This window comes from Microvirga sp. HS2 (genome assembly GCF_055792805.1).
The window spans coordinates 1-54,902 of record NZ_JBVVAJ010000034.1; the positions used below are offsets into that span (position 1 = coordinate 1).

The following is a 54,902-nucleotide window of genomic DNA, read 5'->3' on the forward strand; positions in this document are numbered from 1 at the left end:
TCCTTCTTCACTTGTCAAAGAGCAGCATCACCAAAGATGCGGTCCCGTCCGGGACACCGGCCAAAGACCCCGAAGAGCCCGCCGGAAGCAGCAGCCCCAAGGCCGCCGCCGATGAAGGGGTGTTTAGCGAAACTCTTTCCGAAGGTCAACTACAATTTTGAAGTTTTTCATCGGCCCGAATTTTGGTCCCGCTGATTTTCAGTATTCAAGGTAGACTTCATCGTTCACAAAGATGAATCCACCTTTGCGTTTACTTTGCCTCGGGCCTGTGTGTTGGCCTGAAGACTTGCATTGTCCGTCAGAGGAGCCAGGACGACTTGCCGTTTATCGACAGTCTTGGCTCGTGCCGTTGACCGGGAACGTGACGTTCTCGATCGAAGCCGCCTGCCGGTGAGGTTCACGAGGAGCCTTGCGGGAGCGGTCTGTGATGAAGCCTGCCTGGATCTGAAATCCGGCGGGGCTGCGGATATGTCGATTAGCCGGCGCTTTGTCAACACCCTGTCGCACAATCCCTGTATTTCCCCGCCTCCGCCCGGACCTGGATCGACCGCTGGGCCCTCGCGATAAGCTATAGGGGGGTTCTACAGCGGAGCTGCTGCGCGCCGCACTTGGGCAGACACGCAGCCGGTCATCGCGGAGCACCAGGATCTCGCGCCCGGCATGGCGTTCACAAGGATATTTGGTTCGCCGCGTCAGTAGGTTCGGTAATAGGTTCTGTATGGGCGGCCATAGCCGTCATAGTCTCTCGGTTCGCGCTCCCAATAAGGAGGAGGACCATGACGGCGGCCGTCCCATCGCCCGGGCCCCCTGTCGTATCGGCGGGAGACGAAGGCGCAGTGCTTCGTCACTCCATAGGCAGGATCGCCGAAGACGCGGTTCGAGCAAGGAATCCCTCCCCCGCGCACGAAGCGCTCGACGCTTCGCCCGGGCACGCCATAGATGACGCGGGTCGGATAAGGCACACGACAGAATCCGCCCTCCTGCGCGCAGAGAACCAGCCCCTGCGCCTGGGCGTGAGATCCCGCCGCGAACATGACACCAGAGACGATGACCGCTGTGGCCAGCACCGCACGCAACATGTGTTTCTCCCATCGATGACAAAGAGAGTTACGCAGCCGGGCGTAAACGCATTCCTAACGACATCGTTCGCTCCGAACTCTGCTGAGCGCCATTGCCCGGACGCCTCTCGTGCGTCGGGCAGCATGACACCGGCACCATCCATTGGCAGCAGCCTTGGGGGCCGGAAGCGGGAAGGCCATGGCGGATCCGGGACGGAACGCCAGGGGCGAATCCCGAGGATCGACGAGCACCCGACATTGCCATGCTCGCGCCTGTTGCGTTATGGCCAACAGGAGATAGCGCCAGGCCAGGGAGGATGATGTCATGCGGATCACGCGCCGTCTTGGTTTGCCGCTCCTTGGCGTGATCCTGCTGAGCACGGGGCTCGGGCTCTCATGGATGGCCGGCTCGGCGCGGGCGCAGGACAAGGAGCTTGTCATTTTCGCGGCCGCGAGCCTCAAGAACGCTCTGGACGAGGCGGCGGCAGGCTTCGCGACGCAGATGGGCAAGCCCGCCCCGAAGATCTCCTATGCAGCCAGCAATGCCCTGGCGAAGCAGATCGAGGCGGGAGCCCCCGCCGACGTCTTCGTCTCGGCCGACCTCGACTGGATGGACGACCTGGCCCGGAAGAACCTGATCCGCCCCGGCACCCGTGTGAATCTGCTCGGCAACAGGATCGTGCTCGTCGCGCCCAAGACCGAAGCCGCGCCGATAGCGATCGAACCGGGCCTCGATCTCGCAGCCGTGCTGGGCTCGGGCAGGCTCGCCATGGGCAATATCGATGCGGTGCCGGCGGGCAAATACGGCAAGGCCGCCCTGGAAAAGCTGGGGGCATGGGAGGGCGTGAAGGGTCGCATCGCTCAAGCCGACAACGTGCGCGGCGCCCTCCTGCTGGTCTCCCGCGGCGAGGCGCCGCTCGGCATCGTGTACCAGACCGATGCCGCGTCCGATCCCAACGTGACGATCGTCGGCACCTTTCCGGAGGACAGTCACCCACCCGTCGTCTATCCGGTCGCCGTGACGAAGGACTCGATCAATCCTGATGCGGCAGGCTTCGTGGCGTATCTCCGCTCCCCCGAAGCGAAGCGAACTTTCGAGAAGCACGGCTTCACGATCCTCGACAAGCCGGCCTCCAGTTCGTGAGGCCCGTGCCTCAGCCGCGGGCTGCGAGCCACGCGGACAGGCGGTCGACACCCTCGGCAATGGCCCGTTCGGTCGCCGCCTGCATGTGGCGGTAGCGAGCGAGCACCTCGATCCCGAGCGGCGTCAGGCTGGCCCCGCCGCCCGCCTTGCCGCCAGCCGTCGAGATCACGAGCGGCTGGCGGAAGGAGCGGTTGAGGGTATCGACGAGGGTCCAGGCCCGCTTGTAGCTCATCCCCATGCGCCGGCCCGCGGCGGAAATGGAACCGGTCTCCCGGATGCCTTCGAGAAGATCGGCCTTTCCGGGGCCGAGCATCGTCTCGGCATCGAAGTAGATCCGCAGCCTTGCCTGAGGATAAGCCGTCACCCTTCTCTCCCGCCCTGAGCGCGCCCTGAAGGTGACTTACCTGCATCCTTCAGAAAGGAGCAAGAGGACGAACATGCCCCCTCGTTGGTTGTCCCGGAACAGGGCTCGGGATGAGCGAGATCTCGTCGCTCGTGCGCAATGGAATTCTTTTTCGGATGGATTGGAGCGGGCGATGGGAATCGAACCCACGACATTCAGCTTGGGAAGCTGACGTTCTACCTCTGAACTACGCCCGCCTGAAGCTTTGTTTACAATGGGTCTGGGGTGGTTCGTCAAGTCCAAACGGTATTCCGTGTCAGGCCCGTGCCGCCGAAGCGGCCCGGGATCCACACCTCCGGAGGACATTGCAGCCCTTCCCGCGTCGAGGCCACAGCTTGGCCCCTCCTCGCCCGTGCCTCGGAGCCAAGCGGTCGCCTCGATGGACGGAGCCTCGATCCTTCCACGCGCCGCGCCGGCGGACGCGGGCTACCGGAAGTGCTTCGACAGCTTCAGCCCCTGAGCCTGATAATTGGACCCCGCCCCCGCTCCGTAGAGCACCTGGGGACGCTCGGCCATGCGCTCGTAGACGAGGCGTCCGACGATCTGACCGTCCTCCAGGATGAACGGCACGTCGCGGGAGCGGACTTCGAGAACAGCGCGGGCCCCCTCCCCTCCTGCGCCGGCATGGCCGAAGCCTGGATCGAAGAAACCGGCATAGTGAACGCGGAACTCGCCGACGAGGGGATCGAAGGGCACCATCTCCGCCGCATAATCGGGCGGAACGTGCACCGCTTCCTTCGAGGCCAGGATGTAGAACTGGCCCGGATCGAGGATCAGCGTGCGGGAGGCATCCGCATAGAGCGGTTCCCAGAAATCGGCGACCCGGCAGGAGCCCGGCTTGTCCACGTCCACGAGGCCCGTATGGCGCTTGGCGCGATAGCCGATGAGCTTGTCGGAGCCGAAGCCCGAGAGGTCGACGCTCACGGCGACGCCGTCCTGGATCGACGGCTCGGCGGAGGTGACGATCCGGTCGCGCTGGTGAAGGGCGTGGAGATCCGCATCGCTCAGGCGCACCTCGCCTTTCCTCAGGCGCAGCTGCGACAGGCGGGTCCCGGTCCTCACCAGGACGGGGAAGGTGCGGGGCGAGATCTCCGCATAGAGCGGGCCAGCATAGCCCGCGCCGATGGTGTCGAATTCCTGGCTGCGGTCGGTGATCACGCGGGTGAAGACGTCGATGCGGCCCGTCGAGCTCTTGGGGTTCGCGGCGGCCGACAAATCGTCAGGCAGGGCAAGGCTTTCCTGCAGCTCGGCGATATAGACGCTGCCGGTCTCCAGGATAGCGCCCGCGGACAGATCGATCTCGTGGAAGCTCAGCTGCACCAGGCGGTCCTTGACCGTGTGGTTGCGGCCCGGCAGGAAGCTGGCGCGCACCCGGTAGGCCCGGCGGCCCAGCCTCAGGTCGAGACTTGCAGGCTGGACCTGATCGGAGGCGAACGGCGTCTCCGGTTTGATCACGCCCGCTTCCGCGAGGCGCCTGATGGCATCAGCCGATTGGATTCCGTCCTTCAACGCGACCATGACCTTCTTCCAAGGGCCCATGCCCTTCGCTCGAGTGTTCCCAGCTTAGCTGTCGGAGCCGTGTAACGGAATTCTCCATCCGTTTCACCATTCTCGTTGGGGAAAACGCACGAGACCAGCCCTGTCCGCCCATTGGAGCACAGGAAGGTTAATCCGGCGGGCCCCGATCCCGCGTCTCATTCGCCCGGCATGGCGGCTTCCCTTCGGCCTCGATTGACGGGGCCTGAAGGCCGCCTTACCACGAAGGCCGAACATTCCACCACTGGCCAAGGGACCACTCATGTACAAGGCCGTTACCCGCGGCATCAGCGTGACCGTGATACCCCGCTACATGCCGGAAGAATCCTCGCCCGACGAAAACCGCTATTTCTTCGCCTACACGGTCGAGATCATCAATCTGAGCCTGGAACGCGTGCAGCTGCGCGCCCGTTACTGGCGCATCACCGATGAGCAGGGCCGCGTCCAGGAAGTGCGCGGAGCGGGCGTGGTCGGCGAGGAACCGGTGCTCGGCCCCGGCGAGAGTTACAGCTACACCAGCGGATGCCCGCTGACGACTCCGAGCGGCACCATGCAGGGCAGCTACGTGATGGAAACCGCCGACGGCGAGACCTTCGACGCCGCCATTCCAGCCTTTTCACTCGACATGCCGCGCCACAAGCGCGTGCTGCACTGAGGTTTTCATGTCTTCCAACGGACCGCGGCTCACGCCGCTCGAAATGCTGGCGAAGCTCGTTGCTTTCGATACCGAAAGCGCGAAGTCGAACCTTCCGCTCATCGAATTCGTGGAGGCCTATCTCCAGAGCTGGAACGTGCCATATGTGCGCGTTCCGAATGAAACCGGCGACAAGGCCGCCCTCTATGCCACCATCGGCCCGCAGGACAGGGGCGGCGTCGTGCTGTCGGGACATACGGACGTGGTGCCCGTCGCCGGACAGCCCTGGACGTCGGACCCGTTCACTCTGCGCGTCGAGAACGGACGCGCCTACGGGCGCGGCGCGGTGGACATGAAGGCCTTCGACGCGCTGGCGCTCGCCTTGATCCCGGAATTTCAGGCCGCCGACCTCAAGACGCCGATCCACATCATGCTCTCCTATGACGAGGAGACGACGTGCCTGGGCGTCGTCGACACCATCCGTCGCTTCGGCCAGGATTTGCCGATGCCGAAGGCGGTGATCGTCGGCGAGCCGACGATGCTGGAGGTTGTCGACGCGCATAAGAGCGTGGTGACCTTCTCGACGACGGTTCACGGATTGGAGGCTCATTCGTCCAAGCCCTATCTCGGTGCGAGCGCAGTGATGACGGCGGCCGAGATGATCGCGCAGCTCAACCGCATCGGCGACGAGATGATGGAGCGCGGGGACACCAGCGGGCGCTTCGATCCGCCCTACACCACGGTGCATGTGGGTGTCGTCTCGGGGGGCACGGCGCGCAACATCATCTCGAAATCGTGCACGTTCCACTGGGAGTTTCGCGGGCTGCCCAGCCAGGATCCCGATGAAATTCCCGACCAGCTCGAAACATTCGTGCAGGAGGTTGCGCTGAAGCGGCTGAACCGCTTCGGCGATTTCGGACGCATCGAGACCAAGCTCCATGCTCACGTACCCGGCCTTGCGCCGGAACCGGGGTCGTTCGCGGAAACGCTCGCCCTGCGGCTCGCAGGCAAGAACCGTACGCAGACGGTTCCGTTCGGAACGGAAGCCGGCCATTTCCAGGCGGCCGGCATTCCGACCGTCGTCTGCGGCCCCGGCTCCATCGACCAGGCGCATCAGGCGGACGAGTACATCACGCTGGATCAGCTGGAAGCGGGCGCGGCCTTCATGCGCCGTTTGATGGCGACGTGCGCCGCTTCCTGAGTTTCACGCCTTCTCCGCCATGGCCGCACGTATTGCGGCCATCCACGCTTTCATGATCATCAGGTCGCAAAAACGTGGATGCCCGGGATGAGCCCGGGCATGCCGAATGATTCCATCAAGAGCAGATTTATGCTTCCGCCTTCGCGATCTCGGCTTCCACTTCAGCAGGGTCGAGATCGTAGAAGCGCGAGCAGAACTCGCATGTGATGCCGATGCGCCCGTTATCGCCGACCATGTCGCGGCGGTCTTCGGGGGAAAAACGGCGCATCATGCCCATGATGCGCTCATGCGAGCAGGTGCATTCCTCGTGCACGTACTGTCCCTCGAAGACGCGGACGCCGCGCTCGTGGAACAGGCGGTAGAGCAGCCGTTCACTCGACACGGCAGGATCGATGAGCTCGTGATCCTCGACCGTTGCCAGCAGCGACTTGGCCTCGACCCAGGCATCGTCGTCCGAGGGCATGCCGAGATCGCTGGAGGGATGGCCCTCCGGTATGTCGCCGGGATCGAGATCCGCCTGGCGCAGCCGCTCGGATGAGGAGGGCAGGAACTGAATCATCAGGCCGCCCGCGCGATAGGTGTGGCGCCCATTCTCGAACTGTTCGGCCACCGCAAGGCGCACCTGCGTCGGAATCTGCTCCGATTGGCGGAAATATTGGTGCGCGGCCTCCTCGAAGCCCTGCCCTTCGAGGGCAACGACCCCCTGATAGCGGCTGCGCTCCGAACCCTGATCGATGGTCATCGCGAGATAGCCGGAGCCGAGCAGCTCGCCGGTGCTGGGCGTTGCCGCTCCCAGGGCATTCAGCTTTTCCTGATCGAAGCGGGCCGTGGCGCGAAGCCTGTCGGGCGCATTGAAGTCCACCACCACCATGTCGATGATGCCGTCGGTCTTCGTCTGAAGCTGGAAACGTCCTTCGAGCTTCAGCGAAGCGCCGAGCATGACGGTGAGCGCAGCCGCCTCGCCGATGACGCGGGCGACCATGTCGGGATAACCGTGACGGGCCAGGATGGTATCGATGGAGGGGCCGAGACGCACCACGCGCCCGCGCACGTCGAGAGGCTCGACCGCAAACGGCAGAACGACGTCGTCCTGTCCCTCGAACGAAGCTGAATTCATGCGCTTTCTGCTCCAAGGCACCACGCCAGGATGCCCTTTTGTGCATGAAGCCGGTTTTCGGCTTCATCGAAAACTACGGATTGCGGGCCGTCCATGACCTCGTCCGTCACCTCCTCGCCGCGATGCGCCGGCAGACAGTGCATGAACACGGCGTTGCTGGCGGCCACGCCCATCAGCCTGCTGTTCACCTGATACGGCTTGAGCAGGTTGTGGCGGCGGAACTCGTCGTCGTCGCCCATGGAGACCCAGCAATCGGTGATGATGGCGTCAGCCCCCTCGGCCGCTTCGAAGGCGTCGGTCGTCACGCTGATCTGCGCTCCCTCCTGTTTTGCCCAGGACAAAAGCTCCGGGCGCGGGGCAAGTTCCGGCGGAGACGCGATCTTCAGCGTAAAATTCAGCCGCGCAGACGCATGAACCCAGGAGGCGAGCACGTTGTTGGCGTCGCCGACCCAGGCGATCGTGCGGCCCTCGATCGATCCGTTGTGCTCCTCGAAAGTCATGATGTCTGCCATGATCTGGCAGGGGTGCGTCATCTTGGTCAGGCCGTTGATCACCGGGATCGACGCGTACTGCGCCAGCTCGGTCACCATGGCGTGGTCCAGGGTGCGGATCATGATCGCATCCACGTAGCGCGAGAGAACCCGCGCCGTATCCGCAATGCTTTCGCCACGGCCGAGCTGCATCTCCTTGCCGGTGAGCATCAGCGTCTCGCCGCCGAGCTCGCGCATGCCCACGTCGAAGGACACGCGGGTGCGGGTGGAGGGTTTGTCGAACACCATGGCGAGCGTCTTGCCCTCGAGCGGGCGATCGCTGGAGCGCTCACCCCGGCGGCGCTTGGCCTTGATGCCGGAGCCGATATTCAGGATGTGGCGGATCTCTCCGCCCGAAAAGTCGCTGAGATCGAGAAAGTGACGGGGATTCATTGAGCAGCTCCCGGCTGAGCCTGGGCCTTCAGCCCAGTCTCCATCGCCGCACAGGCGGCGTCCAGACGATCGAAGGCCTCCGCTATATCCGCATCCGAAATGATGAGCGGCGGCAGAAGCCGCACCACGTTGTCGCCGGCGCCGATCAGAATGATCTTCTTCGCTCGCGCTGCGGCGACGAATTCGGTATTGGGCACGACGGTGCGCAGGCCCATCATGAGCTCGAAGCCACGCACCTCCGCGATGACGGCGGGGTGACGATCCTTCAGCTCGGCCATGCGCTGTTTCAGCAGAAGGCCCTTGCGCTCCACCTCCTTCAGGAAGCCGGGCGCGAGAACCACGTCGAGCACCGCGTTGCCCACGGCCATGGCGAGCGGGTTGCCGCCGAACGTGGTGCCGTGCGTGCCCACGGTCATGCCCTTGGCCGCCTCGCGCGTGGCGAGGCAGGCGCCGAGCGGGAAGCCGCCGCCGATGCCCTTGGCCACGGACATGATGTCGGGCGTCACGCCCGTCCATTCATAAGCGAACAGTTTGCCCGTGCGGCCGACGCCGGTCTGAATCTCGTCGAAAATCAGCAGGAGGCCGTTCTGGTCGCAGAGCGCCCGCAGCTCCTTGAGGAACCCGTTGTCGATCAGGCGGATGCCGCCCTCGCCCTGGATCGGCTCGATCAGGAGCGCGGCGGTTTCGGGCCGGATCGCGGCCTTGAGCGCGTCGAGGTCGTTGAGGGGCACCTGATCGAAGCCCTCGACCTTCGGGCCGAAGCCCTCGAGGTACTTGGCCTGGCCGCCTGCGGCGATGGTGGCGAGGGTCCGTCCATGAAACGCCCCCTCGAAGGTGATGATCCGGAAGCGCTCCGGATGGCCGTTGGCGTGATGGTATTTGCGGGCCATCTTCACAGCCGCCTCGTTGGCCTCGGCACCGGAATTCGAGAAGAAGACCACGTCGGCGAAGGTGTTCTCCACCAGCCGCGCGGCAAGGCGCTCACCTTCCGGAATCTGGAACAGATTGGAGGTGTGCCAGAGCTTGGAGGCCTGCTGGGTCAGCGCCTCGACAAGGTGCGGGTGGGCGTGCCCCAGGGCGTTCACGGCGATGCCGGCCCCGAAATCGAGATATCGCTGCCCGTCTCGGCCGTAGAGCCAAGCCCCCTCCCCTTTCTCGAAGGACAGTTCGGCGCGCGCATAGGTCGGCAGCAATGGCGATGTCACGGGATATCTCCGCCTCTTGTGGAGCCCCAAGGTCGCACCGGAAGGTCAGCCCTGGGCCTTTAAAAAGAAAGCGCCGCCCAAGCGGGGCGGCACATCGGAGATTCTAACGAGGTGCGAGACCCTGTCAATTCAAGAGAAATGAAGTGACTCATCACAGGCAAATTTTCCGCTCCGGAACCGGACAAACGGCAAAATCCGCTTCTTGAATCAACCCGATGCTCCTTTTTCGGGCCCGACATTCCTCTGGGATACCCTACGGATGCGGCGGCCCGCCCGTCATACGCCGGGAGAGTTCCTTGGGGAAAACGGCGGGGGGTGGACCGGGACTCTTGCGCCCGAGTCCGCCCATCCTGTAACTTCAGGTCAGTCGAGTACAGCATTCGTGCGGCGGCTTTCACCCTCAGGAGCGACCCTGCCAACGCGGTCGGACATCAACTTTCTGTCCGCGAGGTGCAGGGGATTCCGGGTTTAAAGAAGCAGCCACGAGGAGGCAGGTTTTAAAAATGACAGATGCGGGCGCAACTTGGACGGATGAGCGGGTCGAGCTTCTCAAGAAGCTCTGGACCGACGGCTTGAGCGCGAGCCAGATCGCCGCCGAACTCGGCAACGTGACCCGCAACGCGGTCATCGGCAAGGTTCATCGCCTCGGCCTTTCCGGTCGCGCCAAGGACGTGAAGCCTGCCACGGCCACGCCCCGCGCCCGCAAGGTGACCCGCGCTCCCAGCGCGCCGGCCCCCATCGCGCCTCAGGCCCACAGCAATGTCGTCCTGGCTCCCATCGCGCTCCAGCCTGCCCACCAGGATCCGGTGGCGATGATCGAGGAGGAGGACGTGGCGATCCCGATGTCCGAGCGCGTCACCATCATGGACCTGCGCGAGTCCATGTGCCGCTGGCCGATGGGAGACCCGACGAAGCCTGAATTCCGTTTCTGCGGCGCGCGCTCCATCACGGGACTGCCCTACTGCACGCACCACGCCCGCATCGCCTACCAGCCCGTGGCCGATCGCAAGCGTGAGCGTAAGCTGGCTCGGGCCTAGAGCATCGTGCGGAAAAGTGGATCCGGTTTTCACTAACGTGGCCCTTCGGGTCGCTGGCGCGGCCCGCTGGGTCCGCGTCGAACGATGCTCTCGTCTCAGGAGAAAGCATCGGATCTGCCCCAAAAGTGCAAGTCCACTTTTGGGTCCGATGCTTTAGAGCATCGAACGCAAAAGTGGGAACCGGTTTTGCGTGAAAAGATGCGTGGAACGAAGAACTCAGGGCTCCGGACGTGAGTTCGAATTCACGTCCGGTGGTCTAAAGCGGGCAATCGAGGTTCAAAGAAAGGCCGCGCTGATAATCTCTGCGCGGCCTTTCTCATTTCTCCTGTCAAAGGGTCAGCCCGAGGTGCTCGCGGCCTGATCGGCGCGGGCAAAGGTCTCGTCGAAGGAATAGCCTGCTCCGCGCACCGTCCGGATCGGATCCGACATCTTCGGGAGGTTGATGGCCTTGCGCAGGCGGCCCACGTGCACGTCCACGGTCCGCTCATCGATATACACGTCGTGTCCCCAGACCGCATTGAGCAGATGTTCGCGCGAGAAGACGCGCCCCGGGCTCTGCATGAGGAACTCGAGGAGCCGGAATTCGGTGGGGCCCAGATGAAGATCCTTGCCTGACCGGCGGACGCGATGGGTTTCGCGATCGAGTTCCATGTCGCCTGCCCGCAGGAGCGTCGCGATATGGGCGGGCTTCGTGCGGCGCAGAAGCGCCCGCACGCGCGCCAGCAGTTCCGGCACCGAGAAAGGCTTGACGATATAATCATCCGCTCCCGTGGACAGGCCCCGGATGCGGTCGCCCTCCTCCCCACGCGCCGTCAGCATGATGACCGGCAGACGCTCGGTCTCGGGGCGCACGCGGATGCGGCGGCAGAGCTCGATCCCGGACAGCCCCGGCAGCATCCAGTCGAGCAGCACGATATCCGGCACCTGCTCGCGAAGCCGGATCTCGGCCTCGTCTCCCCGCGATACGCTGTCGACCTCGTAGCCCTCGGCCTCGAGATTGTAGCGCAGGAGCAGCGTCAACGGCTCCTCATCCTCCACAATCAGAACGCGGGGACCCATCGTCAGGCTCCTGCCTCGGCGCTCGCATCGATGGACCGGTCGTTCTTGGGACGTTCGATGGCCAGTGTCTCTCCCGTCACGAGATAATGCACCGTCTCGGCGATGTTGGTCGTATGGTCGCCGATCCGCTCGATGTTCTTGGCGCAGAACAGGAGGTGCGTGCAGAAGGAGATGTTCCGGGGATCCTCCATCATATAGGTCAGAAGCTCGCGGAAGAGCGAGGTATAGAGCGCGTCGATGGCGCCATCCCGCTTCCAGACATCGAGGGCCCGGGCGGTGTCCTGCTGGGCATAGGCGTCGAGCACGTCCTTGAGCTGGCCCAGCACGAGATCGCTCATGTGCTGGAGGCCGAGCACGATCTTCTGCGGCTGGAATTCGCCGCCGATGGCAAGCGCGCGCTTGGCGATGTTCTTGGCCAGGTCGCCGATGCGCTCCACGTCTCCGGAGACGCGGATCGCCGAGATCGTCTCGCGCAGATCCACCGCCAAAGGCTGACGGCGCGCAATGGTGAGGATGGCGCTCTCCTCGATCTCCCGCTGAAGCAGATCGAGGCGCTTGTCCGAGGCGATGACGGTCTGAGCCAGAGCGGTGTCGTGGCGCACGAGCGCTTGTATCGCATCGACGAGCATTTTCTCGGCAATGCCGCCCATCTCGGTGATGCGGCGGCGCAGAGCCTGCAGGTCGTTGTCGTAGGAACTGACGATATGCTCCGCCATGGGATGCCTCCTTGAGGCGCTTCGGTCAGCCGAAGCGGCCCGTGATGTAATCCTGAGTCTGTTTCTTGGACGGGTTCATGAACATCTTGGTCGTCGGCCCGAACTCCACGAGCTCGCCCAGGTACATGAAGGCGGTGAACTGGGAGATGCGCGCCGCCTGCTGCATGTTGTGGGTGACGATGACGATGGTGAATTCCGAGCGTAGCTGCTCGATCAGCTCCTCGATCTTGCCGGTGGAAATCGGGTCCAGCGCGGAGGTCGGCTCATCGAGCAGGATCACCTCGGGGCGCTGCGCGATGGCGCGTGCGATGCAAAGGCGCTGCTGCTGGCCGCCCGAGAGTCCCATGCCGGACTGGCGCAACTTGTCCTTCACCTCGTCCCAGAGAGCCGCCTTGCGCAGGGCTCCCTCGACGCGGCCATCCAGCTCGCTCCTTGGAAGTTTTTCGTAAAGGCGGATCCCGAAGGCGATGTTGTCGTAGATCGACATGGGAAACGGGGTCGGCTTCTGGAACACCATGCCGACACGCGCCCGCAGCTCGTTGACGTCGACAGAAGGAGACAGGACATTCTGTCCGTCGAGCAGGATCTGTCCTTCCGCGCGCTGCTCGGGATAGAGGCTGTAGATACGGTTGAACGTCCGCAGCAGCGTGGACTTTCCGCACCCGGAGGGGCCGATGAGCGCCGTCACCTGCCGGTCGAAGAAATCGAGGGAGACGTCCTTCAGGCTGCGAAAGTCGCCATAATAGAAATCGAGATTTCTGACGGCGATGCGAACCGAGGCGCCGACATCGGCTGCGGCCGCATTCCCGATGGCGCTGCTCGTGTTGACGGCAATCGTGCTCATCGGACTTTATCCTTCTTAAAGAGCAGGCGCGCCACGATGGAGAGCGCCAGAATGGACAGGGTGATGATGAGGGCGCCGGCCCAGGCGAGTTCTCGCCAGTTCTGATACGGCGCCAGCGCAAACTGATAGATCGTCACGGGCAAGTTGGAGACGCCGCCCATCAGGCTCGGGCTGAACCAGAAGGAATTGTTGAGCGCCGTGAACAGCAGTGGCGCGGTTTCGCCGGCAATGCGCGCCGTGGCCAGGATCACGCCGGTGACCATGCCGGCCCGCGCGGCCTTCCAGCTGATCTTGACGATCACCGTCGACATGGGCGCGCCGAGCGCCGCTCCGGCCTCGCGAAGGGAGCCCGGCACGAGACGCAGCATGTCCTCGGTCGAGCGAACGATCACGGGAACGGCGATGATCGCAAGCGCCACGCCTCCGGCCCATCCGGAATAGCCGCCCATGGGCTGCACCATCAGCATGTAGACGAAAAGACCGATGAGGATGCTGGGGGCCGCCAGCAGGATGTCGTTGACGAAGCGGATCACGGTGGCGAGCTTCGAGGTCTTGCCGTACTCGGCAAGGTAGGTTCCCGTGAGCACGCCAATGGGCGTTGCGACCACGATGCCGAGAAGCGTCAGGATCAGGCTGCCGACGATGGCATTGGCGATGCCGCCGCCCTCCGTTCCAGGACCGGGCGTGGTTTCCGTAAAGACGGCGGGGGAAAGACCTCCGATGCCTTCCACCAGGAGCATCAGCAGGATCCATCCGAGCACGAAGGCCCCGAGCAGCGTGAAGAGCGTGCAGATGATCTTCAGCGCACGGTCGGCGATGTAGCGGCTGCGCCGCACGCGTCCCCAGGGCGCAGGAGACGCCATATCGGTATTCTTATGGAGAACGGTATCCATCGGACATTCCCTTAGCGCGTCTTCACACGGGCGATCAGAAGACGCGCGAGTGCCAGAACGATGAACGTGACGACGAACAGAATGCATCCCAGCGCGAGAAGGGCATTCATCTGCATCCCCGCAGCCTCGTTGAACTCGTTGGCGATGCGGGAGGCGATGGTCGAGCTGGGATCGAACAGCGACAGCGACAGACGGTTCGCGTTGCCGATCACGAAAGTGACCGCCATCGTCTCGCCGAGCGCGCGGCCGAGGCCGAGCATGACCGCGCCGATGATGCTGACACCCGCCTGCGGGAGCAGAACGTGGCGAACCACTTCCCACGTGGTGCAGCCGATGCCGTAGGCGCTTTCGCGCAACACGGTCGGGATCTGATCGAGGATGTCGCGCGTGATCGATGCGATGAAAGGGATGATCATGATCGCGAGGATGATCCCCGCCGTCAGCATGCCGACGCCGGACGGCACGCGGGCATAGAGAACGGTGCCCAGGATCGGCATGCCCTCGACAATGGAGTTCAACGGGATCTGGACATATTTCGCGAAGAGCGGGGCGAAGACGAAGAGGCCCCACATGCCGTAGATGATGCTGGGCACGGCGGCCAGGAGCTCGATCACGGTGGAGACCGGGCGGCGGAGCCAGGGCGGGCATAGCTGAGTAAGGAAGATCGCGATGCCGATGGAAATCGGCACGCCGATCACAAGCGCGATGAGGGCCGATGTGAGAGTGCCGGAAATGGCGACCCATGCGCCATACTGGTCCTGGCCGACATTCCAGATGCTCGATGTGATAAAGCCGAAGCCAAACTCGCGGAACGCGGGCCAACCGCCATAGATCATCGTGCCGATGATCCCTGCGAGAACGGCGAGAACGACCAGGGCGGAGCCGTAACTGGCCCACCGGAAGCCCTGGTCGAAGGTCGATGAGGTGCGGCGGCGGACGACCATCGTGTTCGATACGACACTCTTATCAGACACAACGGCCATCCGCCTCACTCCTCTCGGCTGCCAGAGGCAGCCGTCAACTTACTTCTTGTAGACCGGCTGGCCCGAGGCGGACTTGATGTCGTTCGCCCAGGACGTGCGGATCTGCTCGACGACGTTGTCGGGAAGCGGCACGTAGTCAAGGTCGGAGGCGAGCTTGTCGCCGCTCTTGTAGGCCCAGTCGAAGAACTTCAGAACCTCGGCGGTCTGCTCGGGCTTCTCCGTGGTCTTGTAGACCAGGATGAAGGTGGGGTTCGTGATCGGCCAGGCATCGTCGCCAGGCTGATTGGTCAGCGAGATGCCGAAGCCCGGAGCCGACGACCAGTTGGCGCTCGCGGCGGCGGCCTGGAAGGACTTGATCTCCGGCTGCGGATACTTGCCTGCCTGGTTCTGGAGCAGGGTGTAGGGAATGTTGTTCTGCTTGGCGTAGGCGTATTCCACATAGCCGATGGAGTTCGGGACCTGCTTCACGGTCGCGGCAACGCCCTCGTTGCCCTTGCCGCCCTGGCCGATGGGCCAGTTGATCGTGGTGCCGACGCCGAGCTCCGACTTCCACGCCTCGGACACTTGGGAGAGGTAAGTGCTGAACACGCTGGTCGTGCCCGACGAGTCGGAACGGTAGACCGGCGTGATGTTGGCGCCGGGAAGATTCACGCCGGCATTCAGCTCAGCGATCTTGGGATCGTTCCACTTGGCGATCTTGCCCTGGAAGATGTCGGCCAGAACCTGGCCCGTCAGCTTGATCTGACCGGCCTGAATGCCCTGGATGTTCACGACCGGAACGACCGCGCCCATCACGGTCGGAAACTGAACGAGACCGTTCTTCTCGAGATCGGCACCCTTCATCGGAGCATCGGTGGCGCCGAAATCCACGGTCTTGGCCTGGATCTGCTTGATGCCGCCGCCGGATCCGATCGACTGATAGTTCATGCCGGTGCCGGTCTCCTTCTTGTAGGCTTCAGCCCATTTCGAATAGACCGGGAAGGGGAAAGTCGCGCCTGCGCCGGTGATGTCGGCAGCGGACGCCGCAGTCGAAAGGCTCGCGAGGGCAAGGCCGGCTGCCATGGCGAAGGACATGATCTTCACGGTAAATCTCCCTGTTCATCCAAGCGCGGCAGGCAGTTCGAGGACTGCTCCCGGGCCGCGCGAGTGGACAGCTAGGCCCGACGGATGTCGGCTCTACGACAGTTGGATGACAAATAAATGACACCCCAAAAGGATCCCCCGCGAAGGCCCGGAATCCAGCGTCAAGCGAGCGACGGGGCCTGAGGGAGCTTGACGGTGAAGCATGCGCCCTGCCCCGGTTCGCTGGCGATGTCGAGCTCGCCGCGATGGCGGTTGACGATGTGCTTGACGATGGCCAGTCCCAGGCCCGTTCCGCCCTTGTCCCTGCTCTGAGCCGCGTCGACCCGGTAGAAGCGCTCCGTCAGGCGTGGCAGATGCTCCGGAGGAATGCCGGCTCCATAATCCCGGACCGACAGGACGGCGCAGCCGCCCTGATGGCCCGGGCCAGCCTCCAGGCTCTCCACGGAAACATCGACGGCGCCACCGCTTTCCCCGTATTTCACGGCGTTTTCAACCAGGTTCTCGATCACGCGCAGAAGCTCGTCCCGATCGCCCAGGACGTAAACCGGGTGCGGCGGCAGAGCCGTACGGATCACGACGCCCTTTTCCCTCGCGGCCGGAGAAAACGTCTCGATCATCGGGGCAACGAGGGAGCCGAGATCGACAATCTGCGTCGGTGACACGTGCGCCCGCATTTCGATGCGCGAGAGGGACAGGAGGTCGTCGATCAGCCGTTTCATGCGCTGGGCCTGGATGCGCATGATTTCGAGGAAGCGTTCCCTTGCCTTGGGATCCTCCCGAGCCGGCCCCTGGAGGGTCTCGATGAAGCCGAGAAGGGAGGCCAGAGGCGTCCGCAGCTCATGGCTTGCATTGGCCACGAAATCCGCCCGCATCACCTCGAGAAGCCGGGCCGAGGTGAGATCCCGGAAAAACAGCACGACGCCCGATTGGACGCCCACGTCCGTGGCCTCCGGCCGCAAAGGCCCGATGTGAACCTCGAAGGTCCGCTCCGTAGGGACGCGTTCGGAATATTCGACCCGTAACGGGGTCCCCATCTCCAGGACCTCCTCGATGCCGTCGAGCACATCGGGGCTGCGGAGGGCGAATGACAGGGGATGGCCGACCTTCAGGCCCGGCAGCAGGGCGTGGGCCGCCCTGTTGGCATCGAGGACCACGGCGCGCCGGTCGATCAGGATCACGGGATCCGGAATATGCGCCAGAACGGCCTCGGCCATGGCGCTTCGCGCGGGAGATCTCGGACGCTGCTGCAGAGCTTGGCCCAGCCGCTTGCGCGGCATCCCGCCCGCGGCAGCGCTGATCACGAGGGAGCCGAGGACGCCGGCGACGAACCAGCCGTCGCCGTAACCGCGCCAAAGAGCGACGATGCTCAGAACCAGGCTCGCCAGGGCGGCTCCGCGGAAAGCCGCCACGCGCAGCGAAGCGGCGGAGGGAGGGCCACCTTCCGGCCTGATCTCGCTGGAATCCGTCATGATGCTGAAGGGCCTCGGCTGGATGTCGCGTCAGGTTCTGCTGGATGTCGCGTCAGGTTCTAAAGCATCGGACCCAAAAGTGGATTTGCACTTTTGGGGCAGATCCGATGCATTCTCCTTAGGAGAGAGCATCGTTCGACGCGGACCCAGCGGGCCGCGCCAGCGAAAACCGGATCCACTTTTCCGCACGATGCTCTAAGACGCGCGCTCGGAAGAGTCATCTCCCGGCCGATCCCTCCTCGGCAAGCTCTTCGTCAGGCTTGAAGGCCCCCCGCGAGGACCGCAGGCGATTGCGAACCTCGTAGGCTCCCAGCATGGCCAGGGCCACGACGAAGGGAACGAGATAATAGCATAGGCGATAGAGCAGGAGGGCGCCGAGCACCGGCTCCCGGGGATAGCTCGATAGCGCCAGAAGGATCGTGGCCTCGAAGACGCCGAGGCCACCCGGCGCATGGCTCGCCACGCCCAGCATGACGGCGAAGATATAGACCGCCAGGAAGGTCTCGAAGCCGAGGCCATGCCCCCCGGGCAGAAGGATGAAGAGCACCCCCGCCCCGGCACAGACATCGCAGGCGCCGATCAGGATCTGGGCCAGAGACAGGCGCAGGCCCGGAAGCTCCAGCTTCCACCCCTGGATCCGTACGATCCGGCGCTTGAACGACACCCAGACCAGATAGCCTGCGACGAACACGGCCGCGGCGAGGCCGATCAGCTGATTGACCCAGATATGGGTATAGACGAGGCTCGCCAGCTCATCCGCCTGCCGGATCATGCTCGAGGCCAGGACCAGGGCCATGCCCAGCCAGAAGGTCACGCCGGTGATCACCGTGAGGCTCGCCACCCGTCCCGGGCTGACGCCCTTGGGGGAATAGAGCCAATAGCGGACCGTACCCGCCGTGAGCAGGGGAAAGCCCAGCGTAAAGCTCACCGCATAGGACGTGAAGGAGGCCATCGCGGTGGTGCGGTAAGGAATCTTCAGCTTGAGCTGCCTGAGCGCGATAGCGTCATAGCAGGTCAGAAGGCTGTAGCTGATGACCGTGAAAAGAACCGCCAGGCCGATCTGGCGCAGGCTCGCGGCCGTGAAGGCCGCCTTCAATTCGTTCACGTCGATTTCAGAGACGATATGCCAAAGAACGACAAGGGATGCCCCGAACAGGATTACGCTGGCGGCCATGCCGATCCAGGCGAAGCGGCGCGAGCGGCGCTCCTTGGGATGCAGGGCGTCGGCAGATGCGATGTCCGGCGGGGCAACCGGATTGGGACTCATATCGTTCATGAAAGGGTTCAACCAGCCTCGGCGTCAGATACCGCTTCAGGGTTCAAGGGCTGTCCTGCATCTATGCGCTCCGGCAGCGGAGCGCCAGACGTGGGCGGCTTCTTAGTCCTTTCTCCTCTCAGGGGCTACTCTTTCGCCATTAAAATCACAAATTGAGCACGATTTAGGTTGTCAGCGTCAAAAAGGCCCTCAACAATGAAGTTCCCTTTGGCAGGAGAACAGGCGGCAAGTCGCGCCCCCAGGGAGATCCGAGTGGATTTCAACGCAACGGAAAATCAATTTGCCGTTTTGGCGGAATCCTTGCCCCAGCTCGTCTGGTCGGCCCGTGCCGATGGATCTCACGACTATTTCAACCGCCGCTGGCACGAATTCACGGGTCTGACACCGGAGCAGTCCGAAGGCGACGGCTGGCTGAGCGCGGTTCATCCCAAGGATCTGCCCGAGGTTCAGGCGCAATGGCGGCAGTCCATCGAATCCGGCGCGCCCTATGAATGGGAATACAGGATCCGCAACGCAGCGGGCCGTTACGAATGGGTCCTCAGCCGCGCCGTTCCCATCCAGGCCCTTTCCGGAGATACGATGCGCTGGTTCGGCACCAGCACCAATATCGATGCGCAGAAGAAGGCGGAGGAAGCGGTCCGCAGACTGGAGACCCGCTACCGCCTTGCTCTCGAGGCAGCCAATCTCGGCACATGGCAGATCGATCTGGAGAAGAAGCAGGTTCTCTGGGACGAGGGCACCTGCGCTCTCTACCGGATCCCGCACGACGGATCGCTCAACCTTCCCTTGGAGCATGTCTACGGCATGATTCACCCCGACGATCGGGAAGGCGTGCAGGCCCGCGTCGCGAGAGCCTGTGACCCGCAATCGGACGGACATTACGAAAGCGAGTACCGGGCGATCCTGTCCGACGGCAAACTCCGCTGGTTCCGTTCGGTCGGGCAAGCTTTCTTCGCCGTCGACGGCGACAAGCCCCATGCCGTGATCCTCTCCGGCGTGGTCAGCGACATTACCGAGCGGCACGCGTTCGAGGAGGCGCAGCAGCTCCTCACGCGTGAGTTGAACCATCGCGTCAAGAACCTGTTTGCCATCGCCAATGGCATGGTCTCGATGACCGCGCGCACGGCCAAAGATCCGAAGGAGATGGCGACGGCTCTCCGCGGCCGCCTGAGTGCGCTCTCGCGGGCTCACGAACTCGTGCAGCCTGCCTCCGCAGCACCAGGAACAGGGCCGGATGTCGATCTCGCCCGCTTGTGCGAAGCCGTGCTCGAACCATACCGGCAAACCGGCTCCGACAGAGTCGAGATTCATGGGCCGAGCGTTCGTGTCGGCTCCAACACCACGACGAGTCTCGCGCTGGTTCTGCATGAACTGGCCACAAACGCCGCCAAATACGGATGCCTGTCGAACCCGGAAGGCCATTTATCGGTTCGATGGACAATTCACGACGAGATGGTCGATCTCCTTTGGATCGAGGGCGGCGGCCCTGTTATCGAAAGGAAGCCGGATTTCGAGGGCTTCGGCACGCAGCTTTCCCAGAGAAGCATCGCGGGCCAGCTCGGCGGGACGCTGGAACAGGAGTGGCTGCGTGAGGGCCTGCGCGTCCACATGACGATCCCTCTCAACCGTTTGACGGGCTAGGGCATCGGACCCAAAAGCGGATCGGACTTTTAGCATGATCCTCTAGTGTCGGTGGGCCCGCGCCCTTTCGGAAACGCATATGACCCTTTACCGTCGCGTCCTCGTCCTGGGTGGCGCCCGCTCGGGCAAAAGCCGGATCGCCCAGCAATGGACCGAGGCCGCATCGACGACACGCATTCTCATCGCGACGGCGCAGGCCTTCGACGAAGAAATGCGGGAGCGCATTGCGCATCATCGGTCGGAGCGTCATTCCTCGTGGCAGGTGAAGGAGGCGCCGCTCGATCTCGTCCTGGCCCTTCGCGAGGCTGCCGCGCCCGACCGTGTCGTGCTCGTCGACTGCCTGACCCTGTGGCTCTCCAATATCATGCTGGATGGGCGCTGCGCCGACGATGAGACCGATGCGCTCATTCATGAACTGGAGATGCTGAAAGGCCCGGTTCTTCTCGTGTCCAACGAGGTCGGGCAAGGGATTGTCCCGGCGACCGCTCTCGGGCGCTCCTTTCGCGACGAACAGGGGCGGCTCAATCAGCGGATCGCGGCGGCTTGCGACGCGGTCGTCCTCGTCGCCGCCGGATGCCCGGTGCTCCTCAAGCCGGCCCCTCCCCTGAACCTGCACCTCGGTTGAGCTGGTTCTTCAGCGCACCTTCGCTTTGATCTCGGTCGCCAATGCATCGATGAGCGCGGGCGTCGAGGGTCCGCCGCAGAGCGCGAGCTTGCCCGGCACCACGAGGCGACGATCGAGCGGTACGGCCTCCTTGAGGGCCGGGTGAGAGAAGATCGCCGTTCCATTGTCCACCGCGTGTTCAGCGTCCTCGTCCACGACGAGATAATCGGGTGGGGACGTGACGATGGATTCGAGGCGGGCCACGCCGCCATAGGGCATTCCCAGGGCTTCATGATGGAGCCGGAAACCCATATGCAGCAGAAGTTCGTTCGTGGGGGAATCCGCCGAGGAAACCCAGCCGCCCCGATCATAGACGAGGACGCTGGGCTTGCCTGTCACGATATCCTTCGTGCGACGAAGCGCGGCTTCGATCTCGGCGATCAGGACCTCGCCACGCTCGGGATGCCCCAAGGCACGCGCCATCGTCCGGATCTGCTCCTGTCCCTCCTTCAGGCTCGTCCATGGCCCCAGCGTCAGAACATCGAGCCCCTGCGCCTTGAGGAGCGCGGCCTGGTGATGCTGGCCATAGGTCCCGGACAGCACGAGATCCGGGCCGCTGAACAGAATCGTCTCCGCCCTTCCGTCATTGAGGGGAATGCCCCGGGCCTGTTCGACCATGATCGAGATCGACGGGTCCGTCACGAGATAGCTCAAGGAGGCGATCTGCTCCCGGTCGGCGAAGGCCAGCAGCATCTCGTCCGTGCAGAGATTGAGGGAGACCACGCGCCGGGGCCGCTGCTGCGCCTCTGCCGCGCCTGCGAGAGCAAAGGCGATGCAGATGGGCCACATCCATCTGGAAAACCGACCGAGGCGCAGTTGCAGCATAACAGACAAGCTCGTAAAGAAGGATCCGACGTTGGTGCCTCAAATCGTCGAGGTGAAACGGGAACACGGTGCGGACTTGCTCCTATTCCGTGGCTGCCCCCGCAACTGTAAGCGGCGAGCGGCAATCCTTCATGCCACTGAATCTTTGGGCGCGACAAGCTCAAGAGGATTTGGGAAGGCGGATTGCTCGCGACGACCCGCAAGCCAGGAGACCGGCCGGCGTCGACAACGCAACCCGTATTGCTCGCCGGCGGGGCGAGCAGGAGGTCTCCATGGCCGTGCCTTTGCGCCGCGTCCTCGCGGCATTCGTTCCCCTATGCACAGTATCGATGGGCTCTGCCCAGGCCCAGACGTTCACCGAGCCTGTCCCTGCGCCTGACTTCGTGGTCACGGCCACGCGCTCGCCCCTCGCCATCTCGCAGGCCGGAAGCGCGATTTCGGTGATCACCAGCGACGAGATCGAGAAGGAATCCCCGAAGAGCCCCGCGGATGTTCTGCGCCGCGTTCCAGGCGTCACGGTCACCGAGACCGGCGGACCCGGCTCGACCACCACCGTCCGCATTCGCGGAGCCGATTCCGGCCAGACCCTCGTGCTCATCGACGGCATCCGCGTCAACGATCCCGCGGCCAATTCCGGCGAGTTCGACTTCTCAAACCTGGCTGCTGTCGACATCGAGCGCATCGAGGTTCTGCGCGGCCCGCAATCCGCCATCTACGGCTCGGATGCGATGGGCGGCGTGATCAACATCATTACCCGCAAAGGCAGGGGCGCGCCGCGCGTGAACATCAGCATGGAAGGCGGCAGCTACGGCACCGCGGCCGGGCGCGCTGCCGTTTCCGGCAGCACGGGTCCCGTATCCTATGCCTTCTCCACCACCGGCTTCGATTCCGCCGGCTTTTCGCGTTACGGTTATCGCATCGGCCGCATCGAAGACACGCTTTCCTCCCCCCTGGAGAACGACAGCGCCCGGCGTCTTGGCGCGGCAGGCCGCGTTTCGGTTGCGATTTCACCCGATGCGGAATTCGAGGTGGGCGGCTATGCAAGCGACAACCGCGCGCAGATCGACAACGATCCGGACTTCGATGCGCTGCCGGATGGCCCTTCGAAAACTCAGGGGCGGTTGTTCGAGGGGCATTCCCGCCTGACCGTCAATACGTTGGACGGCTTGCTCAAAAACAGCTTCCTCGTCTCGGGCAGCCGCACCGACACCGATCTTCGCCTGATCGGGTCCTATGCCCTGCCCGACCTCTATGGGAGCGAGTATGGCTATCAGGGTAATCGCCTCTCGGCGGAATATCAGGGCGATCTGAAGCTCGGCACCTATGGTCTTCTCACCTTCGGAGCAAAAGCAGAGCAGGAGCGTCTGATCTCGACGTCCCGCAGCCTTCTGCCTTTCGAGACTCCGGAGGGTAAAGACGTCAACGCCACGCAGATCACCCGGTCTCTCTATGCGCTGCATCAGTTCAGCCCGCTCGAAAACCTTCATCTGTCGCTCAGCGGCCGTATCGATGATGTCGAGGGTGGCGACACCTTCGGAACGTGGCGCGCAACGGCGGCATACGACATTCCGGCCTCCGGCACGAAGCTGCGCGCCAGCGTCGGCACGGGCGCAAAGGCGCCGACCCTGTATCAGAAATTCGATCCGTTCTCCGGCACGGCGGATCTGGAATCCGAGCGCTCCATCGGCTTCGATGTGGGCATCGATCAGCGCCTTGCGGATGACCGCGTGCTGCTCTCGGCGACGTTCTTCGCCAACCACTTCCGCAACCTCATCGCCTATGGAATGGCGGATACCTGCCGCCCGGAGCAGATGTGGGGCTGCTTCATCAACGTGAACCGGGCGCGCACCAATGGCGTGGAGCTCTCCGCCGACGTCGATGTCGTACCCACCTGGCTGCGGGTGAAGGCGAGCTATACGTTGCTCGAGGCCTTCGATGAAGACACAGATCTGCGCCTTGCGCGCCGTCCGCAGCACCAGGGACGTCTTGGCCTGACGATCACCCCCTTGCCCGGGCTCTCGATCGAGCCTTCCGTCGTGCTCGTGGGGAGCCGCTTCTCCTCACCGGGAGAGCGGTACGAACTCGCGCCCTATGCGCGCTTCGATGTCTACGCGGATTACAGGATCAACGACACCTTCAGCATCTATGCCCGTGCGGAAAACCTGACCGACGCAGCCTATCAGGATGTCTACAATTACGGCACTGCGGGCCGCTCCTTCTACGCCGGCTTGCGCGCAACGTGGTAACGTCCACGCACAGCAGGGCAATATGAATTTCAAGGGTCAGGCACGTTCGAAGGTCTGACCCTTGGCGCCGCGGGAATTGTGGCGATTACGTGCAATGGCGCGGTTTCATGGTTCGTTTCCGAGCAGTCCGACCCTGAAAGAATGCTTCTGTTTACGCTGCGACAACCTGCCCATGCGCTTATCGGGAACCGAACCAGGAATCCTAAAACCCCCTTTGTTTAGAGGGTTTACGCGTTATGCCGACCGGTGACAGCTTGCCGCGACACGGACAATTTGCCTAGACAAAGGTCAAGCTGACCTATTCTGGACATATCCCCCTATCAAAAACTCGCCCTCGTCAATGAAGAAGGACTGCACACCCGCTCCGCGGAGAAGCAGCCGATCCTGTGGGGGCTCTTTCGAATGCAGGCTGCTCTGACAGCGCTTCACCGCGCATGCCAGTCATCGGTGTTTCGTTACAAGGATAACGCTTATACCAGGCTGCGGGCGCGCGATGCCCTGCAAAGCCTCTCTACGCTCTGCACACGCTACGCTGTGCTGACCGTCGTCGCGGGCGCTGGCCTCGGCACCTGTGCAGCCGCAGGCGTTCCAGCCTCTCCGGCTCTTGCGGCTTCGCCGCAGAAGCAGGCGGCGCCGGCCTTCGACATGGCGCCGCAACCGCCAGTTCGGACAAGCGCGGCCGACCCTCTTGAAGCCATTGCTCCGACCATTTCCGCAGAGATGCTCACCTACGCGCAACTGCAGGAGCTCTTCATTACCTCGATGCCGCTCACCAATCCACCCGCCGCGGAAGGCGACGCTGAGCATGACATCGACCCGACTCCCGTCGAGTACGTGACCTTCGAGGAGATGCGCGTCCCACGCTGGATCGTCGACACCATTCTGCGTGCATCGGAGATCACCGGCGCCGATCCCGTCTATATGATGGCGCTCGCGGACAAGGAATCGAGCTTTCTGCCCGGCAACAAAGCCTCGACCTCGTCCGCCGTCGGCCTGTTCCAATTCATCACGAGCACATGGCTCGAAGCCGTGCGGTCGTTCGGCCCCAAATACGGCCTAATCATGGAGGCTTCGTCGATCGAACGGCAGGACGGAAAACTCTCGGTTCCCGATGAAGCCAAGCGCGAATACATCCTCGGCCTGCGCCGGAATCCCTATATCTCGGCCCTCATGGCAGCGGAGATGATGAAGCGCGACAAGGCCAAGATCGAGGCGAAACTCGGCCGCAAGCTCAGCCGCTCCGAGTTCTATCTCTCCCACTTTTTCGGGGTGGACAGCGCCAGCAAGTTCATCGCCCTCGTGGACGATACCCCGAAGAAAAGTGCAAAGAGCGCGTTCCCCAAGGCCGCCGAATCCAACAAGGCGCTCTTCTTTGCCAAGGACGGCAAGAAGACCCGGCAGCTCAGCGTGTCCGAAGTCTATGGCAAGATCGATACGATGATCGACAAGCGCCTGAACCGCTATGAGGACGTCTCGTCCCGCGTCACCGCCGAAGCCGAGTTCTGATCGGGCGTTGCGCCGCCCGCTTCCTGATCGCTCGCGGCACTTTCGGTGCGGGCGACCACGGTAGGAGCCGCGGAATTGGTGGAGGCGACCACGAAGCCGCCCATCACCGGCGCACGCTGAACCTGGCCGATGCGCAGGATGATGAAGGCGACAAGCCCCAGCGAAGCCGCTGCCGAGTAGATGAAAAGGCCGTCCGGCCCGAGCAGCTCCATGGCGAGGGCACCGAACAGAGGTCCGATCGTGACACCCGCCGCCCACGAGAAGAGAAGCGTGCCGACCGTCGAGACGATGCGGCCGGGATCGACGATGTCGCAGGCATGGGCCACGCATACGGAATAGATGCAGAGCGCCAGGCCGCCCCAGGCAGCGAAGCTCCAGAGGATCATGTCCTGCGCCCCCTGAGCGCTGGCGAACAGGATGAGCACCGAGACCAGGCTCGTGCCTGCCGCCAGGCCCGCGATGACATAGCGCCGGTCGGCCCGGTCGGAGAGCCAGCCAAGCGGCCATTGCAGTACGAGGCTCCCGGCCTGGAGCGCGACGAGAAGCGCCGCGGCTCGCTCCTGGCTCAGGCCGATGCTCACGCCGAAAACCGGCGTGATGGCGATCACCGGCCCATTGACGAGGCCCACCACGAAGGATCCGACAACGGCCGAGGGAGCCAGCGAGAAAAGATACCGGACATCGATCTTTACGCCGATCGGCGCCGGGGGCTCCTTCGTGCTCGTTGCTGCGATCGGGAGCAGCGACAGGGTGATCGCGGCACTCACGGCCATGAACAATCCATCGGTCCGGATGTCTCCGAAGCCGATGCCGAGCGGCGACAGCATCAGGGCGATCTTGGTGGCGATCATGTAGACCGAGAGAATGCGCCCACGGTGGCTTGAGGTGGCGCGCGCACTGATCCAGCTGTCCGTCACGGTGAAGATGCAGGCCAGCGTCACGCCCGTCAGCCCGCGCAAAATCACCCAGGCCGGGGTGGAATGCGCCTGCGTCATCGCCAGCACAAGCACGGCGACCAGCGCCGCCAAGCTCGCGAAAGCCCGGATGTAGCCGACATGGCGGATGAAGGCGGGAGCCAGGAGGCAGCCGGCCGAGAAGCCGAGGCCGTAGGCCGCTGCCACGATGCCAATGGCGGAGACCGAAAGACCTTCGGCCTGCATGCGCAGCGGCATCAAGGCCTGGAGCAAACCGTTACCGGCCTGCAGCAATGTAGTGGCGGCCGTAATGGTCCAGATGAGGGCGAGGGAAGAGTTCACGATCACGCAGGAAAAAGGCAGCGGCGGGTGCCGCCTACATCAAAAGAGAGCAGACACCCTGCAAGATCAAGCCCCGATCCGCCCGGATGAGTCTAAATTCCGTCTACGTCGCGTCAGCATAGGACCCGGGTCTATGAGTGCGCCGCGCTTTTGGGAAAGCTCGCGAACAGGTAGTAGCCGTTGAAGCGGACCCCGGTCACGGCCGCTTGCCTGTCGAAGCCGAGAGGAGGCTGGCCCAAGTCGAGGCGCCCTCCGAACTGCCATTGTGGCCCGGTGACGAAGGCAGGAACCGAACGCTCTTCCGGAACCGCGCAGACAAGGCCGTCCTGCTGCGTGTTGCGGAACAGGTTGTAAGCGTACATGCCCTCCTCCATGGTCATCCTCATTGTCATCGCGAATCGCACTATGCAGACAAACCGTGACGGGAGTGTGATACTGCAATGCAGCAACAATGGCAGGCGCCGGAGCCCTCGGCGGGCTCGCGCAGCGCCTTCCAATGGCCCAGGTAACCGCCATCGGCAGAGAGCATCGAGCGCCCATGCATATCATCGTGATCGGCAAGGAAGGACAAGTCGCCCGCGCGCTGGCGGAGCGCGCCAGCGCATATGGGGCGACGATCCGGCTGCTCGGAAGGCCTGAACTGGACCTTGCCAGGCCATCGACAATCGAGGAAATCCTGCGGCACGCGGGAGGCGATCTGATCGTGAATGCGGCGGCCTACACGGCCGTCGATCAGGCCGAGGCGGAGCCGGAAATGGCGGAGGCGATCAACGGCGCAGGCGCAGGCGCGGTCGCCAGTGCGGCCCGCGCCATGGGCCTGCCTCTCATCCAGCTCTCGACGGACTATGTCTTCGACGGCACCCTGCCTCGCCCGTATCGGGAGGACGATGCCGTCCATCCCCTGGGGGCTTATGGCCGCTCCAAGCTCCACGGGGAACAGGCCGTCGCCGGCATGACCGACGACCATGTGATCCTGCGAACCGCCTGGGTCTACAGCCCGTTCGGCAAGAACTTCGTAAAGACCATGCTTCGGCTGGCAGCGGATCGGGACGAGATTGGGGTCGTCGCCGACCAGATCGGCTCTCCGACGAGCGCTCTCGATCTCGCCGACGGGATCTTTGAAGTGGCCAGAAACCTGCTCGATAGACCTCGGGAGGGCAAGCTGCGCGGCATCTTCAACATGGCGGGAGACGGCTCTGCGAGCTGGGCCGAACTCGCCTCCGAAATCTTTGCCGTATCGCTGGGCCTGGGAGGCCCCTTCGCCCGGGTCCGCCCCCTGTCGACGGCGGATTATCCCACCCCCGCGAGGCGGCCGGGCAACTCCCGTCTGGACTGCGCGAAGCTCGAAGCGATCCACCGCCTTCGCCTCCCCTCCTGGCGCTCCTCCCTGGAACAATGCGTCGAACGGCTGATCGGCGAGGCCTCTAGCCGGTAGGCCCGAGAGCCCTTCGACGAAGGAGGGAGACATTCCTCTCAAAAAACGTTTGTTCTTTTAAAAGAACAGACCTAGCATCGGCTCATGAGCACGCATCGTGACCCCGGTTATCGTCTCGAAACCCGCCTCGTCCATGATGGCCAGGAGCGGACGCCCTTCGGCGAGACATCCGAGGCCCTCTTCCTCACGCAGGGATTCGTCTATGAGAGCGCGGAGAGCGCCGAGCGCCGTTTCCTGAACGAGGAGCCGGGCTACAGCTACAGCCGCTACTCCAATCCGACCGTCGACATGTTCGAGCAGCGCATGGCCTCGCTGGAAGGAGCGGAAACGGCCCGTGCAACGGCAAGCGGCATGGCGGCGGTCACGGCGGCCATGCTGAGCCAGGTTCAAGCCGGAGATCATGTGGTGGCCGCGCGGGGCCTCTTCGGCTCTTGCCGGTGGGTGGTCGAGGACCTTCTTCCCCGGTTCGGCGTCGCCTGCACGCTTGTCGATGGTCCGGACGTGGAGGCCTGGCGCAGGGCCGTCCGCCCGGAGACGAAGGCCTTCCTCCTGGAGACGCCCTCCAATCCCAGTCTCCAGATCATCGACATTGCCGCCGTCGCACAGATCGCCCATGAGGCCGGAGCCACGCTCACCGTCGACAACGTCTTTGCCACGCCGCTCTATCAGCAGCCCCTGGCGTTCGGCGCGGATTGCGTCGTCTATTCCGCCACCAAGCACATCGATGGCCAGGGCCGCTGTCTAGGCGGCGTCATCCTGGGCTCCACGGAGTTCATCGAGGGCAAGGTGCAGCAGTTTCTGCGCATGACCGGTCCCTCGATTTCGCCGTTCAATGCCTGGGTTCTGCTCAAGGGCCTGGAGACGCTGTCTCTGAGGGTGGAGCGCCAGACGGCCAATGCGGGCTTTCTTGCCGACGCCCTGCACGATCACCCCAAGCTGCAAGGACTCATCTACCCGGGACGGCCCGATCATCCCCAGGCCGAGCTGATCCGTCGCCAGATGAGCGGCGCCTCGACCATGATCGCACTGGACGTTCAAGGCGGAAAGGACGGCGCCTTCCGCTTCATGAACGGGCTGCGGCTCGTCCGTATTTCGAACAACCTCGGCGATGCGAAAAGCCTCGTCACGCACCCGGCCACCACGACCCACCAGCGGTTCGCGCCGGAGTTGCGCGCCGAGATGGGAATTTCAGACGGCCTCGTGCGCCTGTCGGTGGGATTGGAGCATCGCGAGGATCTGCTCGCCGATCTGCGCGACGCCCTCGACAACGTCTGACCGGCGCATTGGCCGGGATTGCCTTCTCGCGAGGCGAGGAAATATCATCCTCAGAACACGGCGAGACTCATCACGTTGGCCTCACACCAATCCAGCAAGGAGGCCATCATGAAGTGCCAGTTTTGTCATCAGGATGTGGATGACCCCAGTCACGATTCACAACAGATGCAGCAACGTGCGATGAACCACGTGGAGCGTTGCGAACGCGCCCTTCAAAGCCGCCAGGGCATGAACCCCGGTGCGCACCGCCGCGACGTTCAGAGCAGCGGATGAGCCATGGCAGGGAAGCCCGAATGAGGCGTTCTTCGAAAAAGCCGAAGCACCGCAAAGACGAACCTTCGGCGTTGCATGAAAATTGCGTCATGCGGCGCAGCTGACGACCTCCGGAATCTTATGGCAGAGGCGGCCTATCCCCAGGCCGCCTTTCCTTTTGAACACAAGGCCGGTTACGAATAGCGCCGCTTCAATCTATACATAATATCGCTGCACAAATTTCCCTCCTCCAACCTTTTCATGTGATTTTACACACAGTTCGATTGGTGGGATTGTGATCAGAACAACAACAACATGCAATCCAGCAGGGAACACTCGTTAGGAGGACTATCATGACTGCATCGTCGCTCAGCTTTAAGCTTGCCGTTCTTTTCGTCATCGCCGGAATGGCCATGGGGATCGGAATGGCGGCGTCGCAAGACCATTCGATCATGCCGGCCCATGCGCATCTGAACCTGCTAGGCTGGGTGTCCTTGTTCCTGTTCGGAATTTATTATGAGCGCCGCCCCGTCCTGAATGCGAGCCGGATGGCGCTGATCCAGGTCTCGCTGTGGTCCGCCGGCACGGTCGTGCTGACGGTCGCCGTCGCCGCCATCCACCTCGGCTACACCGCCGCGGATCCTGTTGCGGCGATCGCATCGCTCATCGTTCTCGCAGCGATGCTGATCTTCGCCTATTTCGTATTCCGCCCCGCCTCTGCCGTCGAGTCCGGCCCGACCATGCGGATGACCCCGGCCGAATAACAGCCGCTTCAGGGCATTCGTAAAAAAGGCCCCGCACAAAGACGGGGCCTGTTTCGCAATGTCTGCTTTGAAATAAAATAGCGACGCGCAATCCCTTTAAGATCTCAAGCGGCGTTATGAAGAGCCTGATCTTGTGGCGGACGTGTGATGCAATCCGCACAGGATCATGAAAGGAGGCAGCTCTCGTCTGATGGAAGAGCCGCCTCCAATCGGCATCGGTTTAGATCACGAAGAAATCGGCCGCCGTCAGAGCCATCTTGTTCTCGATCACGGCAAACTTCACTGCAGCGCCCTTGCCCGAGCCGTCGGCATCGTAAGAAAGCGCCCCGGTTTTGTTGTTGTAGACGATGTAGTCGTTCGAATCCTTCGCCTTCTCACCCATCGTGAAGAAGCTCGAAGACAAGGATCCGGTCTTGGCAAGCGTCTTGAAAATCGCATTGTCGAGGCGGATCGTATCGTCCCTCACGCTGAAGTCCGTGATGTAGTCGACGTCCTTGCCGATGGTGGTGTCGAACACGAACGCGTCCTCGTGGGCACCGCCCGTCAGCACATCGCTTCCGGCCTTGCCCCACAGCACGTCGCGGCCCGCGTTCCCCTTCAGAAGCTCGTTGCCCGAAGCGCCCTTCACGTAGTTGTTGCTGTTCGAACCTTCGATGGTCTTGATTGTCACCGGGCGGCCTGAGGTCGGCACATCCGGCATCGGCAGCGGGGTCGGAGTCGGCGTAGGAGTTGGGGTTGGCTCAGGGGTCGGTGCCGGCGTGGACGGCGTCGTGACCTGGCCGTCGTGGTTGAACGACAGCGCATAGAAAGATGTCTGTCCGTAGCCCGAACCATTCGATTCGTTGGCCCCCAGATAGGCGCCTGCCTTGAAATAAAAGCTGTCCGACTGCCACACCGAATTGATGCTGGTGTGCGAGTGATAGACCTTGCCGTCGGCATAGATATCGACGTCGAGCACGTTGTCCTTGGCGTTGATCGTGTACGAGAACTTCTCGTTCAGCGACACGTTCGGCGTCGAGCCGTCATCCGCCTTGAACGTGAAGTCATGCTCCTTGTTGTCGGAGCCCGACTGATCGTTGGCGAAATACAATGAATTGTCGTGCCAGTAGAGGCGAACGAGCTCGTCATCCTGACCGTGGATCTGGCCGATCACGACCTTCTTGCCCTGGCCATCGCGCATGGGGGCCGCATCGACCTCGAGGGTGGCGCTCATGAAGCCGCCGGTCTTGAGGTTCCACGCGGCTTTCGCGGTGCCGTTCATCTCACGCAGTTCGGAGCGTGCATAGGATGAGCCGCTGGTGGTCGCTCCATCGACCGAGGCGTAGAAGACCATCGCGCCGTCGGAGCCGGTATAGAAATATTTGCCGTTCTGATAACCGCTCAGATTCGAAACCTCCAAGGCCGTGCCGGAGGTCTTTCCCGACGAGTCGACAGGGAGTGTGATCTTCCAATTGGACAGGTTGAAATTGACGCTGGGTGCGACATTGGGATTCAAAGACATGAGTATTGCCCCTCGCATCTCCAGCCCCGCTTCGGGAGCTTTCAAGATACGATAATAGTTTTGATTAAAATGCTGGGAAACGCACTAAACCGCACGCAACAACATCGACATGGATGAAGATGTCATTATGGTATAGAGAACTTTACTTCGGACTGACAATGTCACTACTGACTTTATCGTTAAAAGCCTTTTCTATAGAGAATAGGGCGAAATCGTGACAAGAATGAATAATGTTCGGTAGGAACACCCTTACCGTCGAGCTTTTGCTCCTGCCTTTTGAAGAGGCGGTTCCTATGGCGGTGGAGTGTAGCGGCTTCAGTTCCGAATGCGGCTCAATCTGAAACGGCCCGCATGCCCGCGCGTCGCAGGCGCAGAGCGATCGGCCTCGGCATGACCTGCATTCAAGCGGCTGCCCGACCCGGAAAAATCGCAAGGAGCCATCCCCTCACAACACATGCGGAGATATTGCTCATTCGCTCTGGGGGATCACGTCGCTGGCAAGATGAGGCCAGCCTATCGAACCTTTGGCGCTCCCTAGGGGACTCGAACCCCTGTTTTCGCCGTGAGAGGGCGACGTCCTAGACCGCTAGACGAAGGGAGCTAGCAAGGTGGAGGCCGCTCGTATAACCACCATCGTGAATCCCTTCAAGCCCTTTCTTTGAAAAATGAGAGGGCCGCGCGAAAAATGAGGACATGGTGGACGATACGACCCGGCAGGAATGGACCCTGGACGACGAAACCGCAGCCGAGCGGCTGGATCGCGTGCTGGCGCGGCTCGCGAGCGACATGTCTCGCAGCCGGCTGCAGGCCCTCATCCGGGAGGGCCAGGTGACGGTCGACGGCGCGCCCGTGCTCGATCCGGGCCGCAAGGTCGGTCCGGGCGCCCGCATTGCGCTGCAGGTGCCCCCTCCTGTCCCGGCAGAGCCCCAGGGCGAGGCCATGGACCTGTCCATCGTCTATGAGGATGACGATCTGATCGTCATCGACAAGCCGGCCGGGTTGGTGGTCCACCCTGCGGCGGGGCATGAATCCGGCACCCTGGTCAATGCCCTCATCGCTCATTGCGGCGAGAGCCTCTCGGGCATCGGCGGCGTGAAGCGCCCCGGCATCGTGCATCGGCTCGACAAGGACACGTCCGGCCTTCTCGTGGTCGCCAAGAACGATCTGGCCCATCAGGGTCTCGCGGAGCAGTTCGCCGACCATGGCCGCACGGGCCCGCTCGAACGACGCTACCTTGCCCTCGTCTGGGGCGTGCCGGAGCGCAGGCGCGGCACCGTCGAGGCCGCGCTCGCCCGCAGCCAGCACAACCGGGAGAAGATCGCCATCGTCTCCGAGGACAACGAGCGCGGCCGCTATGCCATCACCCACTACGAGGTGCTGGAGCCCCTGCCCTCCGGCCTTCCGATCGCCTCTCTCGTGCAATGCGAGCTGGAAACGGGGCGGACGCATCAGATCCGGGTCCACATGGCCCATATCGGCCATCCGCTGCTTGGCGACGCGGTCTATGGATCCGGGTTCAAGACCAAGGCGAACCGCCTCGCCGAGGCCCAGCAGGAGGCGCTCAAGGCCCTGAACCGGCAGGCGCTGCATGCGGCGGTTCTCGGCTTCGAGCACCCCAGGACGGGCGAATTCCTGCGGTTCGAGAGCCCCATCCCGGCGGATCTGGCAAGGCTTCTGGAGGCTCTGCGGTCCTGAGGAGCAGGCGTCAATGCGTCGCAAAATTCAGCCACGCTGGCACCCTTGCGAGTCTGAAGCGTTCACCAGGTCTTGAACCATGGCGCCTCTATCCGGACACGGTTGAACCGCTTATATAAGGAAGTTGGGCGGCCAGCCATTGAGGGGGCCGCCTCAGGCTTGCCTCATCGAACGAGGGGGCCAAAGGAGGAGAAGATATGGCTGCAGCGCTTCCAGTGCTTGCCAATGAAGGGGGCCTTTCCCGCTATCTCGACGAAATCCGTCGCTTCCCCATGCTTGAGCCGCATGAGGAGTACATGCTCGCCAAACGCTGGCGGGAGCATGGAGACCGCGAGGCTGCCCACAAGCTCGTGACATCCCACCTGCGCCTCGTCGCCAAGATCGCCATGGGTTACCGTGGCTATGGCCTGCCGATCAGCGAGGTGGTCTCGGAAGGCAATGTCGGCCTCATGCAGGCCGTCAAGCGCTTCGAGCCCGACAAGGGCTTCCGCCTCGCCACATACGCCATGTGGTGGATCAAGGCGGCAATTCAAGAATACATCCTGCGGTCCTGGTCGCTCGTGAAGATGGGCACCACCGCGAACCAGAAGAAGCTGTTCTTCAACCTGCGCAAGGCCAAGGGCCGCATCTCGGCCCTGGACGAGGGCGACCTGCGCCCCGACCAGGTGAAGCAGATCGCCACCCAGCTCGGCGTGACGGAGCAGGACGTGGTGGACATGAACCGCCGTCTCGGCGGCGACGCCTCCCTCAATGCGCCCCTGCGCGACGAGGGCGAAGGCGGTGGCGAGTGGCAGGATTGGCTGGTCGATCAGAGCGAGAGCCAGGAGCAGGTACTCGTGGAGGAGGAGGAAGGCCAGAACCGGCTGACCGCGCTCCGCAATGCCCTGACCGTTCTCAATCCCCGCGAGCGCCGGATCTTCGAGGCCCGCCGTCTCTCGGACGACCCGATCACGTTGGAGGAGCTTTCGACCGAGTTCGGCGTCTCCCGCGAGCGTGTCCGCCAGATCGAGGTCCGTGCCTTCGAGAAGGTGCAGGAAGCGGTGAAGAAGAACCTCACCCAGATCGAGAGCGCGCCCTCCGCCGAAGCCTCGGCCTGACCCCGGAAAGCCTCATGAAAAAAGCCGCGCATCCAGCGCGGCTTTTTTATTGCCTCATGTCGGCCGTCTCACTGCCACTGACTGAACGCGCTGTTCAGAACCTGCTCGCCGGCGGAGCCCTTCTCGAAGCTGAGAATGGCGCGCTGGCCGGAGGCCATGCGGACCGGTAGATCGATCCAGTTCCGCCGCACGAAGAGCTCCGTATTGCGCTCCACGTCGCCCTGCAGGTTGGACAGGCCGATCAGGAACAGGTTCTCGCGCACGGGCACCGGAAGGCCCGCGACCGGGGTGCCACGCGCGGCCTCTTCGTTCTTGAACTGCAGGAGGCCGACGTCGCGGATCACGCGGCCGCTGTCGCCCGCGCGAGTGGTGAAGGTGAGCTCGACCGTATGCGACGCCGGAAGGGTCGTATCCAGGTTGCGGCGCAGAACCATCTTCATGGTCAATCCGGCGTCCGGAACCTCGACATTGGCCGTGACCGCCTTCTCGAGCGGCTGACCCTGGCCAGGATTCACATCCTCGAGCCTCCAGACCACACGCCCCACATGGGCCTTGGGCGCCTGCGGATTAGTCGCGTCCTCCTCGTAGAAGACGGCGCGATGCGCCACGCCGATGGCCTGGCCCGCATTCGGGGAGGCGGCGGGAGCCTGCCCGCCGACGCGTTCTTCGATCTTGGCCGATTCCCGGCTCGCCGGCGCGCCCTGGGAAGTTTCGGCGACAGGCGCCGCCGGGATGGGGGCATCCGAGCGGCTCTGCCACCAAGCCAGCCCCCCGATGATGAGGAGCACGAGAAGGATCGCCCCGCCGAGCAGGATCGAGCGCATCTGGCGATTGCTCTGCATGGCCGGATGCGGCCGGCTGTCGATCCGAGGGCGGGCCGGTGCGGCCTCCTCGACGATCCGCGGCGGCGGCTCGGGCTGCGGCTCCCCTTGCGAGGGAGACCTCGGGGCCTGCCTTGGCGACATGACGCTGCGCAGCCGCTCGGCCGGGGTCTGCGGCCCCTGATCCTCGACCAGCATCTCGGCGAAGGCGTTCGGATCGAAGCCGGCGGGAGGCGGTGCGTAATCCGCCTCGACGCGAGTGATCGCGTCATCGAGGGACGCGCGTTCCCTCTGAATATCGGCCTCGGACAGAGGCGGATTGAGGGAGCGCAACTGAGCCACCAACGCCGTTCGGGCGCGCTCGTAAACGGCGCGCCGCGCAACGGGCGTCTGCTCTGTCAGGCCTTCGACGGCCCGTACAATGAGAGGGTAATAATCTGCCATTTCCTTGGGAATGACCCGGAGAAGCTCCGCCGTCAACCCTCAAAGGGGTTCTTCATGAGGATTGTATCGTCGCGCTCCGGCGAGGTGGACAAAACCGCCACCGGCGCGCCGATCAGCTCCTCGATGCGGCGGACGTATTTCACGGCCTGCGCCGGGAGGTCGGCCCAGGAACGGGCACCGGCCGTGGAACCGCTCCAGCCCTCGAACTCCTCGTAGATCGGCTCCACCCGCGCCTGAGCGCCCTGGCTCGCCGGGAAGTAATCGATCGTCTGGCCATCCAGCTTGTAGCCGACGCCGATCTTGATGGTTTCGAAGCCATCGAGAATATCGAGCTTGGTGAGCGCGATGCCGTCGATACCGGAGGTGCGCACGGTCTGGCGCACGAGAGTGGCGTCGAACCAGCCGCAGCGGCGCTTGCGGCCCGTCACCACGCCGAACTCCTTGCCCTTCTGGCCGATCAGCTCGCCGGTCTCGTCGTGGAGCTCGGTCGGGAACGGTCCCTCGCCCACGCGGGTGGTGTAGGCCTTGGCGATGCCGAGCACATAGCCGACGCCGCCCGGGCCGAGGCCCGAACCGGTGGCCGCCTGCCCCGCCACCGTGTTCGAGGAGGTGACGAAGGGATAGGTGCCGTGATCGACATCGAGCAATGCGCCCTGCGCTCCCTCGAACAGGATGCGCTTGCCGGCCCGGCGTTCGTCGTCGAGGAGGCGCCACACGGCGTCCATGTAGGGCAGCACCTTCGGAGCGACCGAGGACAGCTCCTCGTAGATCTCCTCGGGCTTGAACTCGTCGAGGCCGAAGCCACGGCGCAGGGCGTTGTGGTGCGTGAGCAGGCGCTCGATCTTGTCGCGCAGCGAGGGGAGATCCGCGAGATCCATGAGACGGATGGCCCGACGTCCCACCTTGTCTTCATAGGCGGGGCCGATGCCGCGCTTGGTGGTGCCGATCTTCGTGCCCGCGCTGCCGCTCTCGCGCAGAGCGTCGAGCTCGCGGTGGATCGAGAGGATCAGCGTCGCGTTCTCGGCCACGCGCAGGTTGTCGCGGGAGATCGACACGCCCTGCTCGGACAGCCGCTCCACTTCCGCGGCCAGCGCATGGGGATCGAGGACCACGCCGTTGCCGATGACGGAGAGCTTGTTGGGACGCACGACGCCGGAGGGCAGCAGCGACAGCTTGTAGACCTTGTCGCCGATCACGAGGGTATGACCGGCATTGTGCCCGCCCTGGAACCGCACGACCACGTCTGCCTGCTCAGACAGCCAATCGACGATCTTGCCCTTGCCTTCGTCGCCCCATTGGGCGCCCACGACAACTACGTTCGCCATCGCTCAAGCCTCACATGAAAAAACCCCGGCGCAAGGCCAGGGTTGGGTAAAAACCTTGCAAACCCTCTTCGTGGATCGCGCGCCTCAGGTCAAGCCGGAATGAGCCTTGTCCCATGCGTCATGCTCCGTCCTGCTGTGCGCCAGATGTCTCTTTCTGCCTGCGTTTCAAGAGTCTGGGCACGCGCAAGCGGGATCGGCCCCGGGGCTGGTCGGCACCGAGGGGGAGCAGTCGAGGGGTCGCGCGAGGAGCGGTCCGGCTCGATGGAGAATGGTGATGGCTGGGGAACCCGACGGCTCCTCGCGCACGGTTCTTTTAGGCGGACTGTCGACGCAGGCTCCGGGATGCCGTTGGCGAGCGCGCCTGCCGTTGCGTCCTGCGACGCGCCGGAGACGGCGGGCGGCGGTGCATGCCCGGACCCCTGGGCCGAGCCAGGGCCTCCCGTCCGCCCAGGCTGCGTGGCCTGGAGCGCGGGACCGTGCCCCGGCTCCACAACCTGCGACGCCTCGCGAGCGCGCCCCTCGGTGAGTCGGGACAGGTCACGATATAGCTTAGCTTGGCGCGTCTGTCAAGAACAAAGACGGAACATTCCACCTCGTCCCCATGCGACCACCCTCCCCGTCATCCCCGGCCTTGAGCCGGGGATCCACGTCATTACGCCGTGGCGGGTCCCAAGACGTGGGTGGCCGGGACAAGCCCGGCCATGACGGGAGGAGGACCCAAATGACCGAACGGCCGTGACGAGAGGAGGCCCTAAACGACGGAGCACCAGAACGACCGAAAAGCCGTGACCAACGGAGACGCGAGGACGGAAAAGGGACATGGCTGTGGCAGGCCGTCGTGACAAAGGAAGCAGAGCGGCAGCGCAGGAATGGAAGCGCAGGGAGGGCCGATACCTTTCCTAACGGCATATGGTTATCTAGATCCTCTCCTTGGATCGTGATCGATGTCCATCCTGGGGGCTGCCGTGAAGAGAATTGTTGTCGTTGTCGGCATGGCGCTCGGCGCAGCAGGCTGCGTTCCGGCGAGCTATGAAGCCGCCCGGGTTTCCTGCGCGGATTTCATCGGCAGGCCGATCTCGGAACGGATCGCGGCTCTCGGGCCGCCGGAGGCGGTCTACCGGATCAGTCCGACCGAGGTGGGATACGTTTTCGAGACCAAGGAGACGGCATTCGTCGGCGGCTACGATTATTACACGGTCAATTATCTGGTGGGGGCCGACCGGCACCGCACGCCGATTTATCCCGTCACCACGAAATGCCGGGGCTTCGTCGTCAGCGCGCCGTCTTCCGCCACTCCGGTCTCCGAGCGCGTCATCGTGGACGTGCTCTAAGGACTCAAAGGATCCACTCGTGAGGCCTCAGGCCCGTCCCCGTGCGCTCTTCTCCATCTTGACCCGGTGCTCGATGAAGTTGCGGATCTCGCGCGTGCGGCAGGCAGGATCCAGGACCTCGGCATCGACCCCGTGCCGCCAGGCGAGATCGAAACGGGACGGCTCCCTGTCGAGGGCCGTCAGGTCGTCCGCATAGGAGGCGACCTCCCCGGGCGTGCGGCAGAAGCCCTCGCGGATCAGGAGTTCCGTCCGCTGGCGCAGGATCGTGGCCAACTCCGCCAGGCTGAATTCCGGATGATACTGGACGCCCCAGAACACGCCGCCGTCCCGCCGGATCTCCGCTGCCTGAACCGCAGAGACCGGGTTGGTGGCGATCACCGTGGCGTCTTCGGGCAGCACCGTGACCATGTCGAGATGGATGGCGGGAGCGTCGTAGACCTCCGGGCGGCCTTCGAGCATGGGGTGCCCCCTCCCCGCCTCCGTGCGCCGCAGGCGGCGGGCGAAGCCGACCTCGCGGCCGACAGGGTTCTTCTGCACGTCGCCATCCGCGGCGACGGCCGCCACCTGCAGTCCCCAGCAGGATCCGAAGCACGGGGTGCCCGAGGCGTAGACCGCCCGCATCAGGTCGATCTGGCGCAGGATCTCCGGCGTCCTGTCGTAGATGTTCAGGTGCGAACCGGTCAGCACGATGCCGTCATAGGATTCGAGCCCTGTCCGATCGGGCAGGTTCGCACCCTCGTCCGCTGGGAGGGCGATGTCGCAGATCGCATCCCGCGCGATGGCATAGATCGCCTGCGCATAGGATTCGGAGGGCATTTGTCCATAGGCGGCCTTGTGGGCCTCCCTTGCACCGCGCGTATTGCCCTCGACCACCAGAAACCTTAAGGCCATAACCGTCACCCGCTTCTTTGAGCGCTGGTTTATCGAAACTGCGCGCGGCGGCAAGCACCATGAGGTCCGCCTTCCATGAAAATCCCGCAACCGCTTTGGAAGGGACTTTGGGGAAGGGCCTACCTGCTCCTGATCCTCACCACGCTCATGTGGGGCGGCAACGCCATCGCCGGACGCCTCGCCGTCGGCCAGGTCTCGCCGATGCTGCTCACCTGCATCCGCTGGGCCATCGTGGCCGCCATCCTCGGCCCGCTCGTGGGCCGGCAGGTCGTGGCCGAATGGCCGCAGATGGGGTCGCGCTGGCTCTTTATCGTCCTCATGGGCTCGTCGGGCTTCACCGCCTTCAACGCCCTGTTCTATGCCGCCGCCTATCACACGAGCGCGGTGAACCTCACGATCATCCAGGGCGCCATTCCCGTGCTCGTGCTGATCGGCACGATCCTGTTCTTCGGCTCGCGCGTGGTCCCGCTCCAGGTCCTCGGCATGATCGTAACGCTCCTCGGCGTTGTGCTGGTATCGGTGAAGGCGGACTGGGGCGTTCTCAAGACGCTCGCACTCAATATCGGCGACGTGTGGATGCTGATCGCCTGCATCTTCTATGCAGGCTATACGTTGGGCCTGCGCCACCGTCCGCACGTATCGGGCCTCGTCTTCTTCACGGCTCTCGCCGGCGTCGCCTTCCTGTCCTCGCTGCCCCTGCTCGCGATGGAAATCGCGCAAGGCGCCATGCAATGGCCGACCTGGAAGGGATGGCTGATCCTTCTCTATATCGGCCTCTTCCCGTCGCTCATCTCGCAGGTCTTCTTCATCCGCGGGGTCGAGCTGATCGGCCCGGCGCGGGCTGGATTGTTCGTCAACCTGGTGCCGGTCTTCGGCGCGCTGCTCGCCGTGCTGCTCCTGGGCGAGCCCTTCGCCTTCTATCACGCGCTCGGTCTGCTCCTGGTGCTCGGCGGCATCTGGCTCGCGGAGCGGAAGTGAGGGTGCTCCGAGGGGACCCCGCACGCCGTTTTGCATTAACAGGCCGCCATCGGGTGGGTTCAAGCTGCTTTTGTCAGACGCGCCGTCACCTCGATCTCGATTTTCATCCTCGGATCCGAAAGACCAGCAGCAATCATCGTGGCCGCAGGACGAACATCGCCGAAAGCCTTGCGTAAAGCGGGCCAGCAGGCCGGAAAATCCTCAGCACGCGGCAGAATGTAGTGCACACGCACGACGTCTGCGAATGAAGCGCCTGCCTCTTCCAAGGCCTGTGCGATGTTGCGCAGACATTGTTCGGTTTGCGCGACAACGTCTTCTGAAATGGTCATCGTCTCATAGTCGAACCCCGTCGTCCCAGAGACGAATACCCAGTCACCGTCGACAACGGCGCGTGAATAGCCAATGTCATGCTCGAAGGTCGAACCTGATGAGATCAAGCGGCGCATACTTCTCCCCATATTCCCCACGTAAGGTCGCGCCGCCTTCATAACATAGTTTCAAATATCTTTGAAACACCCGACTACCAGACCTTCGTCGGACAAGGAGCGGCGCCTCAACGGCTATGAATGCCACCCTAATCTGCGAACACCACCGTCTTGCGGCCATTGAGCAGGATGCGGTCCTCCAGGTGGTAGCGCACCGCGCGGGCGAGGACGCGCCGCTCGATGTCGCGGCCCTTGCGCACGAGATCCTCCGCGCTGTCCCGATGGGTGATCGGCTCCACGTCCTGCGCGATGATCGGCCCCTCGTCGAGATCGGACGTTACGTAATGGGCGGTCGCCCCGATCAGCTTCACGCCGCGGGCATGAGCCTGGTGATAGGGCTTCGCGCCCTTGAAGCTCGGAAGGAACGAGTGATGGATGTTGATGCAGCGGCCAGCAAGCTTCGCGGACAGCCCGTCGGAGAGAACCTGCATGTAGCGGGCGAGCACCACGAGATCGGCCTGTGAATCGCGGATGAGCGACCAGACCTTCGCCTCCTGCTCGAGCTTCGTGTCCTTCGTGACCGGCAGGTAATGGAATGGGACGCTGCCCAGATCCACATGGCTGTAGGCATCGACCGGATGATTGGCGATGACGCCGACGGGCTCGAAATCGAGTTCGCCGATGCGCCACCGATAGAGCAGATCCGCGAGGCAATGGTCGAACTTGGACACCATGAGCATGACCCGGCGGCGCTCGCCCTGATCGCGCAGGGCCCAGATCATTCCGAAGCGCTCGGCCAGCATCGCGAATGCGTCCTTGAGCGCCTCGATGTCGGCTTCGCCGCTCACCGGGTTGAAGACGACGCGCATGAAGAAGCGATCCGTCTGCGTGTCGTCGTATTGCTGGGCGTCGAGGATGTTGAGGCCCGCGTCGGACAGATGCCCCGCCACCGCGGCGACGATGCCGGGACGGTTCGCGCAGGCGAGCGTCAGGACGAAGCGTTGTGACGGGGAAATGGCCATGTCTGCACCTTCTTGCTTTGACCCATCGTCCGGCGAGCCGGTTTCCCTCTCGCCGGACGATGCTTTTTAGAACCGGACCGCACGGGCACGCTTGACCTGCGGGATCTCCTCGATCTTGCGCAGGAGTTCCTCGGAGACGGGCTCGTCGACGGACACGAAGCAGATCGCGTCTCCGCCCGGCCTGTCGCGGCCGAGGGCGAATGTCGCGACGTTCACGCCCGACTCGCCGAGCAGCGTGCCGAAGCGGCCGATGAAGCCGGGCTTGTCGTCGTTGCGCACATAGATCATATGCGGCGCGAATTCGGCATCCACCGCGATGTCGCGGATTTCCGTCACCCGCGGCTTGCCGTCCTGGAACACCGTGCCGCCCGCGTGGCGCGCCATGTCCTCGGCGTCCACGATGATGCGGATGAAGCTCTCGTAGTCGAGCGCGGCGCTCTCGCGCTTGACCTCTTCGACGATGGTGCCGCGCTCGCGGGCAACGACCGGAGCGGACACCATGTTGATGTCCTGCAGGAAGGGACGCAGTACGCCCGTCACGGCCGCCGCCGTCAGGGCGCGGGTGTTCATCTCCGCCACGGCCCCTTCGTACTCGATGCGGATTCCTTTGATCGACGATTCCGTGAGCTGACCCAGGAAGGAGCCGAGCTTTTCGGCGAGCGCCACGAAGGGTTTCAGGCGCGGGGCTTCCTCCGCCGTGATCGAGGGGAAGTTCACCGCGTTCTGGATCGCGCCCTGGAGCAGGTAATCGGACATCTGCTCGGCCACCTGCAGCGCCACGTTCTCCTGCGCCTCCGTGGTGGCGGCGCCCAGATGCGGCGTGCAGACCACGTTGGGATGGCCGAAGAGCGGATTGATGAGAGCAGGCTCCTCCACGAACACGTCGAAGGCCGCGCCCGCCACGTGCCCTGAATCGAGAGCCGCGCGCAGAGCTACCTCGTCGACGAGGCCGCCACGGGCGCAGTTGACGATGCGCACGCCCTTCTTCGTCTTCGCGATGTTCTCGGCCGAGAGGATGTTCTTCGTCTTCTCGGTCATCGGCACGTGCAGGGTGATGATGTCGGCGCGGCGCAGAAGCTCGTCGAGCTCCACCTTCTCGACGCCGAGTTCGATGGCGCGCTCGGGCGAGAGGAACGGGTCGAACGCGATGACCTTCATGCGAAGCCCGATGCCGCGGTCGGCGACGATGGAGCCGATATTGCCGCAGCCGATGACGCCGAGCACCTTGGCGGTGAGCTCGACGCCCATGAAGCGGTTCTTCTCCCACTTGCCGGCTTGCGTCGAGGCATCGGCCTGCGGGATCTGGCGGGCGAGCGCGAACATCATCGCGATCGCGTGTTCGGCCGTGGTGATGGAATTGCCGAAGGGCGTGTTCATGACGATGATGCCCTTCGCCGTGGCGGCGGGAATCTCGACATTGTCCACGCCGATGCCGGCGCGGCCGATCACCTTCAGGTTCTTCGCCTGTTCGAGGATCTTCGCCGTCACCTTCGTGGCGGAGCGGATGGCGAGACCGTCGTAGTTGCCGATGATGGCGGCAAGCTTCTCTTTGTCCTTGCCGAGATCGGGCTGGAAATCGACCTCGATGCCGCGATCCTTGAAGATCTGCACGGCGGCGGGCGACAAGGCGTCGGAAATGAGAACGCGGGGAGCGGGCATGGGATGGGCCTCATGGCGTCATGGCCGGGCTCGACCCGGCCATCCATGTCTGCCGGGTGTATGAGCTCACTTGCCAGAAAAGTCGCGGATCCCCGGGCCAAGCCCGGGGATGACGGTTCAAGGGATGCTCAAGCCGCTTTCGCGAGCTTCGCCTTTTCCTGCGCGAAGGCCCAATCGAGCCATGGCGTCAGGGCCTCGAGGTCGGATTGCTCCACCGTCGCGCCGCACCAGATGCGAAGGCCGGGAGGCGCATCGCGATAGGCGCCGATGTCGAGAGCCACGCCCTCCTTCTCGAGCGCCGAGGTGATGCCCTTGGCGACCTGCGCCACGGCCTCGGGACCCTTGGCGACCACGTCCGGATCGGCGACGACGAGGCACACGCTGGTGTTGGAGGCGGTCGCCGGATCCTTCGCGAGATTGGCGATCCACGGGGTCCGGGCAACCCAATCGTGAATGACCTTCGCGTTCGCGTCGGCCTTGGCGACGAGCTCGTTCAGACCGCCGATGGACTTCGCCCATTCGAGCGCATCGATGTAATCCTCGACCGCGAGCATCGACGGGGTGTTGATGGTCTCGCCCTGGAAGATGCCCTCGATCAGCTTCCCGCCCTTGGTCATGCGGAAGATCTTCGGCAGCGGCCACGCGGGCTTGTAGGTTTCAAGCCGCTCCACGGCGCGCGGGGAGAGGATGAGCATGCCATGGGCCGCCTCGCCGCCCAGCACCTTCTGCCAGGAGAAGGTGACCACGTCGAGCTTGGCGAAATCGAGCTTCTGCGCAAAGGCCGCGGAGGTCGCGTCACAGATGGTGAGGCCCTCACGGTCTGCCGCGATCCAGTCGGCATTCGGCACGCGCACGCCGGAGGTGGTGCCATTCCACGTGAAGACCACGTCCCGGTTCTTCGTGTCGACCTGGCTAAGGTCGGGCAGCTCGCCGTAGGGCGCGTTGATCACGCGGGCATCGGCGAGTTTGAGCTGCTTGACCACGTCCGTGACCCAGCCCTCGCCGAAGCTCTCCCAAGCCAGCATATCGACCGGACGGGCGCCCAGCATGGACCACAGGACCATCTCCACCGCGCCCGTATCGGAGGCGGGCACGATGCCGATCCGGTAATCGGCCGGCACGTCCAGAACCTCGCGGGTGAGGTCGATGGCGAGCTTCAGGCGCGACTTGCCGAGCTTCGCGCGGTGCGAACGGCCGAGGCTGTCGGTTTTCAGGTTTTGCAGGGACCATCCGGGGCGCTTCGCGCAGGGGCCGGACGAGAAGAAGGGCGCGCGGGGACGCGCGTTGGGCAGGTCTGTCATGTGAATCCATCCTTACAGATGGGCGCCTCTCGGTGGGGAGAGGTGTCCCGCCAACCGGTATGATGGAACTCCCGAGGCCGGTCAAGGCGATTCGGGACAGACGTCAAGACGAGCCACCACCACGGACCTCGAAATGAAGCCTGTCATGAAGGAGGGCTCTACTCCTTCCACCGCGTTTCGCACATGCGCCGAATGGCGGCCTCAAGCCGGAGGGAACCAAGCCCGCTCGCGTCGGGCAAACCAAAGACCGCCGGGATCCTCGTCCTTCGCCCCATTGGCGAGCCATTCGCGTACGACGTTTTCGATGATCTCGCCCGGCTGAGAACCATATTGCGGCTGAGCGATCCAATCATGCTCGCCTTCCAGCCCGCCGCCCACGACCGGCACCGCGCCGCGCGACAGCAGCTCGGCGATGCAGCGGTGGACGCAGTCGGTCAACGCATCACCTTCGAGGCCGAAGCCACGGCGGCCGCCCGGCACGATCTGCCACATGCCGACCGCATCGATCGGCAGCTCGTTGGCCACCATCTTCACCCATTCACTCAGGGGATAGCCATAGAGGAGATGTCTAGGTTCCCCGGTCATTTCTGATGCACCTTATCGCCATTTCTGATGATGAGCGGCCGCTCATCACCTTTTCCCAGCTGATCCAGGGGCTCAATCGTCTCCCCAATGCTCCTTGATCAGGTGGGCCAAGAGGGCGGTGTCGGTTTCGACCTCCTCGTTTCCTTTGAAGAAGCTGAACTCCACATGCTCATCGAAGAAATCGAGTTCGATGCGCAGGCCGACAAGCGTGAAGGAAACCATGATAGAATCCTCCCGCAGATGATCCAGACGATAATAAATGCTCTGCTTGTCCAGATAATTCAGGAAAGAGAGAAGATCCTTTATTCCGTTCAACTGCATTTCAGCTCCCTACTTTCTGTATTCATCGCGGCCAAGGATTTTCAGGCAGGTCCTGGCAGCGCGATCGCTGCCTCAGAAGGGCGAACGATAGGCTCGTCTCGATGCAAACCCGCAAGAAGCAGAGGATGAGAGTAGGGAGTCTATTTCCACCGCGTCTTACATTTTTCGGCGAGAGCAAACCAAAGACCGCCGGGGTCCTCATCCTTGGCACCGTTGGCGAGCCATTCGCGCACGACATTCTCGACAATGGCTTCAGGCGTCGAGCCATATTGCTTCTGCTCGATCCAATAGTACCCCGTATCCCCGCCGCCCACGACCGGCACCGCGCCGCGCGACAGCAGCTCGGCGATGCAGCGGCGGACATAGTCGGTCAGCGCCTCGCCTTCGAGCTCAAAGCCATAGCGGCCATCCGGCACGATCTGCCAGAGACCAACCGCATCGATCGGCAATTCGTTGGCCGTCGCCTTGATCCACTCGCTCATGCTGTAATCGAAGTGCTTGTGCCTGAGTTCTTCCGTCATTGCTGATGCACCTTGTAACCGTCTCTTATAACAGGATGATTGTACTGAATGACATCAATCGTGATGCCATTCTCCAGGCTTTGCCTCACCCCGAAAATGGACCCGTCTGGTCGCCGATACCAAAGTCCAAGGTATCCCGGAGGAGACTGAATGACCTGCGAGCCCGGTGTAAGAGCCTCGAGCAAGCCGTTGAATTCCGAAGATGTCACCGTACGCGTTCGCCCGTTCGCATTCCTATACCGCATCCCGACGTGCTGCCCGTTGGGCAGAAGGATTTCCTCCATCGGTCCCCGGACAGGCTCCGGCCTGCTCAATTCCCTCAGGCGGGCCGTGGCCTGCATGGCTGCGGATTCGTTGGCGAGGATTTCGCCTTCGACCCCCTCATAGATGCTCGGCGTCGGGCGCCAGTTCGGATCGTGCCGCCGCACTTCCTGCTCCAGAGCGCGCGCACGGGCAGCCGACACGTCGAGACGCACCTCCTGAGCCGGGGTCGTCTCATAGACGCGGCCGCGAATGACGCGACTGCCGCCGCCTTGACGCGAGCGGCCGGACACGAATTCGACGCGCGAAGCGTCTCCTCCACCGCCTCCGCCCGTCCACTGCCCGCCATCCGGGTTGCCTGCCGGGACGCGCGGCTGGTTCGGGTTGAAGCGCTTGGTGGCCAGTGCGATGCGCAATCGCCGCACTTCCAATTGAGCAACGGCGAAGGCATGGCGCAGCTCCCTCCACTCCCGCTGCTGTGACTGCAAAAACGACATGACAATCCACAGATCGTCGAAATAAGGATCCTTTCCTAGAACAAAATAGGAACATTGTCAAGCTGGAGGTCCGAGCGGGCGGAGAACCGCGTGTCACAAAGGCGGCAGATTACGAAATCGTAATACGAAACATCGCGTTTGCTGCGTTATAGTCAGAACGCCTGGCTCATGATGTGCTAGGTCACTTCAAAGTCATTCTGGCTGATAAAAGACTTGCCAAAGTTCAAGGAGCGAGCATGCGTGTGTCCGGTCAACTCGCCGTCATCGCCTTGCTGGGGGCAGCAGGGTTCGGCGGGTGGTATGGGTATCAGAACGGATACCTAGGAACGCAGTCGACGGAGCAGCAGGCTGGTCCTTCCGGAGGGCGCGGCGGCAATCGTGGCGGGCCCTCGGGCCCTGCAACCGTCGAGGTGGACACCGTCAGGACGGGACGCATCGTGGAAACCCGCGAGGCGGTCGGGACCGTGCGCGCCTACGAGTCGATCACGGTGACCGCCAAGGTGGCGGGCATCATCGACCAGATCGGGTTCGAGGAAGGCCAGAAGGTCAAGGCGGGCGACGTGCTGGTGCAGCTCGACGCCGCCGAGCGCCAGGCCGATATCGACCAGGCCGTCGCCGAGGCGAACCGGGCCGTGGCCCAGCGCAACGAGGTCGCGATCAAGCTCGAGCGCGCCCAGGCTCTCAACCGCACCGGAGCGGGGACCAGCGCCCAGGTCGAGGATCTCACCGCGCAGCTCAAGTCGCTCGAAGGCGCCATCGCCTCGGCCCAGGCGCAGCGCAAGGCCGCCGAGGCCCGGCTGCAGGATCTGACGATCCGGGCGCCGTTCAACGGGCGCGTGGGCACGCGCTCCGTCTCGCTCGGGGCCTATGTCGCGCCCGGCACCCGGATCACCTCCCTCGACGATCTCTCCAAGATCCGCCTCGACTTCGCCGTGCCGGAGAACCTTCTCGGCCGTCTAGAGCCGGGACAGACGGTGACCGCCGTTTCCGCGGCCTACAAGGCCCGCACGTTCAAGGGCAAGGTGTCCACCATCGATCCCCGTGTCGATCAGGCGACGCGCACGGCGCGTCTGACCGCCGAATTCGACAACCAGGACGAGGCCCTCAAGCCCGGCATGTTCCTGGCAGTCCGGCTCGAGGTTTCGTCCAACGACGAAGCCGTCGTGGTGCCGGAAGAGGCCATCGTCAGCGAGGGCCTGCGCCACGTGGTCTATCCCGTGAAGGACAACAAGGTGGAGCGCCGCGTCATCACCCTCGGCCAGCGCCAAGGCGGCAAGGCGGAGGTGGTCGACGGGCTCGCAGCCGGCGAGACCATCGTGGTCCTCGGCCTTCAGCGCGTGCGCCCCGGAGCCGACGTGATCGCACGCCCGCTCGGTTCGGGTTCCGGCGAGCCGCAGGGAGCCCCGGCGGCCAATCGCCAGCAGCCCTCGCGCTCCTCGCTGAACGTGCCGCACGCCATCGGCACGGCGCAGGCGGCGGAAGCGCAGTAATTGCGCTGTTCAGGGCCCCGCCCTCGTCCCCTCCCCCTTGTGGGGGAGGAATGTGCCGTCGAATTATTCTGATCTCACCGAAACGACCAGAACCATGCAGGTTTCCGACCTCTTCATCCGCCGTCCCGTCTTCGCCGTCGTGGTGAGTCTGCTGCTGATCGTGGGCGGCCTGTCCGCGCTCATGAACCTGCCGATCCGCGAGTATCCGAGCGTCGACCGGCCGGTCGTGTCGATCTCCACCGTCTATCGCGGCGCTTCGAACGAAGTCATCGAGAGCCGCGTGACGGAGGTGATCGAAGGCGCCGTGGCCGGCATCGAGGGCATCAAGCAGATCCGCTCACAGAGCCGGGACGAGCGTTCCTCCGTCACGATCGAGTTCGACGTGTCGCGCGACCCCGAAGGCGCGACCTCCGACGTGCGCGACGCCGTGTTCCGCGTCGTCGGCCGCTTGCCGGACGGCGTCGACCAGCCGGTGATCCGCAAGGTGGACGATGACGCCTCGGCAATCATGTGGATCAGCGTCACCTCCTCCACCTACGATGCGCTGGAGCTCAGCGACTTCCTCAAGCGCGTCTATGTGGACCGCCTCTCGACCGTGCCGGGTGTGGCCAACGTCAACCTCGCCGGCGAGCGTCGCTATTCCATGCGCATCTGGGTCGACCGCCCCGCCCTCGCGGCGCGCGGCCTGACCGTGCAGGACCTGGAGAGCGCGATCAAGCGGCAGAACGTCGAGCTTCCGGGCGGCCGCATCGAATCCTCGCAGCGCGAATTCACGGTGAAGACGGATTCCCGCCTCTCCAACCAGCAGGATTTCGAGCATCTCATCGTCTCGAACAAGAACGGATACCTCGTGCGCCTCGGCGAGGTCGCCAAGGTCGAGGTCGGACCGGAGGACAACCGCTTCGAGTTCTACGAAGGCGGCAAGGTCGCCATGGGGCTCGGCGTGGTGCGTCAATCGACGGCCAACACCCTTGCCGTGGCGGACGGCATCCGCGCCGAGCTGAAGAACCTGGAATCCTCCCTGCCTCCGGGCACGACGGCGCAGATCTCGTATGACGAGAGCCAGTTCATCAGCGCCTCCATCAAGGGCGTTCTGCACACGCTGATGGAGGGCATCGCCCTCGTCGTCCTGGTGATCCTGGTCTTCCTGCGCGACTGGCGCTCCACCATCGTCGCCATCGTGGCGATTCCGGTATCGATCATCGCCGCCTGCATGGTGATGGCCTATTTCAATGCCTCCATCAACGTGCTGACCCTGCTCGCGGTGGTGCTCGCCATCGGCATCGTGGTGGACGACGCGATCGTGGAGATCGAAAACGTCCATCGCCGCATCGAGGAAGGTCAGCCGCCGCTGCTCGCCTCCTTCGACGGCGCGCGTGAGATCGGCTTCGCGGTGATCGCCACCACCGCCACGCTGATGGCCGTATTCGTGCCGCTCGCCTTCATGACCGGCAATACCGGCCAGCTCTTCCGCGAGTTCGGCATCACGCTCGCCGCCGCGATCTTCTTCTCCGGCGTCGTGGCGCGCACGCTCACCCCGATGATGTGCTCGAAGCTGATGGTGCCGGCCCATGGCCGCATCCAGAGGCTGACTGAGCCCTTCTTCACGGGGATGAACAACGTCTACCGCAAGATCCTGACACGGGTTCTCAAGGCTCCGCTCGTCATTCTGGCGGTCGGATTCATGGTGTGCCTCTCGGCCTATTCCCTGTTCCAGATGCTGCCGAAAACCTTCTCCCCCACTGAGGATCGCGGCGCGATCATCGTGCGCATCGAGGCGCCCGAAGGATCGAGCCTCGACTACACCCGTGAGCGCGTGAAGGAAGTGGAGAAGATCCTTCTGCCCTACCAGAAGCAGGGCGTCGTCTCCTCCATCACGAGCCAAGTGGCGCCGGGCTTCGCGCGTCCCTCGCCGGTCAATTCCGGGCTGATCATCGTGCGCCTCGTGCCCTGGGACCAGCGCACGATGAAGCAGCAGGATCTGGTGCAGGAAATCAACCGCAAGGTCGCGAACTTCCCCGGTGCGCGCGTGGCTCCGATCAGCCCCGGCTCGCTCGGTCAGCGCGGCCCGTCGAAGCCCATCCAGTTCGTGCTGGGCGGTCCGGACTACAACACTCTGCGCGAATGGCGCGACATCGTCATGCAGAAGGCGCAGGAGACGGGCCTGTTCATGAACATGGATTCCAACTACCGGGAATCCCAGCCCGATATCCGCGTGCGGATCGACCGGCAGCGCGCCGCCGATCTCGGCGTGTCGGTGGAGGATATCGGCAGCACCCTCGAGCTGATGTTCGGCGAGCGCCAGGTCTCCACCTTCGTCAACCGGGGCGAGGAATACGCCGTCATCATGCGCGGGCGCGCAGAGGATCGTGCGACTCCGAACGATCTCGCCAACACCTTCGTGCGCGCCACGAACGGCGAACTCGTTCCTCTCTCCTCCTTCGTCAGCCTGACGGAGTCGGCGGCTCCGCAGATGCTCAACCGCGTCGACCGGATGCGCTCCATCACGATCGATGCCAGCCTTCAGGGCAACACCTCGATCGGCGAAGGCCTCGCGGTCCTGGAGCAGATCGTGCGCGAGAACCTGCCGGCGGATGCGCGCATCGGCTATACCGGCCAGTCGCAGGATTTCCGCGAATCCTCGAACGCGATCTATGTCACCTTCGGCATGGCGCTGCTCGTGGTGTTCCTGGTGCTGGCGGCTCAGTTCGAGAGCTGGATCAACCCCTTCATCATCATGCTCACCGTGCCGCTCGCCGTCACCGGCGGCCTGGCGGCGCTCGTGATCACGGGGCAGTCCCTCAACATCTACAGCCAGATCGGCATGATCCTCCTCATCGGCCTGATGACCAAGAACGGCATTCTCATCGTGGAATTCGCCAACCAGCTGCGCGAGCGGGGCCTCTCGGTGTGGGATGCGGTGATCGAGGCATCCGTGCTGCGCCTTCGCCCGATCCTCATGACGTCGATCGCCATGATCGGCGGCGCGGTCCCGCTCGCCTGGTCGACGGGCGCGGGCGCGGAAGCCCGCAGCGCCATCGGCACGGTGATCGTCGGCGGCGTGACCATGTCGACCCTGATGACGGTGCTCGTGGTCCCGGCGATCTATCTCCTCATCGGCGGCTATACCAAGCCCGCGACCTACGTGAGCGAGATGCTCGACCGATTGCGCGAGCAGACGGGCCAGCGCCCCCACGGCGAGGACGTACACATCCCGCAGCCTCCGGCTCATCCGGCAGAATAGGCAGAGCATCCTCAAGCAAATAACCCCGGTGGCGGCACCGGGGTTTTTCATGCTTCCGACCGGAGATCCGGCCTCCGTGGATCATGCAGGCTCCACCGGGTCAATCGAACGCGTAACGCAAACCCAGCCGCACCTCATGCGCGCCGATGGATTCCACGTCGGCGCCCGCGCCGCTGGCATAGCCGCGCGTCTTCACGCCGCCCAGGCTCACATAGCGATAGCCGAGATCGACGGTGAGGTTCTCCGAGAGATCGTAGCCGAGGCCGGCCATGAGGGCCCACGCGAAATCCCAGTCGTCGCCGCCCGCCAGACGCTCCTGCGTGGCGTTCCCGGCAGCATCGGCCGTCGTGCGGGTGTAGCTGCCGAGCACGTTGTATGCGACGCCGATGCCGGCGCCCAGATAAGGGGTGAGGCCGCGATAGGTGCCGAGATCGGCATAGACGTTGAGCATGGCGGTCGAAGACTGGAAGCGTCCCCTGTCGGACACCGATCCCTCCACGAAGCCGTCGTCCGTCGGAAGGCCCTTGAAGCGCGCGTGGAAGCGGTGATCCACGGTCACGTCGGCGCGGAGCAGCGGACTGAAGCGGTAGCCGATGCCGATGCCTGCCACAACGCTGTCACCGAAGCCTTCACGGACCATGCTGCCCTCGACGACGCCCGATGCGAAATCGGCCCCGGGGCGCTTGTCGTGGATGTAGCCCACATCGCCGCGCAGATACCAGCTCTCGGTCGCATCAGCGAGGACGGGAACGGGAGGCAGCATCCTGCGCGGAAGATCTGCTGCGGAGGCCGTCGAGGCGGTGATGCCGATCAGGCCGGACAGAACCGTGGTCTTGATGAAACTCATGGATCGCTTCGTCACTCGACAGGCACATGCCGCAGAAGTACCCGCGGCTATGTTAGAGCGTAGCTTTCAACCGTGAAGGGATGGTTAACTTTAATTTTCAATCGTGCCGACACTCTTTTCCGAGCGGTCGCGGGCTTGCCCGGATCTCCAGCGTGGCGCTGGAACCCTCCTTCCCCACAAGCCTTGGGCTTGCCCGAGACTTGTCCTTATCTGCCCAAGCCGGGAACACCCGACTTGGGGTGGGGAGGAGGTGGAGGTGGGGGTGTGAGCGCCAAGATCTCAGATCGTGACGCTTACACCCCCACCCTGGCCCTCCCCACAAGGGGGAGGGAAGCCCACGCCCTATTCTGAATCCGCGAGCTCACCCCATCTCGCAAACATCCGAGATGGGGATGCCGAAAGGCAAAAGAAAAGGCATGGATGTGGACATCCATGCCTGACCGTTTCGAAAAATGCAGAGCCTGCCCTCAGGCCGCGACCTGCGAGGCGGCCCGGGTCACGGCATCCACCACGTCGTCCACCACCTGGGTGACGACATCCGCATTGTCGCCCTCGCCCATCACGCGGATCACCGGCTCCGTGCCGGAGGGGCGGATGACGAGGCGGCCCGCGGCTCCCAGCCGCTCGCGCCCGGCTTCGATGGCCTTGGCCACGGAGGCGTCCTGGAGCGGGGCGCCGGACTTGTAGCGCACGTTCTTCAGGATCTGCGGCAGGGGCTCGAAGCAGTGGCAGACCTCGGAGACGGTCCGGCCCATGCTCTTCACCACCGCGAGCAGCTGAAGGGCCGCGACGAGGCCGTCGCCCGTCGTGGTGTAATCCGACATGATGATGTGGCCGGATTGCTCGCCGCCGAGATTGTAGCCGTGCGCGCGCATGTGCTCGAGCACGTAGCGGTCGCCCACGGCGGTGCGCACGAGGTTGAGATCGAGGCCGTTCAGGTAGCGCTCCAGGCCCAGGTTGGACATGATCGTCGCGACGATCCCCGGCTGGGCGAGGCGTCCGTCCTCCTTCCAGGACCGGGCGACGACGGCCATGAGCTGGTCACCGTCGACCTTCTGGCCCTTCTCGTCCACGATCAGGACGCGATCCGCGTCGCCGTCGAGCGCGATTCCCACATCGGCGCGCAGCTCGCGCACCTTATGAACCAGGGCGTCGGGCGCGGTCGAGCCGACCTCGTGATTGATGTTGAAGCCGTTCGGCTCCACGCCGATGCTCACGACCTCGGCGCCGAGCTCCCACAGGGTCTCGGGCGCGACCTTGTAGGCCGCGCCGTTAGCGCAATCGACGACGACCCGCATGCCCTCCAGATCGACCTGGCGCGGCAGAGTGCGCTTGGCGAACTCGATATAGCGGGCATGAATGCTCTCGGGGCGCTTGGCGCGCCCGAGGGCGGCGGAGCCCGCGAGCCGCGCGGTCAGGTCCGAATCGATGAGTGCTTCGATCTGCGCCTCGAGATCGTCGTTGAGCTTGAAGCCGTCCGGGCCGAAGAGCTTGATCCCGTTGTCCTCATAGGGGTTGTGCGAGGCGGAGATCATGACGCCGAGGTCGCAGCGCATGGACCGCGTGAGCATGGCCACCGCCGGGGTCGGCATGGGGCCGAGGACCAGAACGTCCATGCCCACGGAGGTGAAGCCCGCGACCAGGGCATTCTCGATCATGTAGCCGGACAGGCGCGTGTCCTTGCCGATGACGACCCGGTGACGGTAATCGCCGCTCTGGCTGAACATGAGGCCCGCCGCCTGACCGACCCGCAGGGCCAGATCCGGCGTGATGATCCCATTGGCCCGCCCCCGTATGCCGTCGGTCCCGAAGTATTTCCGCATGGGCTTAGTCTCCGCATTTCGTTTCGCGGCTGTGCGCTTTGGTTTTTTCAAAGCACCCCCCTCCAATCCGGGTCAAGACTTCGCCCTGCCAAGCCTCATCACAAGTGATGAGCAATTGTTACAAGAGGCGGTCTCCTCTTGCTGGATTGAAAGTAGAACGGTCAGGTAAACAAAAAAGAACGCTCGCAAAAAGGCGAGCGTTCTGGGTAATACGCAAGAGCCTGATCCCGCTAGGCCTGCGGCTGGGGCTCCATGCCCCCGTCGTTTTCTCTGGGTCGGCCTGGTCGGGTGGAGGGCACGGCGGAGCCGCGCGCCGGGGTCACCGGATCACCGCCCGCATCGCGCACCGGCGGCTGCCCGTCGAGCAGGTTGCGGATC

At 63.8% G+C, this 54,902-nt stretch carries 49 protein-coding genes, 2 tRNA genes and 1 riboswitch; of the genes, 18 read left to right on the forward strand and 33 right to left on the reverse strand.

The window, feature by feature from the left end; all coding sequences use genetic code 11:
* Window positions 1-692: 692 nt before the first annotated feature.
* On the reverse strand, window positions 693-1,079 hold the full coding sequence (locus tag ACS5Q0_RS22020) for a hypothetical protein (protein ID WP_473128797.1): 387 nt from the start codon (window positions 1,077-1,079) through the stop codon (window positions 693-695).
* A gap of 304 nt (window positions 1,080-1,383) precedes the next feature.
* On the opposite strand from ACS5Q0_RS22020, the gene modA reads away from it, so the two are divergent.
* Window positions 1,384-2,202, forward strand: a complete 819-nt coding sequence (modA, locus tag ACS5Q0_RS22025; protein ID WP_473128798.1) for a molybdate ABC transporter substrate-binding protein — start codon at window positions 1,384-1,386, stop codon at window positions 2,200-2,202.
* Window positions 2,203-2,212: 10 nt separating this feature from the next.
* Here the strand turns inward: modA and ACS5Q0_RS22030 are convergent, their stop codons facing one another.
* The 3 genes from ACS5Q0_RS22030 to ACS5Q0_RS22040 form a co-directional block, all read right to left on the reverse strand.
* The gene (locus ACS5Q0_RS22030; RefSeq protein WP_473128844.1) at window positions 2,213-2,515 is read right to left on the reverse strand and encodes a winged helix-turn-helix domain-containing protein; all 303 of its coding nucleotides are present in this window, start codon (window positions 2,513-2,515) and stop codon (window positions 2,213-2,215) included.
* Window positions 2,516-2,727: 212 nt separating this feature from the next.
* Window positions 2,728-2,802, reverse strand: a tRNA-Gly gene (locus ACS5Q0_RS22035).
* A 229-nt stretch (window positions 2,803-3,031) separates the two neighbouring features.
* Window positions 3,032-4,123, reverse strand: a complete 1,092-nt coding sequence (locus ACS5Q0_RS22040) for a 2'-deoxycytidine 5'-triphosphate deaminase (protein WP_473128799.1) — start codon at window positions 4,121-4,123, stop codon at window positions 3,032-3,034.
* Window positions 4,124-4,403: 280 nt separating this feature from the next.
* On the opposite strand from ACS5Q0_RS22040, the gene apaG reads away from it, so the two are divergent.
* Window positions 4,404-4,796 carry a Co2+/Mg2+ efflux protein ApaG gene (gene apaG / locus ACS5Q0_RS22045; protein WP_473128800.1) on the forward strand — a complete coding sequence of 131 codons (393 nt, stop codon included), beginning with the start codon at window positions 4,404-4,406 and terminating at the stop codon, window positions 4,794-4,796.
* Window positions 4,797-4,803: 7 nt separating this feature from the next.
* Window positions 4,804-5,976, forward strand: coding sequence for an acetylornithine deacetylase (gene argE, locus ACS5Q0_RS22050; protein ID WP_473128801.1), 1,173 nt, complete (start codon window positions 4,804-4,806; stop codon window positions 5,974-5,976).
* A gap of 127 nt (window positions 5,977-6,103) precedes the next feature.
* Here the strand turns inward: argE and ACS5Q0_RS22055 are convergent, their stop codons facing one another.
* From ACS5Q0_RS22055 to ACS5Q0_RS22065, 3 genes are read right to left on the reverse strand one after another with little or no spacing between them, the layout of a single operon-like run.
* Complete coding sequence (locus tag ACS5Q0_RS22055; protein WP_473128802.1) at window positions 6,104-7,093, reverse strand: Hsp33 family molecular chaperone; 990 nt, start codon at window positions 7,091-7,093, stop codon at window positions 6,104-6,106.
* The gene (gene argF, locus ACS5Q0_RS22060) at window positions 7,090-8,016 is read right to left on the reverse strand and encodes an ornithine carbamoyltransferase (RefSeq protein ID WP_473128803.1); all 927 of its coding nucleotides are present in this window, start codon (window positions 8,014-8,016) and stop codon (window positions 7,090-7,092) included. The genes ACS5Q0_RS22055 and argF overlap by 4 nt, the downstream gene beginning before the upstream one ends.
* Window positions 8,013-9,221, reverse strand: coding sequence for an acetylornithine transaminase (locus ACS5Q0_RS22065; RefSeq protein ID WP_473128804.1), 1,209 nt, complete (start codon window positions 9,219-9,221; stop codon window positions 8,013-8,015). The genes argF and ACS5Q0_RS22065 overlap by 4 nt, the downstream gene beginning before the upstream one ends.
* Window positions 9,222-9,724: 503 nt before the next feature.
* Here ACS5Q0_RS22065 and ACS5Q0_RS22070 point away from each other — a divergent pair.
* The gene (locus ACS5Q0_RS22070; protein ID WP_473128805.1) at window positions 9,725-10,258 is read left to right on the forward strand and encodes a GcrA family cell cycle regulator; all 534 of its coding nucleotides are present in this window, start codon (window positions 9,725-9,727) and stop codon (window positions 10,256-10,258) included.
* Between the two features lie 336 nt (window positions 10,259-10,594).
* On the opposite strand, the gene phoB is transcribed toward ACS5Q0_RS22070, so the two are convergent.
* From phoB to ACS5Q0_RS22110, 8 genes are all read right to left on the reverse strand, one after another.
* Window positions 10,595-11,317 (reverse strand): phosphate regulon transcriptional regulator PhoB, encoded by a 723-nt coding sequence (phoB, locus tag ACS5Q0_RS22075; RefSeq protein WP_473128806.1) that lies wholly within the window; start codon window positions 11,315-11,317, stop codon window positions 10,595-10,597.
* A gap of 2 nt (window positions 11,318-11,319) precedes the next feature.
* Window positions 11,320-12,033, reverse strand: a complete 714-nt coding sequence (gene phoU / locus ACS5Q0_RS22080; RefSeq protein ID WP_473128807.1) for a phosphate signaling complex protein PhoU — start codon at window positions 12,031-12,033, stop codon at window positions 11,320-11,322.
* A 25-nt stretch (window positions 12,034-12,058) separates the two neighbouring features.
* Window positions 12,059-12,877 (reverse strand): phosphate ABC transporter ATP-binding protein PstB, encoded by an 819-nt coding sequence (gene pstB, locus ACS5Q0_RS22085; protein ID WP_473128808.1) that lies wholly within the window; start codon window positions 12,875-12,877, stop codon window positions 12,059-12,061.
* Window positions 12,874-13,770, reverse strand: a complete 897-nt coding sequence (gene pstA / locus ACS5Q0_RS22090) for a phosphate ABC transporter permease PstA (RefSeq protein WP_473128809.1) — start codon at window positions 13,768-13,770, stop codon at window positions 12,874-12,876. The genes pstB and pstA overlap by 4 nt, the downstream gene beginning before the upstream one ends.
* Before the next feature lie 11 nt (window positions 13,771-13,781).
* The gene (pstC, locus tag ACS5Q0_RS22095; RefSeq protein WP_473128845.1) at window positions 13,782-14,714 is read right to left on the reverse strand and encodes a phosphate ABC transporter permease subunit PstC; all 933 of its coding nucleotides are present in this window, start codon (window positions 14,712-14,714) and stop codon (window positions 13,782-13,784) included.
* A gap of 78 nt (window positions 14,715-14,792) precedes the next feature.
* Window positions 14,793-15,836 (reverse strand): phosphate ABC transporter substrate-binding protein PstS, encoded by a 1,044-nt coding sequence (gene pstS, locus ACS5Q0_RS22100; protein ID WP_473128810.1) that lies wholly within the window; start codon window positions 15,834-15,836, stop codon window positions 14,793-14,795.
* Between the two features lie 161 nt (window positions 15,837-15,997).
* Complete coding sequence (locus ACS5Q0_RS22105) at window positions 15,998-17,305, reverse strand: ATP-binding protein (protein ID WP_473128811.1); 1,308 nt, start codon at window positions 17,303-17,305, stop codon at window positions 15,998-16,000.
* Window positions 17,306-17,522: 217 nt separating this feature from the next.
* Window positions 17,523-18,581, reverse strand: a complete 1,059-nt coding sequence (locus tag ACS5Q0_RS22110) for a lysylphosphatidylglycerol synthase domain-containing protein (RefSeq protein ID WP_473128812.1) — start codon at window positions 18,579-18,581, stop codon at window positions 17,523-17,525.
* A 252-nt stretch (window positions 18,582-18,833) separates the two neighbouring features.
* On the opposite strand from ACS5Q0_RS22110, the gene ACS5Q0_RS22115 reads away from it, so the two are divergent.
* Window positions 18,834-20,222: a sensor histidine kinase gene (locus tag ACS5Q0_RS22115; protein WP_473128813.1), complete on the forward strand. Its 1,389-nt coding sequence runs from the start codon at window positions 18,834-18,836 to the stop codon at window positions 20,220-20,222.
* Window positions 20,223-20,301: 79 nt separating this feature from the next.
* Complete coding sequence (gene cobU, locus ACS5Q0_RS22120) at window positions 20,302-20,847, forward strand: bifunctional adenosylcobinamide kinase/adenosylcobinamide-phosphate guanylyltransferase (RefSeq protein WP_473128814.1); 546 nt, start codon at window positions 20,302-20,304, stop codon at window positions 20,845-20,847.
* A 9-nt stretch (window positions 20,848-20,856) separates the two neighbouring features.
* Here cobU and ACS5Q0_RS22125 read toward each other — a convergent pair whose 3' ends face one another.
* On the reverse strand, window positions 20,857-21,711 hold the full coding sequence (locus ACS5Q0_RS22125) for an ABC transporter substrate-binding protein (RefSeq protein ID WP_473128815.1): 855 nt from the start codon (window positions 21,709-21,711) through the stop codon (window positions 20,857-20,859).
* Between the two features lie 15 nt (window positions 21,712-21,726).
* Window positions 21,727-21,946, forward strand: a riboswitch (cobalamin riboswitch).
* 37 nt (window positions 21,947-21,983) lie between these two features.
* Between ACS5Q0_RS22125 and ACS5Q0_RS22130 the strand changes: the two genes are divergently transcribed.
* Entirely contained in the window at window positions 21,984-23,957 is a 1,974-nt protein-coding gene (locus ACS5Q0_RS22130) for a TonB-dependent receptor plug domain-containing protein (protein WP_473128816.1), read from the forward strand.
* Window positions 23,958-24,359: 402 nt separating this feature from the next.
* Complete coding sequence (locus ACS5Q0_RS22135) at window positions 24,360-25,463, forward strand: transglycosylase SLT domain-containing protein (RefSeq protein WP_473128817.1); 1,104 nt, start codon at window positions 24,360-24,362, stop codon at window positions 25,461-25,463.
* On the opposite strand, the gene ACS5Q0_RS22140 is transcribed toward ACS5Q0_RS22135, so the two are convergent.
* The gene (locus ACS5Q0_RS22140) at window positions 25,418-26,719 is read right to left on the reverse strand and encodes an MFS transporter (RefSeq protein ID WP_473128818.1); all 1,302 of its coding nucleotides are present in this window, start codon (window positions 26,717-26,719) and stop codon (window positions 25,418-25,420) included. The genes ACS5Q0_RS22135 and ACS5Q0_RS22140 overlap by 46 nt on opposite strands.
* Before the next feature lie 131 nt (window positions 26,720-26,850).
* A complete protein-coding gene (locus tag ACS5Q0_RS22145) occupies window positions 26,851-27,081 on the reverse strand; it encodes a hypothetical protein (RefSeq protein ID WP_473128819.1) in 231 nt (76 codons plus the stop codon).
* 176 nt (window positions 27,082-27,257) lie between these two features.
* Here ACS5Q0_RS22145 and rfbD point away from each other — a divergent pair, with 176 nt between their 5' ends.
* The 4 genes from rfbD (at window position 27,258) to ACS5Q0_RS22165 (ending at window position 30,445) form a co-directional block, all read left to right on the forward strand.
* Window positions 27,258-28,154 carry a dTDP-4-dehydrorhamnose reductase gene (gene rfbD / locus ACS5Q0_RS22150; RefSeq protein ID WP_473128820.1) on the forward strand — a complete coding sequence of 299 codons (897 nt, stop codon included), beginning with the start codon at window positions 27,258-27,260 and terminating at the stop codon, window positions 28,152-28,154.
* An 84-nt stretch (window positions 28,155-28,238) separates the two neighbouring features.
* Entirely contained in the window at window positions 28,239-29,429 is a 1,191-nt protein-coding gene (locus ACS5Q0_RS22155) for an O-succinylhomoserine sulfhydrylase (protein WP_473128821.1), read from the forward strand.
* Between the two features lie 108 nt (window positions 29,430-29,537).
* Window positions 29,538-29,702, forward strand: coding sequence for a hypothetical protein (locus ACS5Q0_RS22160; protein ID WP_473128822.1), 165 nt, complete (start codon window positions 29,538-29,540; stop codon window positions 29,700-29,702).
* 332 nt (window positions 29,703-30,034) lie between these two features.
* On the forward strand, window positions 30,035-30,445 hold the full coding sequence (locus ACS5Q0_RS22165; RefSeq protein ID WP_473128823.1) for a hypothetical protein: 411 nt from the start codon (window positions 30,035-30,037) through the stop codon (window positions 30,443-30,445).
* A 220-nt stretch (window positions 30,446-30,665) separates the two neighbouring features.
* Here the strand turns inward: ACS5Q0_RS22165 and ACS5Q0_RS22170 are convergent, their stop codons facing one another.
* Both ACS5Q0_RS22170 and ACS5Q0_RS22175 read right to left on the reverse strand, forming a co-directional pair.
* Complete coding sequence (locus tag ACS5Q0_RS22170) at window positions 30,666-31,946, reverse strand: polysaccharide lyase family 7 protein (protein WP_473128824.1); 1,281 nt, start codon at window positions 31,944-31,946, stop codon at window positions 30,666-30,668.
* 525 nt (window positions 31,947-32,471) lie between these two features.
* A tRNA-Glu gene (locus ACS5Q0_RS22175) sits at window positions 32,472-32,547 on the reverse strand.
* A 92-nt stretch (window positions 32,548-32,639) separates the two neighbouring features.
* Between ACS5Q0_RS22175 and ACS5Q0_RS22180 the strand changes: the two genes are divergently transcribed.
* Both ACS5Q0_RS22180 and rpoH read left to right on the forward strand, forming a co-directional pair.
* A complete protein-coding gene (locus ACS5Q0_RS22180; RefSeq protein WP_473128825.1) occupies window positions 32,640-33,641 on the forward strand; it encodes an RluA family pseudouridine synthase in 1,002 nt (333 codons plus the stop codon).
* Window positions 33,642-33,838: 197 nt separating this feature from the next.
* Window positions 33,839-34,738, forward strand: coding sequence for an RNA polymerase sigma factor RpoH (gene rpoH, locus ACS5Q0_RS22185; protein WP_473128826.1), 900 nt, complete (start codon window positions 33,839-33,841; stop codon window positions 34,736-34,738).
* Between the two features lie 68 nt (window positions 34,739-34,806).
* On the opposite strand, the gene ACS5Q0_RS22190 is transcribed toward rpoH, so the two are convergent.
* Window positions 34,807-36,003, reverse strand: a complete 1,197-nt coding sequence (locus ACS5Q0_RS22190; RefSeq protein WP_473128827.1) for a histidine kinase — start codon at window positions 36,001-36,003, stop codon at window positions 34,807-34,809.
* Window positions 36,004-36,035: 32 nt separating this feature from the next.
* The gene (locus tag ACS5Q0_RS22195) at window positions 36,036-37,328 is read right to left on the reverse strand and encodes an adenylosuccinate synthase (RefSeq protein ID WP_473128828.1); all 1,293 of its coding nucleotides are present in this window, start codon (window positions 37,326-37,328) and stop codon (window positions 36,036-36,038) included.
* 965 nt (window positions 37,329-38,293) lie between these two features.
* On the opposite strand from ACS5Q0_RS22195, the gene ACS5Q0_RS22200 reads away from it, so the two are divergent.
* Window positions 38,294-38,659: a hypothetical protein gene (locus ACS5Q0_RS22200; protein ID WP_473128829.1), complete on the forward strand. Its 366-nt coding sequence runs from the start codon at window positions 38,294-38,296 to the stop codon at window positions 38,657-38,659.
* A gap of 27 nt (window positions 38,660-38,686) precedes the next feature.
* Here ACS5Q0_RS22200 and ACS5Q0_RS22205 read toward each other — a convergent pair whose 3' ends face one another.
* Window positions 38,687-39,550 (reverse strand): type 1 glutamine amidotransferase, encoded by an 864-nt coding sequence (locus ACS5Q0_RS22205; RefSeq protein WP_473128830.1) that lies wholly within the window; start codon window positions 39,548-39,550, stop codon window positions 38,687-38,689.
* Between the two features lie 75 nt (window positions 39,551-39,625).
* On the opposite strand from ACS5Q0_RS22205, the gene ACS5Q0_RS22210 reads away from it, so the two are divergent.
* Window positions 39,626-40,528 (forward strand): DMT family transporter, encoded by a 903-nt coding sequence (locus ACS5Q0_RS22210; protein WP_473128831.1) that lies wholly within the window; start codon window positions 39,626-39,628, stop codon window positions 40,526-40,528.
* 59 nt (window positions 40,529-40,587) lie between these two features.
* On the opposite strand, the gene ACS5Q0_RS22215 is transcribed toward ACS5Q0_RS22210, so the two are convergent.
* From ACS5Q0_RS22215 to ACS5Q0_RS22250, 8 genes are all read right to left on the reverse strand, one after another.
* Window positions 40,588-40,974, reverse strand: a complete 387-nt coding sequence (locus tag ACS5Q0_RS22215; RefSeq protein ID WP_473128832.1) for a RidA family protein — start codon at window positions 40,972-40,974, stop codon at window positions 40,588-40,590.
* Window positions 40,975-41,102: 128 nt separating this feature from the next.
* Window positions 41,103-41,975, reverse strand: a complete 873-nt coding sequence (gene purU / locus ACS5Q0_RS22220) for a formyltetrahydrofolate deformylase (protein ID WP_473128833.1) — start codon at window positions 41,973-41,975, stop codon at window positions 41,103-41,105.
* 66 nt (window positions 41,976-42,041) lie between these two features.
* Window positions 42,042-43,634 (reverse strand): phosphoglycerate dehydrogenase, encoded by a 1,593-nt coding sequence (gene serA, locus ACS5Q0_RS22225; protein ID WP_473128834.1) that lies wholly within the window; start codon window positions 43,632-43,634, stop codon window positions 42,042-42,044.
* Between the two features lie 128 nt (window positions 43,635-43,762).
* Window positions 43,763-44,935 carry a phosphoserine transaminase gene (locus ACS5Q0_RS22230; protein WP_473128835.1) on the reverse strand — a complete coding sequence of 391 codons (1,173 nt, stop codon included), beginning with the start codon at window positions 44,933-44,935 and terminating at the stop codon, window positions 43,763-43,765.
* Window positions 44,936-45,136: 201 nt separating this feature from the next.
* Complete coding sequence (locus ACS5Q0_RS22235; RefSeq protein ID WP_473128836.1) at window positions 45,137-45,520, reverse strand: hypothetical protein; 384 nt, start codon at window positions 45,518-45,520, stop codon at window positions 45,137-45,139.
* A 72-nt stretch (window positions 45,521-45,592) separates the two neighbouring features.
* Complete coding sequence (locus ACS5Q0_RS22240; protein WP_473128837.1) at window positions 45,593-45,742, reverse strand: hypothetical protein; 150 nt, start codon at window positions 45,740-45,742, stop codon at window positions 45,593-45,595.
* Between the two features lie 239 nt (window positions 45,743-45,981).
* Window positions 45,982-46,362, reverse strand: a complete 381-nt coding sequence (locus tag ACS5Q0_RS22245; protein WP_473128838.1) for a hypothetical protein — start codon at window positions 46,360-46,362, stop codon at window positions 45,982-45,984.
* Window positions 46,359-47,120, reverse strand: a complete 762-nt coding sequence (locus tag ACS5Q0_RS22250) for a hypothetical protein (protein WP_473128839.1) — start codon at window positions 47,118-47,120, stop codon at window positions 46,359-46,361. The genes ACS5Q0_RS22245 and ACS5Q0_RS22250 overlap by 4 nt, the downstream gene beginning before the upstream one ends.
* Window positions 47,121-47,356: 236 nt before the next feature.
* On the opposite strand from ACS5Q0_RS22250, the gene ACS5Q0_RS22255 reads away from it, so the two are divergent.
* Both ACS5Q0_RS22255 and ACS5Q0_RS22260 read left to right on the forward strand, forming a co-directional pair.
* The gene (locus ACS5Q0_RS22255) at window positions 47,357-48,610 is read left to right on the forward strand and encodes an efflux RND transporter periplasmic adaptor subunit (protein ID WP_473128840.1); all 1,254 of its coding nucleotides are present in this window, start codon (window positions 47,357-47,359) and stop codon (window positions 48,608-48,610) included.
* Between the two features lie 94 nt (window positions 48,611-48,704).
* The gene (locus ACS5Q0_RS22260) at window positions 48,705-51,854 is read left to right on the forward strand and encodes an efflux RND transporter permease subunit (protein WP_473128841.1); all 3,150 of its coding nucleotides are present in this window, start codon (window positions 48,705-48,707) and stop codon (window positions 51,852-51,854) included.
* A 100-nt stretch (window positions 51,855-51,954) separates the two neighbouring features.
* Here ACS5Q0_RS22260 and ACS5Q0_RS22265 read toward each other — a convergent pair whose 3' ends face one another.
* Together ACS5Q0_RS22265 and glmM are read right to left on the reverse strand one after the other, a co-directional pair.
* Window positions 51,955-52,701 (reverse strand): outer membrane protein, encoded by a 747-nt coding sequence (locus tag ACS5Q0_RS22265; RefSeq protein ID WP_473128842.1) that lies wholly within the window; start codon window positions 52,699-52,701, stop codon window positions 51,955-51,957.
* A 467-nt stretch (window positions 52,702-53,168) separates the two neighbouring features.
* The gene (gene glmM, locus ACS5Q0_RS22270) at window positions 53,169-54,524 is read right to left on the reverse strand and encodes a phosphoglucosamine mutase (protein ID WP_473128843.1); all 1,356 of its coding nucleotides are present in this window, start codon (window positions 54,522-54,524) and stop codon (window positions 53,169-53,171) included.
* Between the last annotated feature and the right edge of the window lie 378 nt (window positions 54,525-54,902).

Excerpts from the sequence above, each read along its gene's own strand:
- ACS5Q0_RS22210 (WP_473128831.1), top strand. The coding sequence starts at position 39,626 with ATGAAAATCCCGCAACCGCTTTGGAAGGGACTTTGGGGAAGGGCCTAC.
- cobU (WP_473128814.1), top strand. The coding sequence starts at position 20,302 with ATGACCCTTTACCGTCGCGTCCTCGTCCTGGGTGGCGCCCGCTCGGGC.
- purU (WP_473128833.1), bottom strand. The coding sequence starts at position 41,975 with ATGGCCATTTCCCCGTCACAACGCTTCGTCCTGACGCTCGCCTGCGCG.
- argF (WP_473128803.1), bottom strand. The coding sequence starts at position 8,016 with ATGAATCCCCGTCACTTTCTCGATCTCAGCGACTTTTCGGGCGGAGAG.
- ACS5Q0_RS22135 (WP_473128817.1), top strand. The coding sequence starts at position 24,360 with ATGCAGGCTGCTCTGACAGCGCTTCACCGCGCATGCCAGTCATCGGTG.
- ACS5Q0_RS22215 (WP_473128832.1), bottom strand. The coding sequence starts at position 40,974 with ATGCGCCGCTTGATCTCATCAGGTTCGACCTTCGAGCATGACATTGGC.
- ACS5Q0_RS22165 (WP_473128823.1), top strand. The coding sequence starts at position 30,035 with ATGACTGCATCGTCGCTCAGCTTTAAGCTTGCCGTTCTTTTCGTCATC.
- modA (WP_473128798.1), top strand. The coding sequence starts at position 1,384 with ATGCGGATCACGCGCCGTCTTGGTTTGCCGCTCCTTGGCGTGATCCTG.
- phoB (WP_473128806.1), bottom strand. The coding sequence starts at position 11,317 with ATGGGTCCCCGCGTTCTGATTGTGGAGGATGAGGAGCCGTTGACGCTG.
- pstA (WP_473128809.1), bottom strand. The coding sequence starts at position 13,770 with ATGGATACCGTTCTCCATAAGAATACCGATATGGCGTCTCCTGCGCCC.
- rfbD (WP_473128820.1), top strand. The coding sequence starts at position 27,258 with ATGCATATCATCGTGATCGGCAAGGAAGGACAAGTCGCCCGCGCGCTG.
- ACS5Q0_RS22155 (WP_473128821.1), top strand. The coding sequence starts at position 28,239 with ATGAGCACGCATCGTGACCCCGGTTATCGTCTCGAAACCCGCCTCGTC.
- ACS5Q0_RS22125 (WP_473128815.1), bottom strand. The coding sequence starts at position 21,711 with ATGCTGCAACTGCGCCTCGGTCGGTTTTCCAGATGGATGTGGCCCATC.
- ACS5Q0_RS22105 (WP_473128811.1), bottom strand. The coding sequence starts at position 17,305 with ATGACGGATTCCAGCGAGATCAGGCCGGAAGGTGGCCCTCCCTCCGCC.
- phoU (WP_473128807.1), bottom strand. The coding sequence starts at position 12,033 with ATGGCGGAGCATATCGTCAGTTCCTACGACAACGACCTGCAGGCTCTG.
- ACS5Q0_RS22260 (WP_473128841.1), top strand. The coding sequence starts at position 48,705 with ATGCAGGTTTCCGACCTCTTCATCCGCCGTCCCGTCTTCGCCGTCGTG.
- ACS5Q0_RS22190 (WP_473128827.1), bottom strand. The coding sequence starts at position 36,003 with ATGGCAGATTATTACCCTCTCATTGTACGGGCCGTCGAAGGCCTGACA.
- ACS5Q0_RS22240 (WP_473128837.1), bottom strand. The coding sequence starts at position 45,742 with ATGGTTTCCTTCACGCTTGTCGGCCTGCGCATCGAACTCGATTTCTTC.
- ACS5Q0_RS22180 (WP_473128825.1), top strand. The coding sequence starts at position 32,640 with ATGGTGGACGATACGACCCGGCAGGAATGGACCCTGGACGACGAAACC.
- serA (WP_473128834.1), bottom strand. The coding sequence starts at position 43,634 with ATGCCCGCTCCCCGCGTTCTCATTTCCGACGCCTTGTCGCCCGCCGCC.
- ACS5Q0_RS22265 (WP_473128842.1), bottom strand. The coding sequence starts at position 52,701 with ATGAGTTTCATCAAGACCACGGTTCTGTCCGGCCTGATCGGCATCACC.
- pstB (WP_473128808.1), bottom strand. The coding sequence starts at position 12,877 with ATGAGCACGATTGCCGTCAACACGAGCAGCGCCATCGGGAATGCGGCC.
- ACS5Q0_RS22170 (WP_473128824.1), bottom strand. The coding sequence starts at position 31,946 with ATGTCTTTGAATCCCAATGTCGCACCCAGCGTCAATTTCAACCTGTCC.
- apaG (WP_473128800.1), top strand. The coding sequence starts at position 4,404 with ATGTACAAGGCCGTTACCCGCGGCATCAGCGTGACCGTGATACCCCGC.
- ACS5Q0_RS22020 (WP_473128797.1), bottom strand. The coding sequence starts at position 1,079 with ATGTTGCGTGCGGTGCTGGCCACAGCGGTCATCGTCTCTGGTGTCATG.
- pstC (WP_473128845.1), bottom strand. The coding sequence starts at position 14,714 with ATGGTCGTCCGCCGCCGCACCTCATCGACCTTCGACCAGGGCTTCCGG.
- ACS5Q0_RS22195 (WP_473128828.1), bottom strand. The coding sequence starts at position 37,328 with ATGGCGAACGTAGTTGTCGTGGGCGCCCAATGGGGCGACGAAGGCAAG.
- ACS5Q0_RS22160 (WP_473128822.1), top strand. The coding sequence starts at position 29,538 with ATGAAGTGCCAGTTTTGTCATCAGGATGTGGATGACCCCAGTCACGAT.
- glmM (WP_473128843.1), bottom strand. The coding sequence starts at position 54,524 with ATGCGGAAATACTTCGGGACCGACGGCATACGGGGGCGGGCCAATGGG.
- ACS5Q0_RS22130 (WP_473128816.1), top strand. The coding sequence starts at position 21,984 with ATGGCCGTGCCTTTGCGCCGCGTCCTCGCGGCATTCGTTCCCCTATGC.
- rpoH (WP_473128826.1), top strand. The coding sequence starts at position 33,839 with ATGGCTGCAGCGCTTCCAGTGCTTGCCAATGAAGGGGGCCTTTCCCGC.
- ACS5Q0_RS22255 (WP_473128840.1), top strand. The coding sequence starts at position 47,357 with ATGCGTGTGTCCGGTCAACTCGCCGTCATCGCCTTGCTGGGGGCAGCA.
- ACS5Q0_RS22145 (WP_473128819.1), bottom strand. The coding sequence starts at position 27,081 with ATGTACGCTTACAACCTGTTCCGCAACACGCAGCAGGACGGCCTTGTC.
- ACS5Q0_RS22230 (WP_473128835.1), bottom strand. The coding sequence starts at position 44,935 with ATGACAGACCTGCCCAACGCGCGTCCCCGCGCGCCCTTCTTCTCGTCC.
- ACS5Q0_RS22205 (WP_473128830.1), bottom strand. The coding sequence starts at position 39,550 with ATGGCCTTAAGGTTTCTGGTGGTCGAGGGCAATACGCGCGGTGCAAGG.
- argE (WP_473128801.1), top strand. The coding sequence starts at position 4,804 with ATGTCTTCCAACGGACCGCGGCTCACGCCGCTCGAAATGCTGGCGAAG.
- ACS5Q0_RS22235 (WP_473128836.1), bottom strand. The coding sequence starts at position 45,520 with ATGACCGGGGAACCTAGACATCTCCTCTATGGCTATCCCCTGAGTGAA.
- ACS5Q0_RS22030 (WP_473128844.1), bottom strand. The coding sequence starts at position 2,515 with ATGCTCGGCCCCGGAAAGGCCGATCTTCTCGAAGGCATCCGGGAGACC.
- ACS5Q0_RS22245 (WP_473128838.1), bottom strand. The coding sequence starts at position 46,362 with ATGACGGAAGAACTCAGGCACAAGCACTTCGATTACAGCATGAGCGAG.
- ACS5Q0_RS22110 (WP_473128812.1), bottom strand. The coding sequence starts at position 18,581 with ATGAACGATATGAGTCCCAATCCGGTTGCCCCGCCGGACATCGCATCT.
- ACS5Q0_RS22250 (WP_473128839.1), bottom strand. The coding sequence starts at position 47,120 with ATGTCGTTTTTGCAGTCACAGCAGCGGGAGTGGAGGGAGCTGCGCCAT.
- ACS5Q0_RS22055 (WP_473128802.1), bottom strand. The coding sequence starts at position 7,093 with ATGAATTCAGCTTCGTTCGAGGGACAGGACGACGTCGTTCTGCCGTTT.
- ACS5Q0_RS22070 (WP_473128805.1), top strand. The coding sequence starts at position 9,725 with ATGACAGATGCGGGCGCAACTTGGACGGATGAGCGGGTCGAGCTTCTC.
- ACS5Q0_RS22040 (WP_473128799.1), bottom strand. The coding sequence starts at position 4,123 with ATGGTCGCGTTGAAGGACGGAATCCAATCGGCTGATGCCATCAGGCGC.